The sequence below is a fragment of the Sphingomonas sp. GW821-FHT12D09 genome, assembly GCF_058807215.1.
Map to the genome: position 1 here is coordinate 225,810 of NZ_JBXAQL010000003.1, position 53,651 is coordinate 279,460.

At 67.2% G+C, this 53,651-nt stretch carries 61 protein-coding genes and 1 pseudogene (2 of these 62 cut by a window edge); 38 read left to right on the forward strand and 24 right to left on the reverse strand.

Features of this window, described 5'->3' with window-relative positions:
* On the forward strand, positions 1–36 hold the 3' end of the coding sequence (gene prfB, locus AC1RPL_RS14645; protein ID WP_493070104.1) for a peptide chain release factor 2. The gene continues 1,092 nt to the left of window position 1, outside the view; only the last 36 of its 1,128 coding nucleotides appear in the window; its start codon lies beyond the left edge, outside the window; the stop codon is at positions 34–36.
* Positions 33–800, forward strand: a complete 768-nt coding sequence (locus tag AC1RPL_RS14650) for a class I SAM-dependent methyltransferase (protein ID WP_493070106.1) — start codon at positions 33–35, stop codon at positions 798–800. The genes prfB and AC1RPL_RS14650 overlap by 4 nt, the downstream gene beginning before the upstream one ends.
* On the opposite strand, the gene AC1RPL_RS14655 is transcribed toward AC1RPL_RS14650, so the two are convergent.
* Entirely contained in the window at positions 786–1,184 is a 399-nt protein-coding gene (locus AC1RPL_RS14655) for a JAB domain-containing protein (RefSeq protein ID WP_493070108.1), read from the reverse strand. The two genes, AC1RPL_RS14650 and AC1RPL_RS14655, sit on opposite strands and share 15 nt — an antisense overlap.
* A 129-nt stretch (positions 1,185–1,313) precedes the next feature.
* On the opposite strand from AC1RPL_RS14655, the gene AC1RPL_RS14660 reads away from it, so the two are divergent.
* From AC1RPL_RS14660 to AC1RPL_RS14680, 5 genes are all read left to right on the forward strand, one after another.
* The gene (locus AC1RPL_RS14660; protein WP_493070110.1) at positions 1,314–2,108 is read left to right on the forward strand and encodes a thymidylate synthase; all 795 of its coding nucleotides are present in this window, start codon (positions 1,314–1,316) and stop codon (positions 2,106–2,108) included.
* Positions 2,105–2,986, forward strand: a complete 882-nt coding sequence (locus AC1RPL_RS14665; protein WP_493070111.1) for an alpha/beta fold hydrolase — start codon at positions 2,105–2,107, stop codon at positions 2,984–2,986. Before AC1RPL_RS14660 ends, AC1RPL_RS14665 begins: the two co-directional genes overlap by 4 nt.
* A gap of 188 nt (positions 2,987–3,174) precedes the next feature.
* Complete coding sequence (locus tag AC1RPL_RS14670) at positions 3,175–3,657, forward strand: dihydrofolate reductase (protein WP_493070113.1); 483 nt, start codon at positions 3,175–3,177, stop codon at positions 3,655–3,657.
* A complete protein-coding gene (locus tag AC1RPL_RS14675) occupies positions 3,657–4,829 on the forward strand; it encodes a dipeptidase (protein WP_493070115.1) in 1,173 nt (390 codons plus the stop codon). The genes AC1RPL_RS14670 and AC1RPL_RS14675 overlap by 1 nt, the downstream gene beginning before the upstream one ends.
* A 65-nt stretch (positions 4,830–4,894) precedes the next feature.
* Positions 4,895–5,815 carry a bifunctional riboflavin kinase/FAD synthetase gene (locus tag AC1RPL_RS14680; protein ID WP_493070116.1) on the forward strand — a complete coding sequence of 307 codons (921 nt, stop codon included), beginning with the start codon at positions 4,895–4,897 and terminating at the stop codon, positions 5,813–5,815.
* Here the strand turns inward: AC1RPL_RS14680 and AC1RPL_RS14685 are convergent.
* Positions 5,812–6,033 carry a hypothetical protein gene (locus tag AC1RPL_RS14685; protein ID WP_493070118.1) on the reverse strand — a complete coding sequence of 74 codons (222 nt, stop codon included), beginning with the start codon at positions 6,031–6,033 and terminating at the stop codon, positions 5,812–5,814. The two genes, AC1RPL_RS14680 and AC1RPL_RS14685, sit on opposite strands and share 4 nt — an antisense overlap.
* 108 nt (positions 6,034–6,141) lie before the next feature.
* On the opposite strand from AC1RPL_RS14685, the gene ileS reads away from it, so the two are divergent.
* The 3 genes from ileS to AC1RPL_RS14700 are packed head-to-tail and all read left to right on the forward strand — an operon-like array spanning position 6,142 to position 9,978.
* Entirely contained in the window at positions 6,142–9,006 is a 2,865-nt protein-coding gene (gene ileS / locus AC1RPL_RS14690; protein WP_493070120.1) for an isoleucine--tRNA ligase, read from the forward strand.
* Entirely contained in the window at positions 9,003–9,572 is a 570-nt protein-coding gene (gene lspA, locus AC1RPL_RS14695; protein ID WP_493070122.1) for a signal peptidase II, read from the forward strand. Before ileS ends, lspA begins: the two co-directional genes overlap by 4 nt.
* On the forward strand, positions 9,565–9,978 hold the full coding sequence (locus tag AC1RPL_RS14700) for a DUF3035 domain-containing protein (RefSeq protein ID WP_493070123.1): 414 nt from the start codon (positions 9,565–9,567) through the stop codon (positions 9,976–9,978). Before lspA ends, AC1RPL_RS14700 begins: the two co-directional genes overlap by 8 nt.
* Positions 9,979–10,099: 121 nt before the next feature.
* Here the strand turns inward: AC1RPL_RS14700 and AC1RPL_RS14705 are convergent, their stop codons facing one another.
* From AC1RPL_RS14705 to AC1RPL_RS14720, 4 genes are all read right to left on the reverse strand, one after another.
* Entirely contained in the window at positions 10,100–10,891 is a 792-nt protein-coding gene (locus AC1RPL_RS14705; RefSeq protein ID WP_493070124.1) for a TorF family putative porin, read from the reverse strand.
* A 253-nt stretch (positions 10,892–11,144) separates the two neighbouring features.
* Positions 11,145–11,609, reverse strand: a complete 465-nt coding sequence (locus AC1RPL_RS14710; RefSeq protein ID WP_493070126.1) for a RidA family protein — start codon at positions 11,607–11,609, stop codon at positions 11,145–11,147.
* Between the two features lie 9 nt (positions 11,610–11,618).
* Entirely contained in the window at positions 11,619–12,254 is a 636-nt protein-coding gene (locus tag AC1RPL_RS14715) for an HAD family hydrolase (RefSeq protein WP_493070127.1), read from the reverse strand.
* Complete coding sequence (locus AC1RPL_RS14720) at positions 12,251–12,517, reverse strand: DUF3572 domain-containing protein (protein WP_493070129.1); 267 nt, start codon at positions 12,515–12,517, stop codon at positions 12,251–12,253. Before AC1RPL_RS14720 ends, AC1RPL_RS14715 begins: the two co-directional genes overlap by 4 nt.
* Before the next feature lie 36 nt (positions 12,518–12,553).
* Here AC1RPL_RS14720 and AC1RPL_RS14725 point away from each other — a divergent pair.
* Positions 12,554–12,913: pseudogene (locus AC1RPL_RS14725) on the forward strand (response regulator); the annotation flags it as partial.
* 104 nt (positions 12,914–13,017) lie between these two features.
* Here the strand turns inward: AC1RPL_RS14725 and rpmG are convergent.
* The gene (rpmG, locus tag AC1RPL_RS14730; RefSeq protein WP_025560997.1) at positions 13,018–13,185 is read right to left on the reverse strand and encodes a 50S ribosomal protein L33; all 168 of its coding nucleotides are present in this window, start codon (positions 13,183–13,185) and stop codon (positions 13,018–13,020) included.
* 322 nt (positions 13,186–13,507) lie between these two features.
* Here rpmG and AC1RPL_RS14735 point away from each other — a divergent pair, with 322 nt between their 5' ends.
* Both AC1RPL_RS14735 and AC1RPL_RS14740 read left to right on the forward strand, forming a co-directional pair.
* A complete protein-coding gene (locus AC1RPL_RS14735; RefSeq protein ID WP_493070131.1) occupies positions 13,508–14,071 on the forward strand; it encodes a TMEM165/GDT1 family protein in 564 nt (187 codons plus the stop codon).
* A 94-nt stretch (positions 14,072–14,165) separates the two neighbouring features.
* Positions 14,166–14,663: a Dps family protein gene (locus tag AC1RPL_RS14740; RefSeq protein ID WP_493070133.1), complete on the forward strand. Its 498-nt coding sequence runs from the start codon at positions 14,166–14,168 to the stop codon at positions 14,661–14,663.
* 55 nt (positions 14,664–14,718) lie between these two features.
* On the opposite strand, the gene AC1RPL_RS14745 is transcribed toward AC1RPL_RS14740, so the two are convergent.
* Positions 14,719–15,042: a hypothetical protein gene (locus tag AC1RPL_RS14745; protein ID WP_493070135.1), complete on the reverse strand. Its 324-nt coding sequence runs from the start codon at positions 15,040–15,042 to the stop codon at positions 14,719–14,721.
* A 110-nt stretch (positions 15,043–15,152) separates the two neighbouring features.
* Between AC1RPL_RS14745 and AC1RPL_RS14750 the strand changes: the two genes are divergently transcribed.
* Positions 15,153–15,662 (forward strand): DUF6265 family protein, encoded by a 510-nt coding sequence (locus AC1RPL_RS14750; RefSeq protein ID WP_493070137.1) that lies wholly within the window; start codon positions 15,153–15,155, stop codon positions 15,660–15,662.
* Here the strand turns inward: AC1RPL_RS14750 and AC1RPL_RS14755 are convergent.
* Positions 15,641–16,477, reverse strand: coding sequence for a metallophosphoesterase (locus AC1RPL_RS14755; protein WP_493070139.1), 837 nt, complete (start codon positions 16,475–16,477; stop codon positions 15,641–15,643). The genes AC1RPL_RS14750 and AC1RPL_RS14755 overlap by 22 nt on opposite strands.
* A gap of 51 nt (positions 16,478–16,528) precedes the next feature.
* Here AC1RPL_RS14755 and AC1RPL_RS14760 point away from each other — a divergent pair, with 51 nt between their 5' ends.
* Genes AC1RPL_RS14760 through AC1RPL_RS14770 form a run of 3 tightly spaced genes read left to right on the forward strand, consistent with a single transcriptional unit; the run spans position 16,529 to position 19,391 of the window.
* Positions 16,529–18,106, forward strand: a complete 1,578-nt coding sequence (locus tag AC1RPL_RS14760; RefSeq protein ID WP_493070935.1) for a cisplatin damage response ATP-dependent DNA ligase — start codon at positions 16,529–16,531, stop codon at positions 18,104–18,106.
* Between the two features lie 14 nt (positions 18,107–18,120).
* On the forward strand, positions 18,121–18,561 hold the full coding sequence (locus AC1RPL_RS14765; protein WP_493070141.1) for a hypothetical protein: 441 nt from the start codon (positions 18,121–18,123) through the stop codon (positions 18,559–18,561).
* The gene (locus AC1RPL_RS14770) at positions 18,558–19,391 is read left to right on the forward strand and encodes an EamA family transporter (protein WP_493070142.1); all 834 of its coding nucleotides are present in this window, start codon (positions 18,558–18,560) and stop codon (positions 19,389–19,391) included. Before AC1RPL_RS14765 ends, AC1RPL_RS14770 begins: the two co-directional genes overlap by 4 nt.
* 185 nt (positions 19,392–19,576) lie before the next feature.
* Here the strand turns inward: AC1RPL_RS14770 and AC1RPL_RS14775 are convergent, their stop codons facing one another.
* A complete protein-coding gene (locus AC1RPL_RS14775; RefSeq protein WP_493070144.1) occupies positions 19,577–20,908 on the reverse strand; it encodes a S41 family peptidase in 1,332 nt (443 codons plus the stop codon).
* A gap of 108 nt (positions 20,909–21,016) precedes the next feature.
* Between AC1RPL_RS14775 and AC1RPL_RS14780 the strand changes: the two genes are divergently transcribed.
* Positions 21,017–21,490 carry an Lrp/AsnC family transcriptional regulator gene (locus tag AC1RPL_RS14780; protein WP_493070146.1) on the forward strand — a complete coding sequence of 158 codons (474 nt, stop codon included), beginning with the start codon at positions 21,017–21,019 and terminating at the stop codon, positions 21,488–21,490.
* A gap of 211 nt (positions 21,491–21,701) precedes the next feature.
* On the opposite strand, the gene AC1RPL_RS14785 is transcribed toward AC1RPL_RS14780, so the two are convergent.
* On the reverse strand, positions 21,702–22,556 hold the full coding sequence (locus AC1RPL_RS14785) for a cold-shock protein (protein ID WP_493070148.1): 855 nt from the start codon (positions 22,554–22,556) through the stop codon (positions 21,702–21,704).
* Between the two features lie 211 nt (positions 22,557–22,767).
* Between AC1RPL_RS14785 and AC1RPL_RS14790 the strand changes: the two genes are divergently transcribed.
* The 8 genes from AC1RPL_RS14790 (at position 22,768) to AC1RPL_RS14825 (ending at position 29,306) form a co-directional block, all read left to right on the forward strand.
* The gene (locus tag AC1RPL_RS14790) at positions 22,768–23,589 is read left to right on the forward strand and encodes a TerC family protein (RefSeq protein ID WP_493070150.1); all 822 of its coding nucleotides are present in this window, start codon (positions 22,768–22,770) and stop codon (positions 23,587–23,589) included.
* Positions 23,590–23,620: 31 nt separating this feature from the next.
* A complete protein-coding gene (locus tag AC1RPL_RS14795; protein WP_493070152.1) occupies positions 23,621–24,241 on the forward strand; it encodes a ribonuclease D in 621 nt (206 codons plus the stop codon).
* Positions 24,241–24,885 carry an LPS export ABC transporter periplasmic protein LptC gene (gene lptC, locus AC1RPL_RS14800; RefSeq protein WP_493070153.1) on the forward strand — a complete coding sequence of 215 codons (645 nt, stop codon included), beginning with the start codon at positions 24,241–24,243 and terminating at the stop codon, positions 24,883–24,885. The genes AC1RPL_RS14795 and lptC overlap by 1 nt, the downstream gene beginning before the upstream one ends.
* A gap of 3 nt (positions 24,886–24,888) precedes the next feature.
* Positions 24,889–25,494 (forward strand): LptA/OstA family protein, encoded by a 606-nt coding sequence (locus tag AC1RPL_RS14805; RefSeq protein WP_493070154.1) that lies wholly within the window; start codon positions 24,889–24,891, stop codon positions 25,492–25,494.
* A gap of 124 nt (positions 25,495–25,618) precedes the next feature.
* Complete coding sequence (gene lptB / locus AC1RPL_RS14810; protein WP_493070155.1) at positions 25,619–26,395, forward strand: LPS export ABC transporter ATP-binding protein; 777 nt, start codon at positions 25,619–25,621, stop codon at positions 26,393–26,395.
* A gap of 116 nt (positions 26,396–26,511) precedes the next feature.
* The gene (gene rpoN, locus AC1RPL_RS14815; RefSeq protein WP_493070157.1) at positions 26,512–28,047 is read left to right on the forward strand and encodes an RNA polymerase factor sigma-54; all 1,536 of its coding nucleotides are present in this window, start codon (positions 26,512–26,514) and stop codon (positions 28,045–28,047) included.
* Positions 28,044–28,883 carry an endonuclease/exonuclease/phosphatase family protein gene (locus tag AC1RPL_RS14820; protein ID WP_493070159.1) on the forward strand — a complete coding sequence of 280 codons (840 nt, stop codon included), beginning with the start codon at positions 28,044–28,046 and terminating at the stop codon, positions 28,881–28,883. The genes rpoN and AC1RPL_RS14820 overlap by 4 nt, the downstream gene beginning before the upstream one ends.
* A 69-nt stretch (positions 28,884–28,952) precedes the next feature.
* Entirely contained in the window at positions 28,953–29,306 is a 354-nt protein-coding gene (locus AC1RPL_RS14825) for a hypothetical protein (RefSeq protein ID WP_493070160.1), read from the forward strand.
* Between the two features lie 211 nt (positions 29,307–29,517).
* Here the strand turns inward: AC1RPL_RS14825 and AC1RPL_RS14830 are convergent, their stop codons facing one another.
* Together AC1RPL_RS14830 and AC1RPL_RS14835 are read right to left on the reverse strand one after the other, a co-directional pair.
* On the reverse strand, positions 29,518–29,973 hold the full coding sequence (locus AC1RPL_RS14830; RefSeq protein ID WP_493070162.1) for a hypothetical protein: 456 nt from the start codon (positions 29,971–29,973) through the stop codon (positions 29,518–29,520).
* Between the two features lie 60 nt (positions 29,974–30,033).
* Positions 30,034–31,032: a ligase-associated DNA damage response exonuclease gene (locus AC1RPL_RS14835; RefSeq protein ID WP_493070164.1), complete on the reverse strand. Its 999-nt coding sequence runs from the start codon at positions 31,030–31,032 to the stop codon at positions 30,034–30,036.
* A 9-nt stretch (positions 31,033–31,041) separates the two neighbouring features.
* Here AC1RPL_RS14835 and AC1RPL_RS14840 point away from each other — a divergent pair, with 9 nt between their 5' ends.
* From AC1RPL_RS14840 to AC1RPL_RS14850, 3 genes are read left to right on the forward strand one after another with little or no spacing between them, the layout of a single operon-like run.
* Entirely contained in the window at positions 31,042–33,468 is a 2,427-nt protein-coding gene (locus tag AC1RPL_RS14840; protein ID WP_493070165.1) for a ligase-associated DNA damage response DEXH box helicase, read from the forward strand.
* Between the two features lie 52 nt (positions 33,469–33,520).
* Positions 33,521–34,543 (forward strand): aspartyl protease family protein, encoded by a 1,023-nt coding sequence (locus AC1RPL_RS14845; RefSeq protein WP_493070167.1) that lies wholly within the window; start codon positions 33,521–33,523, stop codon positions 34,541–34,543.
* Between the two features lie 46 nt (positions 34,544–34,589).
* The gene (locus AC1RPL_RS14850) at positions 34,590–36,023 is read left to right on the forward strand and encodes a mannitol dehydrogenase family protein (protein WP_493070168.1); all 1,434 of its coding nucleotides are present in this window, start codon (positions 34,590–34,592) and stop codon (positions 36,021–36,023) included.
* Between the two features lie 208 nt (positions 36,024–36,231).
* Here the strand turns inward: AC1RPL_RS14850 and AC1RPL_RS14855 are convergent, their stop codons facing one another.
* The 4 genes from AC1RPL_RS14855 to AC1RPL_RS14870 all read right to left on the reverse strand — a co-directional run bounded on the left by AC1RPL_RS14855 (position 36,232) and on the right by AC1RPL_RS14870 (position 40,651).
* Positions 36,232–37,332 carry an ATP phosphoribosyltransferase regulatory subunit gene (locus AC1RPL_RS14855; protein ID WP_493070170.1) on the reverse strand — a complete coding sequence of 367 codons (1,101 nt, stop codon included), beginning with the start codon at positions 37,330–37,332 and terminating at the stop codon, positions 36,232–36,234.
* On the reverse strand, positions 37,329–37,718 hold the full coding sequence (locus AC1RPL_RS14860; RefSeq protein WP_493070171.1) for an endonuclease domain-containing protein: 390 nt from the start codon (positions 37,716–37,718) through the stop codon (positions 37,329–37,331). Before AC1RPL_RS14860 ends, AC1RPL_RS14855 begins: the two co-directional genes overlap by 4 nt.
* 95 nt (positions 37,719–37,813) lie before the next feature.
* Positions 37,814–39,391: a phosphoglycerate dehydrogenase gene (gene serA / locus AC1RPL_RS14865; protein ID WP_493070172.1), complete on the reverse strand. Its 1,578-nt coding sequence runs from the start codon at positions 39,389–39,391 to the stop codon at positions 37,814–37,816.
* 99 nt (positions 39,392–39,490) lie between these two features.
* Positions 39,491–40,651 (reverse strand): phosphoserine transaminase, encoded by a 1,161-nt coding sequence (locus tag AC1RPL_RS14870; RefSeq protein ID WP_493070174.1) that lies wholly within the window; start codon positions 40,649–40,651, stop codon positions 39,491–39,493.
* 159 nt (positions 40,652–40,810) lie between these two features.
* Here AC1RPL_RS14870 and AC1RPL_RS14875 point away from each other — a divergent pair, with 159 nt between their 5' ends.
* Both AC1RPL_RS14875 and AC1RPL_RS14880 read left to right on the forward strand, forming a co-directional pair.
* Entirely contained in the window at positions 40,811–41,482 is a 672-nt protein-coding gene (locus AC1RPL_RS14875; RefSeq protein ID WP_493070175.1) for an extensin family protein, read from the forward strand.
* A 36-nt stretch (positions 41,483–41,518) separates the two neighbouring features.
* On the forward strand, positions 41,519–42,445 hold the full coding sequence (locus AC1RPL_RS14880; RefSeq protein WP_493070177.1) for an LOG family protein: 927 nt from the start codon (positions 41,519–41,521) through the stop codon (positions 42,443–42,445).
* On the opposite strand, the gene AC1RPL_RS14885 is transcribed toward AC1RPL_RS14880, so the two are convergent.
* The 4 genes from AC1RPL_RS14885 to AC1RPL_RS14900 form a co-directional block, all read right to left on the reverse strand.
* A complete protein-coding gene (locus tag AC1RPL_RS14885; protein WP_493070179.1) occupies positions 42,432–42,821 on the reverse strand; it encodes a nuclear transport factor 2 family protein in 390 nt (129 codons plus the stop codon). The genes AC1RPL_RS14880 and AC1RPL_RS14885 overlap by 14 nt on opposite strands.
* Positions 42,822–42,833: 12 nt before the next feature.
* Positions 42,834–43,943 carry an HD-GYP domain-containing protein gene (locus AC1RPL_RS14890; RefSeq protein WP_493070181.1) on the reverse strand — a complete coding sequence of 370 codons (1,110 nt, stop codon included), beginning with the start codon at positions 43,941–43,943 and terminating at the stop codon, positions 42,834–42,836.
* 67 nt (positions 43,944–44,010) lie between these two features.
* A complete protein-coding gene (locus AC1RPL_RS14895) occupies positions 44,011–44,952 on the reverse strand; it encodes a hypothetical protein (RefSeq protein WP_493070182.1) in 942 nt (313 codons plus the stop codon).
* A gap of 86 nt (positions 44,953–45,038) precedes the next feature.
* Positions 45,039–45,710 (reverse strand): c-type cytochrome, encoded by a 672-nt coding sequence (locus AC1RPL_RS14900; protein ID WP_493070183.1) that lies wholly within the window; start codon positions 45,708–45,710, stop codon positions 45,039–45,041.
* Between the two features lie 102 nt (positions 45,711–45,812).
* Between AC1RPL_RS14900 and AC1RPL_RS14905 the strand changes: the two genes are divergently transcribed.
* The 3 genes from AC1RPL_RS14905 (at position 45,813) to AC1RPL_RS14915 (ending at position 47,585) form a co-directional block, all read left to right on the forward strand.
* A complete protein-coding gene (locus tag AC1RPL_RS14905) occupies positions 45,813–46,703 on the forward strand; it encodes a prephenate dehydratase (protein ID WP_493070185.1) in 891 nt (296 codons plus the stop codon).
* 82 nt (positions 46,704–46,785) lie between these two features.
* Positions 46,786–47,064 (forward strand): helix-turn-helix transcriptional regulator, encoded by a 279-nt coding sequence (locus AC1RPL_RS14910; RefSeq protein WP_493070186.1) that lies wholly within the window; start codon positions 46,786–46,788, stop codon positions 47,062–47,064.
* Positions 47,065–47,078: 14 nt separating this feature from the next.
* Positions 47,079–47,585, forward strand: coding sequence for a hypothetical protein (locus AC1RPL_RS14915; protein ID WP_493070188.1), 507 nt, complete (start codon positions 47,079–47,081; stop codon positions 47,583–47,585).
* Positions 47,586–47,617: 32 nt separating this feature from the next.
* Here AC1RPL_RS14915 and nudC read toward each other — a convergent pair whose 3' ends face one another.
* The 3 genes from nudC to AC1RPL_RS14930 are packed head-to-tail and all read right to left on the reverse strand — an operon-like array spanning position 47,618 to position 50,810.
* On the reverse strand, positions 47,618–48,487 hold the full coding sequence (nudC, locus tag AC1RPL_RS14920; protein ID WP_493070190.1) for an NAD(+) diphosphatase: 870 nt from the start codon (positions 48,485–48,487) through the stop codon (positions 47,618–47,620).
* Positions 48,484–49,767 (reverse strand): serine hydrolase domain-containing protein, encoded by a 1,284-nt coding sequence (locus tag AC1RPL_RS14925; protein ID WP_493070192.1) that lies wholly within the window; start codon positions 49,765–49,767, stop codon positions 48,484–48,486. Before AC1RPL_RS14925 ends, nudC begins: the two co-directional genes overlap by 4 nt.
* Positions 49,755–50,810 (reverse strand): A/G-specific adenine glycosylase, encoded by a 1,056-nt coding sequence (locus tag AC1RPL_RS14930; RefSeq protein ID WP_493070194.1) that lies wholly within the window; start codon positions 50,808–50,810, stop codon positions 49,755–49,757. Before AC1RPL_RS14930 ends, AC1RPL_RS14925 begins: the two co-directional genes overlap by 13 nt.
* Before the next feature lie 27 nt (positions 50,811–50,837).
* Between AC1RPL_RS14930 and AC1RPL_RS14935 the strand changes: the two genes are divergently transcribed.
* The 4 genes in view from AC1RPL_RS14935 to AC1RPL_RS14950 are tightly spaced (at most 27 nt apart) and all read left to right on the forward strand, a layout consistent with a single transcriptional unit that may run on beyond the window.
* A complete protein-coding gene (locus AC1RPL_RS14935) occupies positions 50,838–51,371 on the forward strand; it encodes a DUF721 domain-containing protein (RefSeq protein ID WP_493070196.1) in 534 nt (177 codons plus the stop codon).
* Positions 51,371–52,069 carry a thioredoxin domain-containing protein gene (locus AC1RPL_RS14940; RefSeq protein ID WP_493070198.1) on the forward strand — a complete coding sequence of 233 codons (699 nt, stop codon included), beginning with the start codon at positions 51,371–51,373 and terminating at the stop codon, positions 52,067–52,069. The genes AC1RPL_RS14935 and AC1RPL_RS14940 overlap by 1 nt, the downstream gene beginning before the upstream one ends.
* A gap of 27 nt (positions 52,070–52,096) precedes the next feature.
* On the forward strand, positions 52,097–52,855 hold the full coding sequence (locus AC1RPL_RS14945; RefSeq protein ID WP_493070199.1) for a DsbA family protein: 759 nt from the start codon (positions 52,097–52,099) through the stop codon (positions 52,853–52,855).
* A gap of 23 nt (positions 52,856–52,878) precedes the next feature.
* Positions 52,879–53,651: the 5' portion of a chromosome segregation SMC family protein gene (locus tag AC1RPL_RS14950; protein WP_493070201.1), read on the forward strand. 2,635 nt of this gene lie beyond the right edge of the window; only the first 773 of its 3,408 coding nucleotides appear in the window; its start codon is at positions 52,879–52,881; its stop codon lies off the right edge, out of view.

Below are 53,651 nucleotides of genomic sequence, written 5' to 3' on the forward strand. Positions count from 1 at the left end.
ACCGGCGAAGCGGTCGAAGTGGAGGATGTCGATTGAGATCGGGCCACGCCCTGCTCCTGACGATCGCGCTGGCCGCCTGCAGCGGCGCGCCGGTGATCCAGAACAAGCAGCAGAGCGCACCTGCCACCAATAGCGGCTTCCCCGCTGCCGACCGTCCGGTCGCCTCGATCCGGTCGCCGCGCTGGTCCACCGAAGAGGCCCGCGACCGGCTCAACGAAGCCGCGCAGGTGATGGACCTGGCCGGCATCAGGCCCGACATGACCGTCGCCGATATCGGCGCGGGCGAAGGCTATTACACGATCCGGCTGGGGGCCCGCGTGGGCAAGAAGGGCCGCGTCGTCGCCGAGGATATCGTGCCCGACACGATCCAGAAGCTCGCCGGCCGCGTGATCCGCGAGCGGCTCGACAATGTCAGCGTGCGCCTGGGCCTGCCCGCCGATCCCCGCCTGCCCGAGAACAGCTTCGATCGCGTGCTGATGGTCCATATGTACCATGAGATCGAAAGCCCGTACGAGTTCCTCTGGCGGCTCTGGCCGGCACTTGCGCCGGGCGGCCAGGTCGTCGTGGTCGATGCCAACCGGCCGACCGAGCTGCACGGCACCCCGCCCGAACTGCTCAAATGCGAGTTCGCCGCTGTCGGCTACACCCTCGTTTCGTTCAAGCCGATGCCCTCGGCCGGCGGCTATATCGCGATCTTCGAGGCGGGCGGCGAACGGCCCGAGCCCAGCGTGATCCGCGCCTGCAAGAGCGGCAAGACCGCGGCGCCGGCGGCGATGCCGAGTGACTCAAAGGAACCCTAGGCTGCGAAAGCTGGTGATGCCGCGCGCGGCGACCACCAGGTGATCGAGCAGCTGGACGCCCAGCGGATCGAGCGCGCGGGCGAGCCGCCGCGTCGCCTCGCGGTCGGCCTGGCTGGGCGTGGGATCGCCGCTCGGATGATTGTGCGCCATCACCAGCCCGAACGCGTGGAAGGCCAGCGCATCGGCGGCGATCTCGCGGATCGGCAGATCGAGCCGGTCGCGGTGCGCCGAGCGCGCATGGCGCATGCCCAGCACCTGCTGCTCCGCGCCAAGATAGACAAACGCGAGCACCTCCACCTGCTCGTGCGCCATCGGCGCGAACAGTGCCCCCGCCGCCGTGGCGTCGTGGAGCCGCCAGGGGCTTGGAGGCACGCCGAACAACACCCATGGCGCCTGCCACCCCCGGTTACCACACCGAAGCGCGACCGCGTCCGGAGTGGAGGGGCATTTGTCCACAATGGACATAGCATCCACAGCTTGGCGGCGCGGAGGCGCAGGGCTAGGCTGGGCGCCATGCAGCAATATCTCGATCTGATGGCCCGGGCGCTCCATGACGGCGCCGAGCAGATGGACCGCACCGGCACCGGCACGCGCAGCGTGTTCGGGGCGCAGATGCGCTTCGACCTCGGCCAGGGCTTCCCGCTCCTCACCACCAAGAAGCTGCACCTGCGCTCGATCTTCATCGAGCTGCTCTGGTTCCTGCGCGGCGACACCAATGTGAAGTGGCTGCAGGAGCGCAAGGTCAGCATCTGGGACGAATGGGCCGATGAGGCGGGCGAGCTCGGCCCGGTCTATGGCAAGCAGTGGCGCGACTGGGAGGCGACAGACGGCCGCCATGTCGACCAGATCGCCGAGCTGATCGAGACGCTGAAGACCAACCCGGCCTCGCGCCGCATGATCGTCTCCGCCTGGAACCCCGGCGAGCTCCACGCCATGGCGCTGGCGCCATGCCACTGCCTGTTCCAGTGCCATGTCGCCAACGGCAAGCTCAGCCTCCAGCTCTACCAGCGCTCGGCCGACATCTTCCTGGGCGTGCCGTTCAACATCGCGAGCTATGCGCTGCTCACCCATCTGCTTGCCCAGCAGACCGGGCTGGAAGTGGGCGACTTCATCTGGACCGGCGGGGATTGCCACCTCTATTCGAACCATCTCGACCAGGCCCGCGAGCAGCTGAGCCGCACGCCCGGCCCGCTCCCGCGCCTCGAAATCCTGCGGAAACCGGCATCGATCAACGATTACGAATATGAGGATTTCGTGATCCACGACTATGTCGCGCAGCCGCACATCAAGGCGCCGGTGGCGATATGATCCGCCTCGCCGCGCTCGCCCTGCTGGCGCTGGCGCCGGCGGCCGATCCGGTGACTGGCTATCAGGTCGTGCCGTCCAAGGCCGATCCGAACGTCAAGGCGTTCGACGATCCCAACTACATCTTCACCGCATCGAACCTGCCGGAGGACGCGCCGCTGATGGTGTTCCTGCCCGGCACCGCGGGCAAGGCCGAGTATAACGCCAATCTGCTGCGCTTCGTTACCGGGCTCGGCTACCGCACGATCGCGCTGACCTATAATAACGAGCCGGCGGTAGTGCAGGTCTGCACGACCGACCCCGATCCCGACTGCGCCAGCGATTTTCGCGAGATGCGCGTGTTCGGCACCGGCAAGTCCAAGACGGTGTCCAATCCGCAGGCGGAAGCGATCGTGCCGCGCATCGTCGCACTGCTCCGCCTGCTCGACCGCGGCCAGCCCAAGGAAGGCTGGGGCGGCTATCTCGACGGCGACAGCCTCAAATGGGAATCGGTGGTGTTCGCCGGCCAGTCGCAGGGCGCGGGGATGGCTGCGTGGATCGCCAAGCGTCACAAGGTCCGCCGGGTCGTGCTCTTCTCCAGCCCCTGGGAAACCAGCGGCCCCCAGCGCAAGCCCGCCCCCTGGATCGCCGGGCCCAGCGCCACCCCGATCGCGCGCTGGCAAGCCGCCTATAACAGCCGCGAAAAGACCGTGCCGCTGATCCAGGCCGCCTATGCCGCGCTCGGCCTGCCCGATGCGCAGGTCCATGTCCTGAAGCTCGACCTGCCCCCAGGCTTCGGTGCGAACAGCCCCAATCCCTATCACGGGGCCGGTATCCGCGATCCGCGCTATGCCGATGTCTGGAAGACGATGTTCGGCAAGGGCGCGGACACGCCCGAATAGCCCGTCTGGCGCCCTTCTTTCCCCGGCTAAGGCCGGGGCCCAGTCGTTGAAAGTCACGCGCCTTGGCGCGCCTTCGCCGCGCACGCTCAGTCTGGGCCCGGGCCTTCGCCGGGGAAAGGAAGTTGCCTCTCAATGACAAAGGTCCGATCACGCTTCCCACATGAGATTTCATCTGCTTGTGTCGGCGGATGACCGAAATACAGCGGATTTCCTTCCACCTCGCCCGCGCCGACAACGGCGTGATCGGCCAGGACGGCAAGCTGCCCTGGCACCTGCCCGCCGACCTCAAGCGCTTCAAGACGCAGACGATGGGCAAGCCGATGATCATGGGGCGCAAGACCTTCGAGAGCTTCCCCGTGCCCCTGCCCGGCCGCCGCCACATCGTGCTGACTCGCGATACCAGCTGGAGTGCGGAGGGCGCCGAAGTCGCACATTCGCCGGCGAAAGCGCTCGCCATGGCGGGCCCCGCCGACGTCGCGGTGATCGGCGGCGCGGAAGTGTTCGCGCTGTTCATCCCCGACCGGATCGAGCTCACCGAAGTCCATGCCTCCCCCGAAGGGGACGCGCACGTCCCCGCTTTCGGGGTTGAATGGCGCGAAGTTGCACGCGAGGACTATGCGCAAGAAGCGGGGCGCCCTGCCTACAGCTTCGTGACGCTGGAGCGGGTGTGATGAAAAGGAAGATCCTCTGGGGGCTGCTCGCAGTCCTCGTGCTGGCGGCCGTGGGCTTTTTCGGCTTCGCGCCCGGGATCGTCGAAGGCAGCATGAACAAGGTAGTGCCGGTCAAGCTCGCCAAGCCGAGCGAGGCGGCGAAGCAGCTCCACGCCAGCCTGCAGATCGCCGACATGCATGCCGACACGCTGATGTGGCGCCGCAGCCTGCTCGACCGCTCGAACACGGGACAGGTCGATCTGCCGCGGCTGCTCGAGGGCAATTACGCGCTCCAGGTCTTCTCCTCGGTGACCAAGACGCCGAAGCACCAGAATTACGATTCGAACCCCGGCGATACCGACAACATCACGCTGCTGACTGTCGCCCAGCTCCAGCCGCCCAAGACCTGGACCTCGCTGCTCGAGCGCTCGCTGTTCCACGCCCGCAAGCTCGATCGCGCCGCTTCGGGTTCGAACGGCAAGCTGCGCGTGATCCGCACACCGGCCGATCTGGACCGGCTGCTCGACGATCGCGCTGCGGGCAAGAAGGTGGTCGGCGGCATGCTCTCGATCGAGGGGCTGCAGGACCTGGAGGGCCAGATCGGCAATCTCGACAAGCTCTACGGCGCCGGCTTCCGCATGGCCGGCATGGCGCATTTCTTTGACAATGACGTCGCCGGATCGATGCACGGCGTCCGCAAGGGCGGGCTCACCCCGCTCGGCCGCCAGGTGCTGGGGCGCATGGAGCAGCTCGGCATGATCGTCGACATCGCCCATTCGAGCCACGAAACGGTCGCCGAGATCCTGGCGACGACGAAGCGCCCGGTCGTCTCCAGCCATGGCGGCGTCCAGGCGACCTGCAAGGTCAACCGCAACCTGACCGATGACGAGATCAGGGGCGTCGCGCGCACCGGCGGCGTGGTCGGCATCGGCTATTGGGACGCGGCGATCTGCGGCACCCAGCCGGCGGACGTGGTCCGCGCGATCCTGCATGTGCGCGGGCTGGTCGGCGTCGACCATGTCGGGCTTGGCTCGGATTTCGACGGTGCGGTGACCACCGGCTGGGATTCGTCGCAGCTGATCGCGATCACCCAGGGGCTGATGGATGCGGGGCTCTCGGTGGAAGATATCCGCAAGGTGATGGGCGGCAATGTCCTGCGCGTGATCCACGCGGGGATCGTGCCGGGGCACTAGAATTCCTCCCCCAGCTCGCTGGGGGAGGATTTGATTGCGGCAAGGCTTCGCCTATAGCCCCCGCCATGGAGCGTCTCGACGGCGGCTCGGCAGTCCCTCCCCGCTATCGGGGCGCACTGGTCGCGCTCGGCAATTTCGACGGATTTCACCTGGGGCACCAGGCGGTGGTCGGCCGTGCGGTAGAACGTGCGCGCGCCGAGGGCAGGCCCGCGCTGGTCGGCACCTTCGATCCGCACCCGCAACGCTATTTTCGCCCGGACAGCCCGTGGTTCCGCCTGACCAGCATGGACCAGCGCCAGCGCCTGCTCGCCGAAGCCGGCGTCGATGCGATGCTGGTATTCCCGTTCAATGCCGAGCTGGCGGCGCTCAGCGCGCGCGCATTCGGCGAGCGGCTGGTCGAACGCATCGGCGCGGGCGGCGTGGTCACCGGCGGCGACTTCACCTTCGGCAAGGGCCGTGAGGGCGATGTGAACACGCTGGCCGCATTGGGCGCCGAACTCGGCTTCTCCGCCGAGACGGTGGCGCCGGTCGAACTCGATGGCGAGATCGTCTCGTCGAGCCGCATCCGCGCGCATCTGCGCGAAGGCCGGCCGGCCGAGGCCGCCCGCCTGCTCACTCGCCCCTTCGCGATCGAGGGCGTGGTCCAGCCCGGCGCCCAGCTCGGCCGCACGCTCGGTTATCCCACCGCCAATCTCAGCCTCGCCAATTACCTCCGCCCCGCCTACGGGATCTATGCGGTGCGCGGACGGCTGGCCGATGGCCGCGTGCTCGGCGGCGTCGCCAGCCTCGGCATCCGCCCGACCTTCGAGCCGCCGGTCGAGCTGCTCGAGCCGCATTTCTTCGACTTCTCGGGCGATCTCTACGGCCAGACCATCGAAGTGCAGCTGGTCGAGTATCTCCGCCCCGAGGCGAAGTTCGAGTCGCTGGAAGCGCTCACCGCGCAGATCGCCGCCGATGCGGCCAAGGCGCGAGAGATCCTCGGTTAGCGCGAATCGAGGGCTGCCTGCTGCTGCAGCCGGATCAGCCGGAAGCGTACCCGGTGCCATTTGCTGACATCGTCCCAGCGCGAGTCTTCGGTGGCACGGGCAACCTGCGCATCGATCCGCGCCAGCGCCTCGCGCTCGGGAAGCAGCAGGTATTGCCCGGCGAGATCGGCAATCTCGTCACCGTCTCGGGGGCCGAAATGCTGGACGGGAATGTTCATATGGGACCGACTCCCGAGCCGCGACGGGGTTCCCCATATTGGTGGTTAAGCACCCCTTCGAACATCTGCTTTGCATGGGGCGCAGCTTCCTCTAATTCCCGCCCACTCATGACCGACGCAAAAGATACCCAGAGCGCCGATTGGCGCGACACCGTCTTCCTCCCGAAGACCGATTTCCCCATGAAGGCCGGCCTGGCCCAGAAGGAGCCGGTCATCCTCGCGCATTGGGAGAAGATCGGCCTCTACCGGAAGCTGCGCGAGCAGCGCGCCGGCCGCACGCGCTTCATCCTGCACGATGGCCCGCCCTATGCGAATGGCGACATTCACATGGGCCATGCGATGAACAAGGTCCTCAAGGACATCATCGTCCGCTCGCAGAGCCTGATGGGCAAGGACGCGCCGTACATCCCCGGCTGGGACTGCCACGGCCTCCCGATCGAGTGGAAGGTCGAGGAAGCATACCGCGCCAAGAAGCTCAACAAGGACGAAGTCGACCCCGTCGCCTTCCGCGCCGAATGCCGCGCCTATGCCGAGAAATGGGTGGGCGTGCAGCGCGGCCAGTTCGAGCGGCTGGGCGTGATGGGCGACTGGGCACACCCATACCTCACGATGAACTTCGAGAGCGAGGCGATCATCGCCGGTGAGCTTTTGAAGTTCGCCGAGAGCGGCCAGCTCTATCGCGGCGCCAAGCCGGTGATGTGGTCGCCGGTCGAGAAGACTGCGCTGGCCGAGGCCGAAGTCGAATATGAGGACATCGTCTCGACGCAGATCGATGTCGCGTTCGAGATCGTCGAGGCGCCGAACGCGCCCGAGCTGGTCGGCGCGCATGCGGTGATCTGGACGACCACGCCGTGGACGATCCCGGTGAACCAGGCGCTCGCCTATGGGCCGGAGATCGATTACGTTGCCATTACCGACCTTCATATCCTGATGTTGGATGCCGAAGGCACAATGGACGCTTCGTTGGCCGGCAGAACCTTTCTGCTCGCAGAGCCCCTGCTTCAGACGTTCATCCAGCGTGTTGCCGGTTCCGCGCGATACAAGGAAGTCTGGCAAGGCAAGGGTTCGCAGTTGGAAGGCGCCGTCGCGCAGCACCCGATGCACAAAATCGGTGGCTTCTTCGCCAAGCCGCGCCCCCTGCTCGCCGGCGACTTCGTCACCACCGACGCAGGCACCGGCCTCGTGCATATGGCGCCGGATCATGGTGAGGACGATTTCCTGCTTTGCAAGGCACACGGAATCGACCCTGTCTTCGCAGTGGAGGGCGATGGCCGTTATCGCGCGGATTGGGCATGGCCGGAGGACAAGTCGCTCTCGGTCATCAACAAGAAGCTGCTCGCGCCCGATGGCCCGATCTGTAACGACCTGCGTGCAGTCGGCGCGCTGCTCTCGGCTCGCAACGATGAGAGCACCCGCCACAGCTATCCGCATAGCTGGCGGTCGAAGGCCCCGCTGATCTTTCGCGCGACCCCGCAGTGGTTCATCCCGATGGACCGCCCGAGCGGCGCCACCCACGACACGAGCTGGGACGACGAATCACGCGTCGCCACCGCGTCGAACGGCGCGACGCTGCGCGGCATCGCGCTCGATGCGATCGAGAATACCCGCTGGGTGCCCGAGCGTTCGATCAACCGCATCCGCGCGATGGTCGAGGGGCGCCCGGACTGGGTGATCAGCCGCCAGCGCGCCTGGGGCGTGCCGATCGCGCTTTATGTCCACCGCCAGACCGGCGAATATCTCCGCGATCCGGAGGTCAACGCCCGCGTCCTCGCGGCCTTCGAGACCGGCGGCGCCGATGCCTGGTTCCAGGCCGATCACCAGGCGCTGCTCGGCGAGAAGTACGACCTCGCGCACTATGAGGTGATCACCGACATCCTCGACGTCTGGTTCGATTCGGGCTCGACGCACAGCTTCGTGATCGAGGCGCGCTACGGCGCCGGCACCCGCGCCGACCTGTATGTCGAGGGTTCGGACCAGCATCGCGGCTGGTTCCAGTCGTCGCTGCTGGAGTCCTCGGGCACGCGTGGCCGGGCGCCCTATGACGCAGTGCTGACCCACGGCTTCGCGCTCGACGGCAAGGGCAAGAAGATGTCCAAGTCGGAAGGCAATGTCATCGATCCCCTGAAGGAGATCGACCAGGGCGGCGCCGACATTCTGCGGCTGTGGGTCGCGCAGACCGACTATTTCGACGATGTCCGCATCGGCAAGGAAGTGCTGGCCGGCACCGGCGATGCCTATCGGAAAGTCCGCAACACCTTCCGCTATCTACTCGGCGCACTCGAAGGGTTCGATGAGGGCGAGCGGATCGCCGTGGCCGAGATGCCCGAGCTCGAGCGCTATATCCTGGCCGAGCTCGCCGAGCTCGACGCGGAGCTGCGCAGCGCCGCGGACGCGTTCGAGTTCAACCGCTACAGCCGCGCGCTGACGGATTTCATGAACGAGGACCTCTCGGCCTTCTTCTTCGATATTCGCAAGGACTGTCTCTATTGCGAGGCGGAGACGTCGCCGAAGCGCCGTGCCTATCGCACCGTGCTCGACACGCTGTTCCATGCTTTGGTCCGCTATGCCGCCCCCATCCTCGCCTTCACCGCCGAGGAAGTGTGGCAGGCGCGCTTCCCGAGCGAGGAAGGCTCGGTCCACCTGCTCGAATGGCCGGTGCTGCCAGAGGGCGCGTCGATCCAGAGCAACTGGACCGCGATCCGCGCGCTGCGCCAGCAGGTGACCGAGGCGATCGAGCCCTATCGCCGCCAGAAGCAGGTCCGCTCGAGCCTGGAGGCCGAGGTCACCGTGCCCGATCTGCCGGCTTCGGCGGAGGATCTCACCGAGCTGTTCATCGTCTCGAAGGTCACAAAGGGCGAAACGGTCACGGTAACGCCCACCCAGCGCCATAAATGCGGCCGCTGTTGGCGCCATCTCCCGGAAGTTGCGCAGGACGGCGCCTTGTGCGACCGCTGTGCCGGGGTGGTGGAATGAACGTGACTCGTGGAATCGGCTTTGCCGTCGCGGCCTTGGTGTTCGTCATCGATCAGGTGACGAAGCTGCTGGTCGTGCGCGCGCTCGGCGTCGATCTCTCGTTCGTCCAGACGCTGATCCAGCAGAAGCTCGGCCTGGACGGGCTCAACCACGTCCAGGAAATCCTGCCGATCTTCGACCTGCGCTTCGTCGCCAATATCGGCGTGTCGCTCGGGCTGTTCGCGGCGAACAGCGATTCGACCCGCTGGATGCTCGTGCTGCTCACAGGTGCCATTGCCGCCGGCGTGATCTGGTGGATGTTCCGCGAGAAGAAGCTGCCCGATGTCTGCGCGCTCGGCATGGTGCTGGGCGGCGCGCTGGGCAACATCCTCGATCGGGCGCGCCTGGGCTTCGTGGTCGATTTCGCCGACCTGCATTTCGGGACATGGCGCCCGTTTCTGGTCTTCAACGTCGCCGATGCGGCGATTACCATCGGCGTGCTGATCCTGTTGATCCGCGCGCTCCTTGTGCGCGATAAGGCTGCAGGCGACAGCCCGGCCGCTGTGGAGAATGAAGTCAATGCGTAAGACCGTTACCCTCGTGGGCGCAGTGGCGCTCGCGGCCTCGCTCTCCGCCTGCGGCAAAAGCGGCTATGACCGTGCGCGTCCGGACGAGTTCGCCGTCGCGCGCCAGGCGCCGCTGGTGATCCCGCCCGACTTCTCGCTGGTGCCGCCGCAGCCGGGCGCCCCGCGTCCGCAGGAAGGCAATCCCGCGAACCAGGCGCTCGACGCGATGTTCGGCGGCTCGGCCGCGCGGAGCCCCGGCGAGCAGGCCGTGCTCGACAGCTCGGGCAGCACCGCCGCTGACCAGAGCGCGCGTTCGACTGCGGGCAGCCCGACGACCAATGTGGTCGACAAGGGTTCGACCACGCGCGACATCGTCGCGGCGCCCGAAGGCGACGGCAAGGACGCCAAGGCCAGCACGCCGAAATAAGCGGCGCCTCCCCTTCTCCAAACCTGCACTCCCACAATAAGAAACGCCGGCCTGCATCCCCCTGCAGGCCGGCGTTTCCGTATGGCGGGGAGCGCGCGGGGCGCTCCCCTTCCCCCCAACTTTAGAAGGCGACGCTCACCGAGCCGAGGATGCCGCCCTTGGCGACGTTCTTGCCGCTCGGCGTGTAGAAATAGGTGTCGGTGTCGACATAGCTCACGCCGAAGGTGAGCGACTTGTAGGCAACCGTCGCGCCCAGCGACCAGTCGGTATATTCGCTGGTCGGGCCCGACAGCCAGCTCGGGCCCCAGGTGTGGCCGATATGGCCGGTCAGGCCGACCGGCGTACCCGGGATCGTCGCCGAGAGATCGCCGGCCAGGTAGAAATTGTCTTCCTTGGGAAGCAGGCCGGTCAGGCCCTGGTCGATCGCCAGCGCCTTCTGCTTTGGCGCATAATTGCCGGTGACCTTGGCGGTGACGGGGCCGACCGCATAGGCGACCGAGAGATAGGGCTCGACGAAGTCCGAGGCGCTGGTGTCGCCGGCGAAGCCCGGACGGGTGCCCGGATAGACATAATAGACCGCGCCGACATCGACGGTGACGCCGTCGAAGCTGTGCTTGTAGCCGGCGATCAGGTCGAGCTCCTGATGGGCGGTGCCGTGAACGGTGACATAGTCATCGATCGAGGAGCCCCAGGTGCCGATATAGAAACCCGAAGCGTGGCTGACGGTGATGCCGCCCTGCACGGCGAAATTGCCGTCGGTCTGCGAGATGCCGCGGAACTTGTAGTCGCTGACGACGCCAACGCTGCCGCTGACGGTGATCGCGGGCGGCGGATCGGTCTGATCCTGGGCCATCGCGGGGGTGGCTGCTGCCGCAACCGCAAGCGCGGCCAGGCTGATGATCGTGTAGCGCATGGAATACCCTTCCCGTTTATCCAAAAGGGTTCCCGCCTGCTGCATCCGGTACTGCGTCGATTGCCCTGAAGGCCTGCGCTGCTTGCGGTTGCACAACTTCCTTGCCGCACCGCGCTGCACCGCACAACATTAATTGCTGTTCCGTCACGGGATCGTGACGAACTGTTGCTGGCGCGCCACAGCAAGGGTTGCCAAACGAAACCGGCCCGCTCCCCGGATGGGGAACGGGCCGGCCTGAAACCTTGAATGCAGATCAGCGGATCTGGACGATCGCATCGATCTCGACCGCGGCACCGAGCGGCAGGACGGGCACGCCCACCGCGCTGCGGGCATGGCGGCCGGCATCGCCGAACAGCGCTTGCATCAGTTCCGATGCACCATTGGCGACCTTGGGCTGATCGGTGAAGTCGCCGGCCGAGTTCACGAACACGCCCAGCTTGACGATTCGCTCGACCCGCGACAGGTCGTCGCCGAGATACTTCTTGATCTGCGCGACCAGCATCAGCGCGCAGCGCTGCGCGGCCTCGGCGCCGAACGCCAGGTCGCGGTCCTCGCCGAGCCGGCCGGTCATCAGCGCGCCGTCCTTGAAGGGCAGCTGGCCCGAAATATGGAGCAGGCCGTTGGCCTCCACTACGGGCACATAGGCAGCGACGGGGGCGGCAGCTTCGGGAAGGGCGAGGCCAAGCTCTTCGAGCTTGCGGTCGACATGCGTGGTCATGGCCTTTGCTCAACCACCCGCGGCGGTGGCGGTCAACCCCGCTTCGAAGCGCGCCGAGATCCAGCGCCGCGCGTCGCGCCAATCGTCGAATCGCGCATGGGCGTAAGGCGCCTTGGTGACATGCGGGGCGAGGCTGGGCTCCGCAACCATGTGCAGGCGGAAGACGTCGGGCGCATGCTTGGCAACCGATTCGTGGTGGACCGCCAGATCGTCGACGAACACGGTGACGCTGGGCTGGAACTCCTCGACCAGCCGCGCGACCGGCGAGCCCTTGCCGCCCTGGTTGCACTCGACCCGGTGCGCGATCCCGTGCGTCGCCAGTTGGGCGATGCGGTGATCGCGGCAATGATCCTGGAGATTGGTGAGCACGACGATGTTCGCCTGCTCCGCGAGCACCGCCAGCGCCTCGCGGGCATGCGGCACCAGGGTCTGGCGATCCATCTCGGCGGGAAAGAAGCCATCGAGCAGCCCCCACATCTCCTCGCGCTCGATCACCGACGAATCGGCGCGGCGGCGCATCGAATTGGAGAAGTCCGCCCCGTCGGGCGTGAAGTCGATGTCATGGGCCTCGCCCAGCCATACGCCAAAATGGCGGACCATGTGGAGCAGGACTTCGTCGCAATCGGTGATCAGCAGGGGTTTCATGTGCGTTCCAGCGTCGCACGGGCGGCGACCAGTTGTTCGGGGGCAATGTCGAGTGCCTCGGCACAGGCGACAAGGTCGGGCTCGTAGGATTCGAGAAAGGAAAGCGTGGCTGCGAGCACCACCGCCTCGCCGGCACGCTGGCGCAGGTCGGTCGGGTCGAGCCCGGTCAGGTCGAGCAGCCGCCGGGCGCGCGATTCGTCGCCCAATGTCCAGACAAGTGCCTGGAGTGCCAGCGCTTCCGCATTTGTTTCCGCGCTCGCCATACCCTACATCACTCGAATTGGACCCGGGGGTATCGCGTGGCAAAAAGGGTGCTCGTTGTCGAGGACAACGAACTCAATCTGAAGCTGTTCTGCGACCTGCTGCGCGCGCATCAGTTCGAAGCCGAGCCGGTGCGCGACGGGCGCGAGGCCGTGGCGCGCGCCCGCGAGTTCGATCCCCAGCTGGTGGTGATGGACATCCAGATGCCGCACATCACCGGCCTCGAGATCATCCAGCACATGAAACTGGATCCGAAGCTGCGCGCCATTCCGATCATGGCGGTGACCGCCTATGCCGGCAGCGGTGACGAGGAGCGGATCCGCGCCGCAGGCGCAGACGCCTATGTCTCCAAGCCGATCAGCCTGGTGCGCTTCATGGAGGAAGTGCGTGCGCTGATGCCCGCCGAATCGCCCGCGCCGTCACCGGAAGCGGGCACAGAAGAAGCCCCGCAGGCCTGATCGGCCCCGGGGCTTGCTGCAGATCGGCAATCCGCGAAAGCGGATTACTTGATCTTGGCTTCCTTGAACTCGACATGCTTGCGCACGACCGGGTCGTACTTGCGGAACGAGAACTTCTCGGTCTGGGTGCGCGGATTCTTCTTCGTGACGTAGAAGAAACCCGTGTCCGCCGTGCTGACGAGCTTGATCTTGACAGTGGTCGGCTTGGCCATGACCCGAAACCCTTGAATCGTTCAAAATGAAAAGAGCGGCACGCGAGGCGCGCCGCTTCCAGACGCGGGCAACTGCGCGAGTCTCGCCCGAAAGTCAAGGCAGAGCAGGATTCAATTCCTCCCCGAACGCGCTCGGGGAAGGGAACCGCGCCCGAAGGGCGTGATGGAGGGGCCGGCGCAACGCGCCGGTGCCCGGCGCGCGCCTCCCCCCCCCGCTGCGCGAACGGCCCCCTCCCCCAGACAAGCTGGGGAAGGATGAAGCGCATACTTCACGCGGGTTTAACCCAAATTCCCCAAGATACCCCGCGAAAGGGGAAGCGCCATGGAAGCTCTGGTCCCGGCCTTCCTTCTGGCCGTCCTAACCCAGCTTTGCGACAAGCCGGCCACGCTCAGCGCGATCCTCGCCGATCGCTATGGGCGGCCGCTCACCGTGGCGTTTGCCGCGGGACTCGCCCATGCCGCGACCAATTTCGCCGCCGGGCTGGGCGGCATGCTGGTGGCACCGATGATGACGCCCAATGCCCGCGCGCTGCTGCTCGCGCTCGCCCTGATCTTCGGCGCGCTGGGCGCGATCGGGTCGAACAGAGTCAAGGACCGGCTCGATGGCTGGAAGCTCGGTGCCTTGTTCACGTCGTTCCTCGGCGTGCTGATACTCTCGTTCGGCGAGAGCACCCCCTTCTTCACGCTCGCGCTCTCGACCAGCGGCCAGCCCTGGTTCGCCGCAGCCGGCGCGACGATCGGCGCCTTCGGAGTCGCGTTCGTCGCCGCGGTGCTCGGCGAGCGGATTTGGGCGGCGACGCCCTGGCGCTGGCTGCGCGTCTTCAGCGGCATCGCCTTCATGGGCGCTGGCATCTGGATCGGGCTCGGCGCGCTGCGCTTGACGTGATCGATCAGTCAGATCGGGAAATTGCAAGTGCGCCGAAGGGAGCCGGCGCTATACCCGTTCGTTGACTGTGCGAACCGATTCCCGGGAGACGAAAATGCCAGATACCAATGCGGCGCTCCGCACGCCCACCGACCTCAACCGCAACGACACCAAGAGCGTCGCGGATGCGTTGAACAGCGCGCTGGCGGATTGCTTCGCGCTCTATTTCAAGACCAAGAACTTCCACTGGCACGTCTCCGGCCCGCACTTCCGCGACTATCATTTGCTGCTCGATGACCAGGCGGCGCAGATCTACGGCATCACCGATGCCATTGCGGAACGGGTACGCAAGACCGGCAACATCACGCTGCGCTCGATCGGCGACATCGCCCGCCGCCAGACGCTCAAGGACAATGACGCCGACTACGTCTCGCCCGGCGACATGCTCGCCGAGCTGCGCGAGGACAATCTCAAGCTGGTCGAGAGCTTCCGCGCGGTGAAGCAGGCGGCCGAGGATGCCGGCGACAATGCGACCAGCGGGATCGTCGACGAATGGACCGACCAGGCCGAGGAGCGCGCCTGGTTCCTGTTCGAGGCTTCGCGCAAGGGCTGATTGCCTCACAGAATCAAAAGGGGCCGGACTCTCGCGAGTCCGGCCCCTTTTCGTGTCACTTGACCTTGGCGAGGTCCGTATCGAGCTTGGCGAGGATCTCGTCGGTGATCTTGCCCTCCGAATAGGGCGCGACTGCGCGGAAGCTCATCGCCTTGAACTGCTCGTAGGACGGGTGCTTGTCGACATCGCCCAGGCCATCGGCGACCAGCACTGCCTTGGTGGCTTCGTTGGCGAACAGCGCCTCGATCGGCGTGTCGGCGCTGAACTTGGCCGCAACTGCCGGCGTCGCGGCGGGCGCGGGCGCCGGAGCGGGCGTCGTCTGGGCAAAGGCGGCGACGGGGGCGCAGGCAAGCGCGGCGGCGGTCAGAATAAGCTTCATTACGTGGAGTCCCCTCCGGTGGTGGAGCAGCCAGCCTAACCCGCTTTTCATGTCCGCGCCATTGCGGCTTGGCGGGCATGCGCTAGCCTCGGCGCCGAAGGAGACTCGCGATGATCCGATCGATGTTCGCCCTGCTCTTATGCTCCGCATCTCTCCCCGCCTTCGCCCAGGAAACCCGCAGCCTCGCTCCCGGCCAGCCTTCGCCGCCCGCGAAGGTCGAGGACCTGTCCTGGCTCGCCGGCACCTGGCGCGGCGACGGGCTCGGCGGAGCGGCCACCGAAGTCTATTCCGCGCCCCAGGCCGGCCGGATGGCGGCGCATTTCCAGCAGGAAGACGGCAAGGGCGGCATCAAGTTCTACGAATTGATGCAGATCGTCCCGCGCGGCGATTCGCTGGTCTATCGCCTGCGCCACTTCAACGCCGATCTCTCCGGTTGGGAGGATGGGAGCGGCAAGGTCGTCGAGTTCCCGCTCGTCGCGGTCGAGAAGGACGCCATCCATTTCGACGGCATGACCTTTCGCCGCACCGGGCCCGACGAAATGACCTGCTGGGTGAGGATCGAGATGGACGACGGCAAGGTGAAGGAAATGCCCTTCCGCTATCGCCGCGCGGCACTCTGAGCCGGCACCAGCGTCAGCAACCACAGGTCCGGCGGCGCGCCGAGCCGGAACGGCACCCCGCTGGTGCCCAGCCCGCCGGTGACCACTACGGTCCGCCCACCCTCGCGGACCAGCCCGCAGCGATAGCGCTTGCCGTAGCGGCTGACCGTCGGCGCGACATTCTCCCCGAAGAGCACCGCTTGCCCGCAATGCGTGTGCCCGGCGAGCAGCAGGGGCGCATCCGCGGGCAGCGCCGGCGCGACATCGGGCGAATGGGTGAGCAGCACGATCGGCCTGCCCAGCGCCCGCGCCGCGCGCAGCGTCGCGTCGACATTTGCATGGCCTGAGAAATCATCGCTGATCCCGCCCAGCGCGATCGGCCCGCGAAGCACCGCGCTGTTTTCGACCAGGGTGATCCTTGCCCGGGCAAGCTGCCCGCGCACCGCCTGGGTGCCGGTCCAGTAATCGTGATTGCCGAGCACCGCCGCCACGCCGAGCGGCGCGCGCAATTGCCTGAGCGGCCCGATCATCGCCTCGCCCAGCTTCGCCGCACCCTGGGGGTCATGCCCAAAGATGAAGTCGCCGGCGATCACCACCAGGTCGGGCTTCAGCGCATTCACCTGGCCCACGATTCGGCTCAGCCGCTTCGGACCCATCGCCGCGGTGCCGATATGGATGTCGCTGAGCAGCACGATCTTCACCGGCTGCTCCAGCCCCGGCGTCGCCACATCGGCCCGGCGCACGATCGGATCGCTGGTCGCCTCGCGAAAGCACCAGCCGAGGAATAGGGCGAGGATCAGGGCAAGGCCGCCCAGCGTGGCAAGGATCGTGCGCATCACCGAACATCGTAACGGGAGCGCATCGGCTGCGCCATGCGTTGCGCCATCATGCGCGCCTTTGCCGATCTCCTCGACAACCTGATCTACACCCGCTCGCGCAACGCCAAGCTGCGGCTGATCGGCGACTATCTCCGCGTCACGCCCGATCCCGATCGCGGCTGGGCGATGGCGGCGCTCACCGGCACGCTCGACCTGCCCGCGGTGAAGCCCGCTTTGCTCCGCGCGATGATCGAGGCGCGGGTCGATCCCGTCCTCTACGCGATGAGCCGCGATTTCGTCGGCGACTCGGCCGAGACGATCGCGCTGCTCTGGCCCGAGCCCGCGGTACCGCCGCGCGAGACCGCCCCGCTCACCCTCTCCGAAGTCGTCGCCACCCTCGGCAGCATCTCCAAGTCGGACGCACCCGCCGCACTGGCAGGAATGCTGGACCGGCTGGAGGCCGACGAACGCTACGCCCTGCTCAAGCTCGCCACCGGCGCGCTGCGCGTCGGCATATCCGCCCGCCTCGCCAAGACCGCGCTCGCCCAGGCCTTCGGGCTCGATGTCGATGCGGTGGAGGAAGTGTGGCACGGCCTGACTCCACCCTATGCGCCCTTGTTCGACTGGGCCGAGGGCCACGGCGAGCAGCCGACCGCGCGCAACGTCCCCGTCTTCCGCCCCTTCATGCTCGCCCATCCGCTGGAGGCCGAGAGCGTCGATCTCGCCGACTATGCCGCCGAGTGGAAATGGGACGGCATCCGCGTCCAGCTCGTCCATGTCGCGGGCGAGACCCGGCTCTACAGCCGCGCCGGCGACGACATCACCCACAGCTTCCCCGAAGTCGCCCGCGCCTTCACCACCCCCGGCGTGCTCGACGGCGAATTGCTGGTGAAGGGCGAGTTCCAGGGTGGGAAAGCGGCGAGCTTCAACGCGCTCCAGCAGCGCCTCGGCCGCAAGGTGGTTAGCGCGAAGACCCTTGCCGAATATCCCGCCTTCGTCCGACTCTACGATATCCTCTTCGACGACGAGGAAGACCTGCGCGCCCTCCCCTGGACCGAGCGCCGCGCCCGGCTGGAGACATTCGCCACCCAGCTCGACCCCGCCCATTTCGACGTCTCCGCCGTCATCGACGCCAAGGACTTCGCCGCGCTCGAGGAAATCCGCGCCGGCGCCCGCGATGCATCGATCGAAGGCGTGATGCTCAAGCGCCGCGAGTCGCCCTATGTCGCCGGCCGCCGCGCCGGGCTGTGGTACAAATGGAAGCGCGATCCGCTGGGTGCCGACTGCGTGCTGATGTATGCCCAGCGCGGCTCGGGCAAGCGCAGCAGCTTCTATTCCGACTATACCTTCGGCGCCTGGACGCCGGAAGGCGAGCTGCTTCCGGTCGGCAAGGCCTATTTCGGCTTCACTGACGAGGAGCTGAAGTGGCTCGACCGCTATGTGCGCAACCACACGGTCAACCGCTTCGGCCCGGTGCGCGAGACCGACAAGACGCTCGTCCTCGAAGTCGCCTTCGACTCGATCCACGAATCGAAACGCCATAAATCGGGCCTGGCGATGCGCTTCCCCCGGATCAGCCGAATCCGCAACGACAAGCCCGCCCACGAAGCCGATACGATCGAGACATTGCGCAAGCTCGTAACCTGAGCCAGTCTTGCCGCATGGGGACGGACGAACGCATTCCGGCATTGCCGCTCGTCATCTGCGTGCTCGCAGGGCCAGTGATCGCGTCGCTGCTGCCCGGCATCTTCGCCGCCGGATCGAATGCGGGCGACAGCTTCTTGCGCATCTGGGGCACGCTGGCGCTGTTCGGTGCCTGCTATGCCGCGGTGGTCGGCGTGCCGCTCGCGCTGCTGCTCCTGCGCGACCCGGCGCTGTCCTGGCGCCGCTGGCTCGGTACCGGACTGCTCGCGGGACTGCTCACCGCCGCAATCCTGCTCGGCTGGGCCGCACTGACCAGCACGCGCAACCTGATCAACGGGCAATGGGCCGAGATGCAGATCCTGACCCTCTGGATCGTCGTCCCGCTGGTGCTGTTCTCCGCGATCGTCTCGCGCATCGCGCTCGCCTCCTGGTTGGGCCGCCGCCAGACCGGCTTGTGAACGCCGCCCTGCTCGCTCCGGCGATGATGATCGCCTCGGGCTCGATCCATGCTGTGGTCAATGCGATCCTCAAGGGCGGCAAGGACAAGATGGCCGGCCGCGCGATCATCGACGGGTCGAGCGCGCTGATCCTGTTCCCCGCGATTCTGCTGGTGCCGCTGCCCGGCGCTGCCTGGCCCTGGATCGCCGGTACCGCACTGGTGCACTGCCTCTATCTCTATGCGCTGGTCCGCACTTTCGAGACGAGCGACTATTCGGCTGCCTATCCGATCCTGCGCGGCACTGCGCCGTTGGTCACCGCCGCGATCTCGATTGGCGTCCTTGCCGAACCCGCTTCCGCGCGCGAGTTGATCGGCATCGCGCTGGTCGGGGCCGCGATGTTCATTATGGTGATGGGCAAGCATATCGGCCGCGCCGGACTCTGCTGGGCGCTGCTCACCGGGCTCACCATCGCCGGCTATACCGTCATCGACGCCCAGGGCGTGCGCGCCGCGCCGACGCCGACCAGCTATATCGTGTGGATGTTCGTGCTGATGGGGATGAGCACGACGGCGATGTTCGCGCTGCTCTCGAAGGGTGCGATCTTCGCCGCGGCGACGAAACAGTGGCGCCCGGGCGTGGCGGCGGGCGCCTTGTCGATCCTAACCTATGGCCTGGCGCTGTCGGCGCTGGCGATCGGCCCCACCGCGCCTTTGGCGGCGCTGCGCGAGACCGGCATGGTCACCGCGCTGGTGATCGCCACCTTTTTCCTGGGCGAGAAGGTGACGCCCGGCCGCGTGGCGGGCGTCACCGGAATCCTCGCCGGCGCGGTGCTGATCCTGAGTGCTTAGGACGCAGCCGAATCTGCTCCCTTCCCTGCAAGGGAGGGGCTGGGGGTGGGTTGCGACCCCGGCGGGGCCGGGGGCGCCCAGCCAGCCGGCTCGACCAAAAGAAAAGGCCGGGCATCGAGCCCGACCTTTTCCAACCCACCCCTGACCCCTCCCTTGCAGGGAGGGGAACTTGAAAGTTGATATGCCTACCCCCTAGGATTCGGGCTGCTCGTCCCATCCGCGCGCTCGATCGTCACGCCGGTCACCGTGCCTTCCCCGGTGAATCGCATGTGCGAGCGCGGATCGCTCTCCATCGCGAACAGGTCGCCGCCCAGCGGCACCAGCACCGACTTCGGCCCGCCGTCGCGCTGCCAGGTCAGTGCGCCATTCTCCAGCCCCACCGTGCGCGGCGCATAGCGGCCGGCATAGGCAGCGAGCGGACGCGCCGGCGTTACCGGCGTCACCCGCGCGGCATAGAGTGCCGCAGTCCATTCGAGCTCGGTCCGTTGCGGCCCCTGGACCTTTTCGGCGAGCTTGAGCGCGGCATCCTGCAGCGCGCGGTCCAGCGCCTTGTCGGCCGGCACCGCGATCTTCGGCGCCACGCCCTTCGCTTCCCAATTGCCGCCGCCCGGCAGCTCGGGATAGCCGATCGACACGCTCATCACATAGCCGCCCGGCACCGGATAATGCTCGTTGCGATAGGCGGCGCCCGCCGTGGTCTCGCCCACCAGCGTGCCGAAGCCCAGCCGCGCGACATGGCTGGTGAACTCCTCGGCCGCCGATGCCGCGCGGCCGCTGGTCAGCACATAGAGCGGCGTCGCGATCTGCCCGCCCGGCACTGCCTCGCTCACCGACCTCGTCGGCGCGTCGCTGCGCAGGTGGAAGGTCACCAGCAGCGTGTTCGGCGCAGTGAAATAGCTGGTGATTCGCCGCACCGCATCGGGGCTCCCGCCGCCATTGGTGCGCAGGTCCAGGATCGCCGCATCGCCGTCGCGCAGGAACGCCATGGCCGCATCGATCGCCTTGCCGCTCTCGGCACCCGACCAGCCGAACCCGTCATAACGGATGTAGCGGATGTTGCCGGGCAGCAGCTTCATCTCGGTGATGCCGTGGTTGTGCGCGCGCATCATCGCCTTGAGGAAAGGCGAATTCTCCTCATCGTCGGCCTGGGGCCCATGCTGTGCGAGCTCGGCCGAGGCGGGCGGATCGAAGATCAGCTGGAGATGCTTGTCGCCCGCGACCGCATAGAGATCCTCGTTGACGCGGCGAATCAGCTCACCCTGGTCGGCTACCTCGTAGCGGCCGGACTTGAGCCCCTTGGCCAGCGCGGCATCGAGCGGCGCGCGCTTGCTCGCAACGACATAGTTCTCGGCGATCGCCTTGCGAATCGCAGCGACGATCTCCGCCTTGCTCGCCGCGGGAATGGCCATCGGGCCCGGACGGGGCCCCTGGCGCGGGCCGGGAGCCGGGCCCTGCTGGGCGAGCGCAGGCGCGGCAAGGCCGGCGGTGATCAGGGCGGCGGCGAATATGATCTTCATGGGTCCCTCCCGGACTGTATTAGTCAACTAACACTGCATGGCGCAGGGCCCGGGCGCACGGTGCGCAATTTCAGCCGCTTCCTTGCCAAAATCTGGCATAGCATCGGCATGACCAACGACGATATCGACCTGCGCATCCTTGGCCTGCTCCAGCAGGATGCGCTGATGACCGCCGACATGCTGGCCGAGCGGCTGCCGCTTTCGCCCAGCGCGATCGCCAGGCGCGTCCGGCGGATGCGGGCCGACGGCACCGTGGCGGCCGATATCGCGGTGGTGTCCGAAGAAGTCGGGCCGTTCCTCTCGGCGCTGGTCCATGTCCAGTTCGACCGGCATTCGCTCGACGCGGTCCAGGGCTTCCAGCGCCGGCTGATCGCCAGCCCGCACGTCCAGATGGTGCTCGAGATCACCGGCAGCTTCGATATCGTGCTGCTCGTCTCGGCGCGCGACATGGAGTCGTTCAATGCGCTGGTCGATTCGCTGCTCGGCGGCGACCCGGTGGTGCGGCGCTACGAGACCAGCTTCGTCAAGCGACGGCGCAAGTTCACGCCCGCGCTGCCGCTGCATGAGTTGCTGGGGGACTGAGCAACTCTTCCATCGCCCCGGCCTTGAGCCGGGGTCCCGCTTCTTTCTGCCAAAAGATGAATTAGCGGGACCCCGGCTCAAGGCCGGGATGACGCCCAAGGAAAGCGGGTCGCCCGGATTTCCGCCCAAAACAAAAGGGCCGTCCGCCCAAAACAAAAGGGCCGGAGGTTTCCCCCCGGCCCTTCCTGTCTTGTTAGCCTGAAGGCTCGCCTCAGCTACCCGGAGTCAGGTTCACCGCGGCATACTTGCCGCGACGATCGACTTCGAGTTCGAACTCGAGACGGTCGCCTTCGTTGAGCGTCGGCATGCCTGCACGCTCCACGGCCGAGATGTGCACGAATGCATCGGGCTGGCCATCGTCGCGCTGAATGAAGCCGAAGCCCTTCATCGCGTTGAAGAACTTGACCGTGCCGGTCGCCTTCTCGCCGGTCAGCTGGCGCTGAGGGCCACCGCCGCCGGCGCCGCCACGATCGCCACCGAAGCCGCCGCGATCACCGCCGCGGTCGCCGCGATCCTCGCGGGGCGCACGCTCTTCGACCGGCATCGGCTCGCCGTCGATCTTCAGCTCGGTAGCCGAGATACGGCCGCCGCGATCGACGAGCGTGAAGCCCAGCGGCTGCCCTTCGGCCAGGCCGGTAAGGCCTGCCTGCTCGACTGCCGAGATGTGCACGAAGACGTCTTCGCCGCCATCGTCGCGAACGACGAAGCCGAAGCCCTTCTGGCCGTTGAAGAACTTTACGACGCCAGTACCTTCGCCAATGACCTGCGGGGGCATGCGGTTGCCGCCGCCGAAGCCGCCGCCACCACCGCCGCCGAAGCCACCACCGCCGCCGCCGCCGCGGAAACCACCGCCGCCGCCGCCGCCGAAGCCGCCACCACCGCCGCCGCGGTAACCACCGCCGCCACCGCCGCCGCCGAATCGGTCACCGCCGCCGAAGCCGCCACGATCCTCGAAACCGCCACCGCCGAAGCTGCTGCCGCCGCCAAATTCATCGCCGCCAAAGCCGTCACGCTTGTCGCGGCCACGTCCGCCGCGATCCCCACGGCGCCCTTTATCGAAACTCATGCCCTGTTCGTCTTCCCGGTTCGCCCAAAATCACAATCAAAAGCCAAGCGCCGGACGAAAACGCAGGTCTTCCAACGCAAAAACTTGCGCCATAGAATCGGGCATAGCCCAAAATCGTACAACGGGCGAACAAAATTCGACTTGAACAAGGCGAACACCCGTTAACTGCTGCGCTTGCGCCACAATCCAGGGCATTGCACAGCTGGTCGCCATGGATGCGATCTCGGAATTGCTCGCCAGTCCGGCCGCCTGGGCCGCACTCGTCACGCTCATCGTGATGGAGGTGGTGCTCGGCATCGACAACCTCATCTTCATTTCGATTCTCTCGAACAAATTGCCCGAGGAGATGCGCCAGCGCGCCCGCCGAGTCGGCATCTCGCTGGCGCTGGTCATGCGACTCGCCCTGCTGACGGGGATCAGCTGGATCATCAGCCTGAAGAACACCGTATTCTCGCTCGGCATCCAGGGCCCGCTCGATTCGCACGGCGAACGCGCCTTCGAGACCGATTTCTCGTGGAAGGACCTGATCCTGCTCGCCGGCGGCCTGTTCCTGATGTGGAAGGCGACGACCGAGATCCACCATTCGGTCGACGACGGCGAAGGGCCGGGCGAATCGGACCAGTTGCTCGACAAGACCCGGAAGACCGTCTCGCTCAGCTTCACCGCGGCGATCGTCCAGATCCTGCTGCTCGACATCGTCTTCTCGGTCGATTCGATCCTTACCGCCGTCGGCATGACCGAGCATGTGCAGATCATGTACGTCGCGGTGGTCGTCGCGGTCGGCGTGATGCTGCTCGCCGCCGATCCGCTTGCCAATTTCATCAACCGCAACCCCAGCGTGGTCATGCTCGCCCTGGGCTTCCTGCTGATGATCGGCATGGTGCTGATCGGCGAGGCGTTCGGCGCGCATATCCCCAAGGGCTATATCTACACCGCGATGGGCTTTTCCGCCGCGGTCGAGGGGCTCAACATATGGTCGCGGAACGCCCGGGCGCGCAAGGCGGCGGGCAAGCAGGAGCCTTCGGACCATTGAGCCCGGCGGCGAAGGAGTCTAGGCGGCGGCTATGACTGTGCATTTTCACGAAGAAGACATCCCCGAAGGCCTGTTCGCGCCGGGCGCCTCGATCGCCGTCGATACCGAGACGATGGGCCTCATCACCCCGCGCGACCGGCTGTGCGTCGTCCAGCTGTCCGATGGCTCGGGCGACGAGCATCTCGTCCGCTTCGGCCCGCGCTCGACCTATGACGCACCGAACCTGCGCATGCTGCTCGCCGATCCGGAGCGGCTGAAGCTCTATCATTTCGCCCGGTTCGACCTCGCGGCGATCCGCTTCTATCTCGGCGTCACTGCCGGCCCGGTCTATTGCACCAAGATCGCCTCGCGCCTGGTGCGCACCTACACCGATCGCCACGGCCTCAAGGACCTGTGCCGCGAGCTGGTCGGCGTCGAGATCTCGAAGCAGCAGCAGAGCTCGGATTGGGGCGGCCCCGAACTTTCCGAGCCCCAGCGTGAATACGCAGCGTCCGACGTGCGTTACCTTCACGCAATGAAGATAGAACTCGACAAGCGCCTCGAGCGCGAAGGCCGCACCGACCTCGCCCAGGCGTGCTTCGACTTCCTGCCGGCGCGCGCCGAGCTCGATCTCGCCGGCTGGCCCGAAACCGACATCTTCGCGCATATTTGATGTCAGAGGTCGCCGCACGCCTTCGATCACAGAAACGCGGCTGGGCGCATCCCGGCAGCGCGCATGATCGTGTCGTGCGGATCTCGCTGTTCCTGTTGCCGATCGGCATCGGCGTGCTCGCGGCGTTCCTCGTCCTCGCGCCGCTGCTCACCAAGGGCGATGTCAGCTTCGTGCTCGACAAGAACAAGGTCGCCATGGCGACCGAGCGGCTTCGCCTCGAATCGGCGGTCTATCGCGGCGAGGATTCGAAGGGCCAGGCCTTCCGCCTGAATGCCGGCTCGGCGATCCAGAAGAGTTCGGCCGAGCCGATCGTCCAGCTCAACCAGCTCTCCGCCGAGATCAATCTGCCCGAAGGCCCCGCGACGCTGAAGGCCGACAAGGGCCATTACGACATGGACAAGCAGCAGGTCTCGACCGACGGCCCGGTCAAGTTCCAGACCTCGGACGGCTATGTCCTCGACACCCAGAACGCCACCGTCGACCTGAAGACCCGCAAGATGGAAAGCGGCGGCGCAGTCACCGGCAAGACGCCGACCGGCGTGTTCAGCGCCAACAAGCTGACCGCCGACTTGGAAAACCGCACCATCTCCCTAGATGGCAATGCACGCTTGCGGATTACCCCCAAGCGCGCGAATAGGCGCTAGATCATGATCCGTGCGACTGCCCTGCTTCCGATCGGCTTCACGCTGGCGCTTCTTGCCGCCGCGCCCGCGGCCGCGCAGCAGCGCCACGACAGCACCGCGCCCATTGATTTCGATGCCCAGCATATCGAGCTGCAGGACAAGGCGAACCGCGTCACCCTTTCCGGCGGCGTGCGGATCAAGCAGGCCGAGATGACCCTGGCCGCGGCCCGCGTCACCCTGGCCTATACCGGGCAGATCTCCGAGGGTTCGCCCGAAGTCTCGCGGCTCGACGCCGCCGGCGGCGTCACCGTCACCCGGCCCGACCAGAGCGCGACCGGCCAGTACGCCGTCTACGACGTCACCAAGCGAATCATCACGATGATCGGCGGCGTCACGCTGCGCCAGGCCGGCAACACCGTTTCGGGCGGGCGCCTGGTGATCAACCTCGACACTGGCCGCGCGACGATCGACGGTTCGGGCGTCGGCGGCGCGACGGGTGCGGGCGGTACGCCCGGCACCCAGAACCGTGGCGGTCGCGTCACCGGCCGCTTCTCGGTGCCCAAGCGCGCCAATGCCCCGGTATCGGGCACCGCGACGCCGGCCCCGGCCAATCCCGCGCCCAAGCAGTAATCGCCCTTTTTCAACGGCACACCGCTCAGGGCTTCCCTTCCCGGCAGAGTTCATGCAGGAATCCTGCCAATCGCCCGCGGGGATAACCTGCCGGTAACGCGAACCGTCCATGCAGGGACCGAGTATGGCTGACGTCAACACCCTCGAAACGCCCGTAGCGGATCCCGCGCCCCTCCCCGACAAGGGGCTGGCGGTCGTCTCGATCGCCAAATCCTATGACAAGCGCACGGTGCTCACCGACGTGTCGGTCTCGGTCGGCCGCGGCGAAGTGATCGGCCTGCTGGGCCCGAACGGCGCCGGCAAGACGACCTGCTTCTATTCGGTGATGGGGCTGGTGAAGCCCGACAGCGGCCGCATCATGCTGGACGGCGAGGATATCACCCGCCTGCCCATGTATCGCCGCGCGATCCTGGGCCTGGGCTACCTTCCCCAGGAAACTTCGATCTTCCGCGGCCTCACGGTCGAGAAGAACATCCTGGCGGTGCTCGAGCTTTCCGAGCCGGACAAGGATGCGCGCCAGCGCCGCCTCGACGAGCTGCTCGACGAGTTCGGCCTCACCCGCCTGCGCGCCGCGCCCGCCATGGCGCTGTCGGGCGGCGAGCGCCGCCGCGCCGAAATCGCGCGCGCGCTGGCCGCCGATCCGACGATCATCCTGCTCGACGAGCCGTTCGCCGGCATCGATCCGCTCTCGATCTCCGACATCCGCGACCTGATCATCCAGTTGAAGAAGCGCGGCATCGGCGTGCTGATCACCGATCACAATGTCCGCGAGACGCTCGACATCGTCGATCGCGGCTACATCATCTATGACGGCCGCGTGCTCTTCGCCGGATCGCCGGGCGACCTCGTCAGGGACGAGAATGTCCGCCGCCTCTATCTCGGTGAGAGCTTCGAGCTCTGAGTGATGCGCGCGCCTGACCCTTATCCGTCATCCCGGCGAAAGCCGGGACCCAGGGTCCAAAGCGAATCGCCTATGGCTTTGGATTCCGGCGTTCGCCGGGATGACGAGGTGCGCTGATGTCGCTCGCGCCTCGCCTCGATCTGCGCCAGTCGCAATCGCTGGTGATGACACCCCAGCTCCAGCAGGCGATCAAGCTGCTGGCGCTGTCCAATCTCGAGATCGAGACCTTCATCGCCGAGGAGCTGGAGAAGAACCCGCTGCTCGAGAATAGCGGCGCCGGCAGCGACGAGGAGCGCGGCGCTTCCGAACCCGCCGAAGCGCCCGAGCCCGATGGCGATTATGTCGAGCGCGACGGCCCGGCCGATGCCAGCGAGCTGCTCGCAAGCGGAGGCGAAGCGTCGGGCGAAGCCGCGCTCGACGTGGATTTCGCCGCGGAGACCTTCCACCATGACAGCGGCAGCGACACGCTGGGCGGCGCGGGGATGGACGGCAGCCTTGGCCTCAACGGCACCGCCGGCGGCGGCATGCCCGAGGATGGGCCCGATTTCGACAATCTAGGCAGCGCCGCGCTCAGCCTCGGTGATCACCTGATGGCGCAGGCCGGCGCCAGCATCGCCAATGGCGACCTGTTCATCGCCGCCCATCTGATCGACCAGATCGACGAAGCCGGCTATCTTACCGCCACGCTGCTCGATGTCGCCAACCGGCTGAACGTGCCCCTTGCCCGGGTGGAAGATGTGCTGGCGACGATCCACACCTTCGATCCCACCGGCGTCGGCGCGCGCAGTCTGGCGGAGTGCCTGGCGCTCCAGGCCAAGGAAGCCGATCGCTACGATCCGTGCATGGCGCGGCTGATCGACAATCTCGATCTGGTCGCACGCGGCGACCTGCCCCGCCTCAAGCGCATCTGCGACGTCGATGACGAGGATCTGGCGGACATGATCCGCGAGCTCCGCAACTACGACCCCAAGCCGGGCTGCCGCTATGGCGGTGAGCCGACCCTGTCCGTCACCCCCGACATCTTCGTCGCGCGGCGCGGCGCCGGCTGGGCGGTGGAGATCAACGCCGCCACCCTGCCCCGCCTGCTCGTCAACCGCGCCTATTACACCGAAGTCTCGGCGGGCCCGCAGGACAAGGCGAGCAAGGCCTGGCTGTCGGACATGCTGGCCAGCGCCAACTGGCTGGTAAAGGCGCTCGACCAGCGCCAGCGCACGATCATCAAGGTCGCGTCCGAGATCGTGAAGCAGCAGGAAGCCTTTTTCCTGAAGGGCGTCGCGCACCTCAAGCCGATGACGCTGCGTCAGGTCGCCGAGGCGATCGAGATGCACGAATCGACGGTGAGCCGCGTCACCTCGAACAAATATCTCAGCTGCGCGCGCGGGCTCTATGAGCTGAAATACTTCTTCACCTCGGCGATCCAGTCGTCCGAAGGCGGCGACGCGGTCTCGGCCGAAGCCGTGAAGAGCGCGATCCGCACGCTGATCCAGGCCGAGGATCCCAAGAAGATCCTGTCCGACGACACGCTCGTCGAGCTGCTCAATGCCAAGGGCTTCGACATCGCGCGGCGCACGGTGGCGAAGTATCGCGAGGCGCTGGGGATCGGCAGTTCGGTACAGCGCCGGCGGCAAAAGGCGCTGGAGGGCGTGGGGTGATCCGATTCGCGGCGCTGCTGCTGGCACTGCTCGCGCCGCTCGCCGCCCATGCGCAGCACAGGCTCGCCGTGATGAGCTTCAACGTGCGCCTGCCCGCGCCCGGCGACGGGCCCAATATCTGGGACAGGCGCCGCGACCTGTTCGTCGAGACGATCGCCGCCGCCGACCCCGATGTGATCGGCACCCAGGAGCTATGGCAGGTCCAGGGTGATTATCTCGTCGAGCACCTGCCGCACTATAGCTGGTTCGGGATCGACCGGCGCGGTGGCCATGGCGACGAGCATATGGGCGTCTTCTATCGCCGCGATCGCCTCAAGCTGATCGAGCATGGCGATTTCTGGCTCTCGGAAACGCCCGAGATCGCCGCCAGCATCAGCTGGGGCAATCTCTATCCGCGCATGGTCACCTGGGGCCTGTTCGAGACGCGGGGCGGCAAGCGCTTCTACCTGTTCAACACCCATTTCCCCTATCGCGACCAGGATGCGGCGGCGCGCGAGAAGTGCGCCGAGCTGCTCCGCAAGCGTATCGCGGCGCTGCCCGCCGGCGTGCCGGTGGTGCTCACCGGCGATTTCAACACGGGGCCCGAAGCCTCCCCGCACGCGATACTGACCCGCGATCTCGCCGATGCGCGAGTCGCGGTCGGGAAGCCGGAGGGGCCCGAGGGCAGCTTCCACGATTTCACCGGTGTACCCGACAAGCGTATCGACTGGATCCTGGTTCGCGGCTTCAGGGCACGCGGCTTTCGCACGATCGATGCGCATCGCGGCGCGCGCTATCCGTCCGATCATTTCCCGGTGATGGCGACGCTCTCCTGGCCGAATGTGGAACGTCCTTAGTATTTTGGTAGCCGGGTCCGGGCTATTCTCGAGTCGATGCCCGCCGAGTTTTCCATCGACGTTGACCCCGTGCAGAACCTTGTCCGCATCCGGATGGGGGGCTTTTTCGCACCCGACGATATCGCGGCGTTCCTGGCCGCCCGCGCCGAAGCCCATGGCAGGCTGACTTGCGGCGCCAATCAGCATCTGACGCTCAACGATCTGCGCGACATCAAGATTCAGGCGCAGGAAAGCGTCGAGCTGTTCCGCGACCTCCTCGCCGATCCCGGCTATCGCTCGCGCCGCCTGGCCTTTGTGATCGGCCGCACCCTGGCGCGCACCCAGCTCGGCCGCGCACTCGACCGGCGCTATGCCCGCACCTTCGAGGATCCCTGGGCCGCCGAGGCCTGGCTGCTCACCGGCTCGGAGCAGGCCGCCGCCTGAGCGGCCCCTTGCAATGTAGGATTTCGTCTGTTTGCTGACGCGGCCGGATTGCCATCCCGGCCGCTCTTTGACCCCGTAGGAAAGATAGGATCAGCCGCGCGCAAGGATGTTGCGGAATGCGCGAACTTCACACGAATTTCGTGCCCGCAGTGCGCGATCTTTGTGAAGTTTGGGCCAAACTTCGCCGAGTCGTCGGTACGACGCCGTTGGATCAGTTGGGCTTGTTCGCCCCCGCGACCATCTTGTCGAAATCCGCCTTGGTCAGCGCCAGCAGCAGCCCCTTGTTGTTCTTGCCGAACGCCTCGAGCGGCACTTCGACCTTGCCGGCCTCGGTAGCGACCACCGCAGCCGACATGCTCACCGACTCGACCTTGCCGAGCACCACGCCCTTCGAATCGCGCACGTCGCTGCCTGCGGTCACGTCGCCGGGCTTGGCCGGAACCGCCCGCGCCGGCTTGCCCTTGGCCGCCTCGGCCCGCGATTCGCGCACTGCCTTGTCGATGTTCGACGCGGTATCGTCCGGGCCCTTGAGCTCCGGCGCACTGACCGAGCCGACCAGCACGGGATTGCCCGGCCCGGTCTGCGCATGCGCTACGCCGGCACCGGCACCGGCACCGGCACCGGCCACCAGTGCTGCGGCGAGCGCCGCCAGCTTCATTGCGTTCATGATTGCCTCTCCCGCTTGATCTTTGCCGGAGATGGTATCGCTACCAGTGGCGAAGGGCAATCAATCGTCCTCGTCCTCGAACCCGGCGAGATCGAGCGCCCGCGCCTTGACTTGGTGGAGACGGCACCAATGGACCAGCGCGTCCTCCCGGCCATGCGTCACCCACACTTCGCGCGGCGCCAGCTCGGTGATGGTGCGGGTCAGCTCGTCCCAATCGGCATGGTCGGAAAGGATCAGCGGCAGCTCGACATTGCGCTGCCGGGCCCGCTGGCGCACCCGCATCCAGCCCGAAGCCATCGCCGTGATCGGATCGGGCAGCCGCCGCGACCAGCGATCGTTGAGCGCGCCCGGCGGGCACAGGATGATCCGTCCCTGCAGCTCGGCCTTGGCGACGCCGGTGGCGGGTCGCAGCTCGCCCAGGTCGACGCCCTGCTCGACATAGAGGTCGCACAGGCGCTGGAGCGCGCCGTGGATGTAGATGGGATCGTCGAAGCCCATCACCCGCAGCTCGCCGATCACCCGCTGCGCCTTGCCCAGCGCATAGGCGCCGACCAGCACGCAGCGATCGGGATTGGCGCGGAGCGCGGCGAGCAGCTTGTCGAGCTCGTCATGCGTCTCGGGGTGGCGGAAGACGGGCAGCCCGAACGTGGCCTCGGTGACGAACACGTCGCAGGGCACCGGCTCGAACGGCGCGCAGGTCGGGTCCGCGCGCCGCTTGTAGTCGCCCGAGACGACGATCCGCTCGCCGCGATGCTCGAGCACGATCTGGGCGGAGCCGAGGACATGGCCGGCGGGGACGAAGCGGATGTCGATGCCGTGCATCGTGATCCGCTCGCCATAGTCGACAGGGTTGCCATTCTGGGGGCCATAGCGCGCCTCCATGATCGCCAGCGTCTGCGGCGTAGCCCACACCGCCTCGTGCCCGCCACGGGCATGGTCGGCATGGCCATGCGTCACCAGCGCGCGGCGGACGGGTTGCGACGGGTCGATCCAGATATCGGCCGCGGGCAGATAGATGCCGGTGGGTCTAGGATCGATCCAGTCGCCGAGCTTCGCCATCATGCCTATATGAGCGGGATGCCCGCCGGTTCCCAGCTCCCCCCGATATTGTCGAACTGGTTCGCAGGCCGCGGCTGGGCGCCGCGTCGCCACCAGCTCGAGATGCTCGAGGCCGGACGCCGGGGTGAGCATGCGCTGCTGGTCGCGCCGACGGGCGCGGGCAAGACGCTGGCTGGCTTCCTGCCCACGCTGGCCGAGTTGATCGAGGAACCGGTGGATGGTCTCCACACGCTCTACATCTCGCCGCTCAAGGCGCTGGCAGTGGACGTGCAGCGCAACCTGCTGACGCCGATCGAGGAGATGGATGTCCCGATCCGCGTCGAGACCCGCACCGGCGACACGCCCTGGGACAAGAAGGTCCGCCAGCGCGCCCGCCCGCCGCAGATCCTGCTGACCACGCCTGAGTCGCTCAGCCTGCTGCTCTCCTATGAAGACAGCCTGACGATGTTCGCGGGGCTGCGGACGGTGGTGATCGACGAGGTCCATGCCTTCGCCACCGGCAAGCGCGGGGACCTGCTGGCCTTGGCCATAGCCCGCCTCCAGCGCCTGGCGCCCAACCTGCGCCGCGTCGCGCTGTCGGCCACGGTGGCCGATCCGGACGGCTACCGCGCCTGGCTCGCCCCGCATGGCGACATCGACGCGGTCACGCTGGTGCAGGGCGAAAAAGGCGCCGAGCCCAACATCGCCATCCTGCTGCCGGAGGACAAAGTCCCCTGGGCCGGCCATTCGGGGGTCTATGCGATCCCGCAGGTGATGGCCGAGATCGAGACACACAAGACGACGATCGTCTTCTGCAACACCCGCGGGCTCGCCGAACTCGTCTTCCAGCAGCTGTGGAAGGTCAACGAGCTCAAGCTGCCGATCGGCGTGCATCATGGCAGCCTCAGCCTTGAGGCGCGGCGCAAGGCCGAGCAAGCGATGGCCGACGGCCATCTCCGTGCGCTGGTCGCCACGGCCAGCCTCGATCTCGGCGTCGACTGGGGCGATGTCGATTGCGTGATCCAGATGGGCGCGCCCAAGGGCTCTTCGCGGCTCTTGCAGCGCATCGGCCGTGCCAATCACCGGCTCGATGAGCCGTCGGAAGCCGTGCTCGTTCCGGGCAACCGCTTCGAATATCTCGAGGCCCGCGCCGCGCTGGACGCCGTCGAGCAAGGCGAGCTCGATCCCGACGTCTTCCGCCCCGGCGCGCTCGACGTGCTCGCCCAGCACGTCATGGCCTGCGCCTGCGCCGCCCCCTTCCAGCGCGATGCATTGCTGCAGGAAATCCGCGCAGCATTGCCCTATTCGGCGCTCGCAGATGACGTGTTCGATCGGGTGCTGAGCTTCATCGCCGATGGCGGCTATGCCCTGCGCGCCTACGACAAGTTCAAGCGGCTGACCCACGGCAAGGACGGCTTCTGGCGGGTCACCACACCGGCCTTTATTGCGCAGCATCGATTGAACGCCGGCATCATCGTCGAGGCGCCGATGATGGAGGTCCGCTTCAAGAACGGCCGCCGCCTGGGCAAGATCGAGGAAGCGTTCGGCACCACCCTCTCGCCCGGCGACGCCTTCGTCTTCGCCGGCATGGCGCTGGAAGTGGAGCGGGTCGAGCTGACCGACCTGGTCGTCCGCGCCACCACCAAGCATGCCCGTTACGTCTCGTACATGGGCGCGCGTCTGGCGATCACCGCGACGCTGGCCGACCGCGTCCGCCACTTCCTCCACGACCGCAGCCAATGGCCGCGCTTCCCCGCCGATGTGCAGGAATGGCTGGGCGCCCAGGCGCGCCGCTCGGCGATCCCCGCCCCCGGCCAGTTGCTCGTCGAGACCTTCCCCCACGAAGGCAAGCACCACATGGTCGCCTACAGCTTCGAAGGCTGGAACGCGCATCAGTCGCTCGGCATGCTGATCACGAGGCGGATGGAGGCGATGGGGCTCAAGCCGCTCGGCTTCGTCGCCAACGACTATGCCCTCGCCGTCTACGGCCTTGAGAAGATCGAGAACCCCGCGGCGCTATTCTCGCCCGACATCCTCGAGCACGAGTTCGTCGAATGGGTACAGGGATCGGCACTGCTCAAGCGGGCCTTTCGCGAAGTGGCGATCATCGGCGGGCTGGTCGAGCGCCAGCATCCGGGAAAGAAGAAGACCGGGCGCCAGGTCACCTTCTCGACCGACCTGATCTACGATGTGCTGCGCAAATACGAGCCCGATCACCTCCTCCTGCGCGCCGCATGGGCCGATGCGCGCGCACGCATGACCGATGTCGGGCGGCTCGGCCATCTGCTCGACACCGCTGCCGACACCATGCTCCATATCGACCTGCCCCGCGTCTCCCCGATGGCCGTGCCGGTGCTCATCATGATCGGCCGCGAGAATGTCGCGCAGGGCATGACCGAAGACGCGCTGCTCATGGAAGCCGAGGACATCGCCGCAGAGGCAATGCGGCTCGATTAGAAACATTCCGGACAGATTGCTGCGCAGCATGGGAAGGTGTACCTTCACAAGCATGAACAGGCTCGCAGTGCTCCTCCTGCTCCCGCTGGCCGCAACCGCCGGAGCCCATGACCTCCAGGATCCGCATGAGGGGCCGCCCCCGCAGGATCCCGAGCTGACCATGCCGACGCCCGCCGATATCGAGGCGACGCTGCTCGCGCTGGGCGAGATCGACAAGCGCCTGACCGTGCCGGTCGCGGTAGGCACCAGCGGCCCGTACAACTTCATCATCGACACCGGCGCCGAGCGCACCGTGATCGCCCGCGAACTCGCCGGATCGCTGCGGCTGGGCGCAGGCTCGCCGGTGATGATCACATCGATGACCGGGCGCGACCGGGTGAACACCGTTGTAGTGCCCGGCCTCTCGATCAAGTCGATCGGCGAGCAGCACACGATCATCGCCCCGGCGCTGGAGGCGCGTAACCTGGGTGCGCTCGGCCTGCTCGGCATCGATACGCTGGCAAACCACCAGGTCACGATCGACTTCGAAAAGGGCACCATGGCGGTGCGCCCCAGCGTGAAGCGCAATGCCTTCGCCAAGCGTGATCGCGACGAGATCGTCGTCACTGCCAAGAGCGTGTTCGGCCAGCTTATCGTGACAGATGCCTATTATGGCTCGACGCGGATCCAGGTGGTGCTCGATACCGGCAGCCAAGTGACGATGGGCAACAGCGCGCTGCGCAAGCGCGTCGGCCGCAATGCCTTGAAGGGGCAAAAGGTGCTGCTGACCAGCGTGACCGGCGACCAGACGGTGGCGGACTATACGCGCGTGCCCGATATCCTGGTCGGCAAGGTGCGCTTCGGCGAGATGCCGGTGGCCTTTGCCGACGTGACGCCGTTCGAGCGCTTCGGGCTGACCAAGCGGCCCGCGCTGCTGCTCGGCATGGATGCGCTGCGCAGTTTCCGCCGCGTCGATATCGACTTCCCCAATCGCCAGGTCCGCTTCCTGATGCCCAAGGACAATCGGCCCAAGGAGCGCGCCACCGGCACGCTGATCCCGGGGACGACGAGCGCTTCGCCGATCACCAGCTACTGACGCTGGCCGATTGACTTTGGCGGCCGAGGCGGGTTGACCGCGGCGCATGACCCGTCTCTCGCGCGCCGCCCTCGCCTCGCTTCCCGTTGCCGTGGAACGGCCTGGGCACGACCCCGCGTCGATCGGCACCGGCGTGGTCCATTTCGGCCCAGGCGCTTTCCACCGCGCGCACCAGGCAGCGTATTTCGACCGGGTGCTGGATAGCGATCCGCGCTGGGGCATCGCCGCGGTCTCGCTGCGCAGCGGCGGCACGGTCGACGCGCTCAAGGCGCAGGACGGGCTCTACACGCTGGCAGTGATCGACCGCGAGCCGAGCACGCGGATCATCGCCGCGCATTCGGACGCGATCGGCCCGGGCGAAGGCGCAAGGCTGCGGGCGTTGCTTGCAGACCCCGCAGTGAAGATCGCCACCAGCACGGTGACCGAGAAGGGCTATTGCCTGGGCGCCGATGGCAGCCTCGACTTCAGTCATCCCGACATCGTCCATGACCGCGCGCGCCCGGACGAACCGGCGAGCGTGATCGGCTGGATCGTCACCGGCCTCGCCGATCGCCGCGCGGCCGGCACGCCGCCCTTCGCGATGCTGTGCTGCGACAACATGACCGGCAATGGCGGAAAGCTGCGCGCCGCCTGCGTCGCGCTGGGCCGCACCTGGGACGCGGATCTCGCAGAGTGGATCGCGGCCAACGTCGCCTTCCCCGATTCGATGGTCGATTCGATCACGCCCGCGAGCGATCCGGCCTTCCTCGCCAAGGTCGCCGACGCGCTTGGTGTCGAGGACCAGGCCGCAGTGCAGCGCGAGCGCTTCGCCCAGTGGGTGCTGCAGCGCTTCGACCTGGCCGATGGGCCCGACCTCGCCGCGGCGGGTGTGACGCTGACCAACGACGTGCAGGGCTATGAGCAGGCCAAGCTGCGCATCCTCAACGGCGCGCATTCGAGCCTCGCCTATATCGGCCTGGCGCTCGGGCACGAAACGGTGTTCGAAGCGGTGAGCGATCCGGCGCTGGGGGCGTTCGTCGGACGGCTGATGCACGAGGACATTGCCGGCTCGCTCAAGCCGGTCGAAGGGCTCGACGTGCAAGGCTATGCCGACGCGGTGTTCGATCGCTTCCGCAATCCGGCGATCCGCCATCTGCTCAGCCAGATCGCCTGGGACGGTTCGCAGAAGTTGCCGTATCGCTTGCTCGACACGGTCCGCGACCGGCTGGCGGCGGGGTACGACGTGGCGCGGCTGGCAGTGCCGGTGGCGGCGTGGATCGCCTTCCTGCGCCGCAAGGCCGAGGCGGGCGAGACGATCACCGATCCTTTGGCCGAGGTGCTGGCGGGCGCCGCTTCGAGCAGCGACCCCGCGGCCGCGGTGCTGGCACTGCGGCAGGTGTTCCCCGAGCGGCTGGCCGAGGATGCGCGGTTCCGCGACGCCGTGGTCGCGGCGGTGCCGGCGTTCCTGGAGGGGCGGGCGGCGGAACTGCTCGCGCGCTGATCCAACATCCGCGCCCGGGCGACTCGGCGAAGTTCGGCCCAAACTTCACAAAGCTCGCGCAATGCGGGCACGGACTTCGTGTGAGGTTCGTGGCATTCCGCAACATCCTTGCGCGCGGCCGATCCTATCTTTCCAACAGAGTCAAAGAGCGGCCGGGCCGGAGGCCTGACCGCGCCAGCCCAACACGCGAAATCCTACATTGCAAGGATCAGAGCGCCTGCGGTGCGCCGTCGCGCAGCACATGGGTGCAGAGCTGTCCCTCGGGCGTATCGTCCGCTTCGAGCGCGGCGACGGTGACCCAGCCTTCCTCGCGCAGCTTCGCGGCCATGCCCGCGGGCGTGCCCAGCGGCAGGAACAGCCGGCGGCGCTCGCCGGCGCCGATGCCGGCGTCGAGGATCGGATCGGCATAGAGCGAGAAGCCGACCGCGGCTTCCTCGCGGCCATTGCCGTGCAGGATCGTGTAAGTGCCCCCGCGGCCAATCTCGCCGCGCACGCCGCGGGCGAACAGCGAAAAGCCGAGCCAGCTCTGATATTCGAAGCCGTGCCGCTCGGTGGGATCGAGCGTGAGCGCGGCCTGGCCCTGGATGCTGACAGCGATCGCGGCGAGGCCGTCGAGCCTTGTGGCGAGCGCCTTGCCGGCGTCGATCGCGCGGAGGCGCGCGATCGCGGCATCGAACGGGCCGGCTGCCTCGATCAGCGGAAGATAGCGCGCGTCGATCGCGGCGACGCCGGCGGCATCCTTGGCGTCGAGGCGATCGCGCAGCGTTTCGAGCTGGGCGGAGGTGAGGCTGTCGCCAGCCAGGCAATCGACCAGGTCGGGCAAGGTGAAATCGAGCGCGATGCCTTCGACACCACCCGCCTGCAGCGCCTCGATCGCGACGCGCACCACTTCGGTGGCAGCCGCGACGGTATCGAGGCCGATCAGCTCGGCACCGATCTGGCGGGTGGCGCGCAACGGATCGAGCTCGGACGCCGAGAGCTTGATCACCGGACCGGCATAGGAGAGGCGCACCGGGCGCGGATGGTGGCCCATGCGGGTGGCGGCGATGCGGCCGACCTGGGCGGTGAGATCGGGGCGGATCGCCAGCGTGCGCTGCGATACCGGATCGACGAAACGCACCGCATCGCGCAAGCCCCCGGCGGCCTTGAGGCGCGCGCTCAGCTCGTCGGCGAATTCGGCGAGCGGCGGATCGACCTGCTCATAACCATAGGCGCGGGCGACGCCGAGCACCCGGGACTCGAGGCGCGTGGCAGCATCGGCCGCGGGAGGGAGGCGATCGTGGAAGCCTTCGGGAAGGAGGCCGCTCAAAAGCCGTCTCCCCCACGGGGAGAGGGTTGGGAGAGGGGCAGTGCGGCAAGCGCTACGCCGATGGCATGCGCCAGCCCGTCCAGATTGCTCCCCACTTCGTAGTTCGTGAACCGGATCACCTGATATCCCTGCCCTTCAAGCCGCGCCGTGCGCCGCACATCCTGAGCGTCGCGCAACGCGTGCGTGTCGCCGTCGATCTCGATGATCAATCCGCGGGATCGCGCGACGAAGTCGGCGATATACGGCGCAATCACCACCTGGCGAGCAAATTTCACGCCTTCGAACTGCTTGGCGCGGAGGATGCGCCACATTGCCGCCTCGGCGGGCGTGGGATTGGCGCGCATTGCCTTCGCACGTGCGAGCAACGCCTTGTCGGTTTGCGGCACTGCCCCTCTCCCAACCCTCTCCCCGATGGGGAGAGGGCTATACCCTAGTCGCGACCTCGCGGCACACAACTACGCGCGGAGAGGGGCATAAGCCTTCAGAAGCTCAGCGCCATCGCGGTCTTCACGCCCGGGAGCGCACGGACCTTGGCGAGGAGTTCCTCGCTGACCTTGTCGTCGACCGAGAGCAGCAGGATCGCTTCGCCACCCGCTTCGCGGCGGCCGAGGTGGAAGGTGCCGATGTTGACGCCCGCCTCGCCCAGCGTGGTGCCGAGGCGGCCGATAAAGCCCGGCGCGTCCTCGTTGACGATGTAGAGCATGTGGCCGGCGAGATCGGCCTCGACCTTGATGCCGAACAGCTCGACCAGGCGCGGGGCCTGGTTGCCGAACAACGTGCCCGCCACCGAGCGGTCGCCCGCCTGGGTGCCGACGGTGACGCGGACCATCGTGTGGTAATCGCCTTCGCGGTCGTGCCGGACTTCGCGGACGTCGAGCCCGCGCTCCTTGGCGAGGAACGGCGCGTTGACCATGTTCACCGTGTCCGAATGGACGCGCATCAGCCCGGCAAGCACCGCGCCGACGATCGGCTTCTGGTTGAGCTCGGCGGCAGCGCCTTCGCTCTCGATCGCGATGCTCTTGAGATTGTCATGCGCGAGCTGGCCGACAAGGCTGCCGAGCTTTTCGGCCAGCGCCATGTAGGGCTTGAGGCGCGGCGCCTCTTCGGCCGACAGGCTCGGCATGTTGAGCGCGTTGGTGACGCCGCCCGAGACGAGGAAATCGGCCATTTGCTCGGCGACCTGGATCGCGACGTTCACCTGCGCCTCGGTGGTCGACGCGCCGAGATGCGGGGTCGAGACGAAGTTGGGCGTGCCGAACAGCGGATGCTCCTTGGCGGGCTCGACCTGGAACACGTCGAGCGCGGCACCGGCGATATGGCCGCTCTCGAGGCCCTGCTTGAGCGCCGCCTCGTCGATCAGGCCGCCGCGCGCGCAATTGATGATGCGCACGCCGCGCTTGGTCTTGGCGAGGTTCTCGGCCGAGAGGATGTTGCGGGTCTGGTCGGTCAGCGGCGTGTGCAGCGTGATGAAGTCGGCACGCAGCAGCAGGTCGTCGAGCGTCGCCTTCTCCACGCCCATCTCGATCGCACGCTCGGGCGTGAGGAAGGGATCATAGGCGACCACCTTCATGCGCAAGCCCAGCGCGCGATCGGCGACGATCGAGCCGATATTGCCGGCGCCGATCAGGCCGAGCGTCTTGCCGGTGAGCTCGACGCCCATGAAGCGGTTCTTCTCCCACTTGCCGGCCTGGGTGGAGGCGTCCGCCTCCGGCAGCTGGCGGGCGAGCGCGAACATCAGCGCGATGGCGTGCTCGGCCGTGGTGATCGAGTTGCCGAAGGGCGTGTTCATGACGACGATGCCGGCCGCCGAGGCAGCGGGGATGTCGACATTATCGACGCCGATGCCGGCGCGGCCGATGACCTTGAGGTTGGTCGCGGCTTCGAGGATTTCCTTGGTCGCCTTGGTCGAGCTGCGGATCGCCAGGCCGTCATACTGGCCGATGATCGCCTTCAGCTCTTCGGGAGTCTTGCCGGTGATCTCGTCGACCTCGACGCCGCGCGCACGGAAGATCTCGGCGGCCTTGGGGTCCATTTTGTCACTGATGAGGACTTTTGGCATTTTGGTTCTCCACCCCCGTCATCCCCGCGCAGGCGGGGATCCAGGGTTACTGAGTGATTCGCTTGTGACTCTGGATCCCCGCCTTCGCGGGGATGACGATCAGGAGTTGCGTGCTTCGGCGTAGGCCCAGTCGAGCCAGGGGCCGAGCGCCTCGATATCGGCGGTGTCGACGGTGGCGCCGCACCAGATGCGCAGGCCCGGCGGAGCGTCGCGATAGCCGGCGACGTCATAGGCCGCGCCTTCCTTCTCGAGCAGGCCAGCGAACTTCTTGATGAAGGCTTCGTCGGCACCCTCGACGGTGAGGCACACGCTGGTCTTCGAGCGGATGCCGTGCAGCTCGGCGAGATGGCCGAGCCACGGACGCGCGGCAACGATCTTGTCGAGCGCGGCGGCATTAGCGTTCGAGCGGGCGATCAGCCCGTCCAGGCCGCCCAGGCCCTTGGCCCATTCGAGCGCGAAGATCGCGTCCTCGACGGCGAGCATCGACGGGGTGTTGATCGTCTCGCCCTTGAACACGCCCTCGGCGAGCGCGCCCTTGGAGACGAGGCGGAACACCTTGGGCAGCGGCCAGGAGGGCGTGTATTCGGTGAGACGCTCGACCGCGCGCGGGCCGAGGATCAGCACGCCGTGCGCGCCCTCGCCGCCCAGCACCTTCTGCCAGGAGAAGGTGGCGACGTCGATCTTGTCCCAGGGCAGGTCGTAGGCGAACACCGCCGAAGTGGCGTCGGCGAAGGTCAGGCCTTCGCGGTCGGCCGGGATCCACTCGCCGTCCGGCACGCGCACGCCCGAAGTGGTGCCGTTCCAGGTGAAGAGCACGTCGGTCGACCAGTCGAGCACGTCGAGATCGGGGAGCTGGCCGTAATCGGCGCGGACCACGTTCGGCTCGAGGCGGAGCTGCTTGACCGCATCGGTGACCCAACCTTCACCGAAGCTTTCCCAGGCGAGCGTGGTGACGCCGCGGGCGCCGAGCATCGTCCACATCGCCATTTCGAAGGCGCCGGTGTCCGAGCCCGGCACGATGCCGATGCGGTGGGTGTCGGGCAGACGCAGCGCCTCGCGCATCAGGTCGATGCAATATTGGAGGCGGGTCTTGCCGATCTTCGAGCGGTGCGAGCGGCCGAGCGACTCGGTGGCGAGCTTTTCGGGCGACCAGCCCGGGGGCTTGGCGCAGGGACCGGAAGAGAAATAGGGGCGAGCCGGTTTGGTGGCGGGCTTGGCGGCAGACGCAATGGTGGCGTCGGCGGTAGTCGAGTCAGTCATGTAGTCTCTCCTTACAGAGAGCGCGCGCGGCGTTGGGACCGCGTGGCCCGCCGACGGCCCTAGCGGCGGCTTGGCGAAAGTCAATTGCGCGAAATACGGTGTTCGCGCAGTTTTCTGGCGTTAACCATGTGAAGGCAAGGCGATGCTATGGAGCTTGGCATGCGCGTTTTCGGCCTGTTCCTGCCTCTGTTCCTTGCCGGCTGCATGTTCGGCGGCGACGATCGCCCTGCTCCGGCTCCGATTCGCCCGCGCGCTTCGGGCCCGATCACGCTCAATGGCCCGACGCCGCGCGCGACGCAGCAATGCTTCGCCGACCTGTCGCGCGAGCAGGTGCGCTATTCGCCGCTTCCCGACCGCGATTTCGGCGGAGGCTGCGTCGTCACCGGAGCGGTGCAGCTGATCGACATCGGGGTGCCGGTGACCGGATTGAAGTCGATGAAGTGCGGCCTGGCGCGCAGCTTCATCGCCTGGGTGCGCTTTGCCGTCGCCCCGGCGGCGCGACAGATATTGGGGAGCGACCTGGTCAAGGTCGAGACCTATGGCACCTATTCGTGCCGCGGGATCATCGGCGGCGGCGCAGCGACCGTGAACCGCATGTCCGAGCATGGGCTGGCCAATGCCGTCGACGTCTCGGGCTTCATCCTGGCGGACGGGCGGCGCGTTACGATCGAGCGCGACTGGCGAACGGACGACCAACAGGTTCGCGCCTTCCTCGAGACGATCCACGGATCCGCCTGCAAGCGCTTCGCCACGGTGCTGAGCCCGGACTATAACGCCGCGCACTACAATCATCTGCACCTCGACATGGGACGGGGTCCGTTCTGCCGCTGATTGCAGCGGGGGAATATTGGGCTTAAGCCGGACTAAATGAGCGATACGAGAGTTCCGAGCCGCGTCTTCCGCCCTGCCCAGCAGGAAGTCGAAAACGCCAACACGCACAGCGGCACGCCGCAGACCGAGCACCCCGCCTATCGGCTCGCCTTCCAGGACATGGACTTCCTGCTGCGCGACGACCTGCGGCCGGTGCGCTTCCAGCTGGAGCTGCTCAAGACGCAGCTGCTGCTCGACGAGGCACACATCAAGTCGACCTTCGTCATCTATGGCTCGGCGCGCATTCCCGAGCCGAGCAAGGCGGGCGCCCTGCTCGAACTGGCGGAGACGCCGCAGCAGAAGATCATCGCCCAGCGGCTGGTCGAGAAGTCGAAATATTACGACGTCGCCCGCGAACTGGCGCAGCTCGCCTCGAACTTCCCGCTCGACGAGGCGGGGAACCGCCACTTCGTCGTCACCTCGGGCGGCGGCCCGTCGATCATGGAAGCGGCGAACCGCGGTGCGCGCGATGTGGGTGCCGACACGATCGGCCTCAACATCCTGCTGCCCCATGAGCAGGCGCCGAACCCGTACGTCACCCCGGGCCTGTCGATGCAGTTCCACTATTTCGCCCTGCGCAAGATGCACTTCCTGCTGCATGCGCGCGCAGTGGCGGTGTTCCCGGGCGGCTTCGGCACGTTCGACGAGAGCTTCGAGCTGCTCACCCTGATCCAGACCGGCAAGATCGAGCCGATTCCGGTGATCTTCTACGGGCGCGACTTCTGGACCCGCGTCGTCAATTTCGAGGCGCTGGTCGAGGAAGGCGTGGTCTCGCCCAAGGACCTCGACCTGTTCCACATCTGCGAGACCGCGGAAGAGGGCTGGCAGATCGTCCAGGATTTCTGGCGCGACAAGGATCACACGGTGATCGCGCGCCCGCGCCCGGGCATCGACAAGCCCGAGACGGTGCTCAAGCCAGAGTAAGGTAGAGCTCGGCCTCGATCACCCAGTCGGGGCCGTGCTGGCGCCATTTGGCGGTGTAGGCGCCCGACGCCTGCACCGCGCCGGTCGCGGCCGACACACCCTGCCAGGCGCCATGCTCGAAGGCGATCGGCTCGATCGGCGAGGCGAGGATCGTCTCCGGCGTGCGGATGTAGATGCTGCGGTCCGCTGCAGCGAACTCGCGCTTCCAGGCGAGCAATTGCGCCTTGCGGCCGGTGATCAGTGCCGAATCGGTGCCCGCGACGAGCACCACGCCGTTCGCGAGGATCGGGCCGATCGCGGCGAGATCGGCTTCGGCCAGCGCGCGATTGAAGGCTGCGCGGCGCAGGCGGATGGCGAGTTCGGGATTGGGAAGCATGCCCGACCCTAGCTAGGCGGTCCCGAACTCGTCCAGCAGCTGCTCGCGCTGCGGCTCGAAATCGGCGAGCCCCCATTTCCCCGCCATCTCGAGCCCGACGATCGGATCCGAGCGGGTGCTGACGCGCATCGGCGCCAGTTCGCGCCTGCTGTTGGCGCACAGGAAGACCGCGACATCGGGCGTGGTCGGCATATCGGCCGGCTCATCGACGACGACCGCGAGACGCTGGCTCCCGAGCAAGACCAACGAGCCGACCGGAAATACACCGAGCAGGCTGCGAAAGGCGCGCAGCACGCGCGGATCGAAATGGCCGGTGGTGCCCATCATCCAGTCGAGCGCCGCGCCCGGCGACCAGCTGCGCTTATAGGCGCGGTTCGAGGTGACCGCGTCGAACACGTCGCACACCGCCGCCATGCGGGCGTGGATGCTCAGCGTCTCCTGCGAGATGCCCGACGGATAGCCCTTGCCGTCGATCCGCTCGTGATGATGCAGGCACACATCCAGCGCGATCTCGGATTCGATTCCCGAATCGCGCAGCAGCTCATAGCCGCGCAGCGTGTGCGCCTGGACCTTGGCATATTCGTCGAGATCGAGCGGACCGGGCTTGTTGAGCAGCTCCGCATCGATCCTGGCCTTGCCGATATCGTGGAGCAGGCCGGCCAGGCCGATCTCCTGCGTCAGCTCGGGGCTCAGGCGCAATTCGTTGCCCAGCGCGAGCATCAACCCGCAGACCGCGACCGAATGAAGATAGGTATATTCGTCGTGAAGCTTGAACCGGGTGACGCTGGGTAGCGCGGTGGGGCTGCGCGCGACCGAGGCGGCTATCGCAGAGACGACGGGCGCGAGATTGGCAGCCTGGAGCTTTCGTCCGAAACGGATATCCGAGAAAGTCTCGGTGACGGTATCCTTGGCCATGCCAACGATCTGGCGGGCGCGATCGCGCTCCTGGGCGAGGCTGCCGGGCCTGGCGTTGATAAAGAGCTTGGTGGCGGAGAGCCGGCGGACCGGCGCGGTGGGGCGCGGCGCTTCGGCCGGCGGTTCGGCAGTGCCGAAATCGCGCCATTCGCCGGCGTTCAGCCCGCCTTGCTCGGTGCTTCGCTCCGATGGATGCGAAGGCTCCATGCAACCCCCTGGCCTGTGCGGCCTTATGTATCGGGAGATCGTAGGTCCATTTCGGATGTAAGATCAATCAGCCGGCCTGCCAGAATGGGTCAAGCACCGGCTTGGCCGTGCTCAAATTGACGAAGGCCTGCAGCATCTGCTCGAAATGCAGCGCGATGCGCCGGTTATCCTCGATATGGCGTTCGCTGCTCAACACATGGGCGGGCACCATCACGCCGGCGCCGTGCCGCACGACGATACCGCGCGCGATCAACGCTTGGACCCGGCGGCGAATGGTCTCGAAGGGCAGATCGATGGCGCGGGACAGCGCGCGCAACGAGATGGGCTCGCGCACCGCGTCGGGTGGCGGCATGTCCTCGCCGGAATAGAGTTTCGAGAGCTGCGGATCCTCGGTCACGCGGCGGACATTGGCGGCGGTGATCGCCGCCGCGATCGTTCCGGCGGTGACGTCGCCATAAAGCGCTGTGAGCGTCTCGAGCGCGCGCAGGCTGAAGGCGAGGACCAGCCTTTCGACCACGCCGGGCGGCAAGGACGGTGCGGCGTCGAGCGCCCTGGCAGCCGGTCCATAGCCCGCCTCCGCGAGCCGGCGCAGCACGCGCATGAGATCGGCGGCATCCTCGGTAGCAAGGCGGGTGAGGATTTCGCCCTCGAAGAAGCGGGGCGCCACGCTGAAGCCGCTGGGGCCGCGCACCAGCATCTCGGCCGCGACCAACTCGGCCGCGCGCCGCCGCACGGTGGTATGCGGCAGGCGCATCGAATGGGCGATGGCATTGGCGTTGACCGGCCGCCCGAGCGTGGCGGCATCCTCCACGCCGATCCAGCGGCCCGTATCGGGATCGCGATAGGGATGATGCGCGATGCTGCCGCCCAGCACGACTTCGAACACGAAACCGGCGAGCCGCTCCTGCGGCACCAGTGCCAGCCCGCGCCGGCTGCGCGCCAGCAGCAGCTCCGACACCTGGCGCACGACGAGCCGCGTCGACAGCTTGCGGGACTGGGAGCTGGGCATGGGCGTCGCGGCTATCCTGACCCTGGAGAATCAAAAGCGCCGCGGAATCACCCGCGGCGCCCTGCAATTTCGTCGTCGCGCCGCTCTCAGACGCCCTTCTTCTCCGCCTGAACCTTCGCGGCCGGATCCTTGGAAGGCATGCCCTCCGCCGGAGTCGCCTGGTTCGAAAGATTGCCGCCGGGCGCCTTGTCGTCGGTCACATTGCCTTCGGCAGGCGCGGCGCCGGCGGCGGGTGCTGCCGGCAGCGGCAGGTTCGAGCCCTGGCTGTTGAGATAGGCGATCACGTTCGCGCGCTCCTGCGCATCGGGGATGCCCGCGAAGGTCATCTTGGTGCCGGTGGCGAACTTGCGCGGGTTGGTCAGCCACGCGTCCATCTTGTCGAAGTCCCACTTGCCGCCGACGGCCTTGAGCGCATCCGAGAAGGCGAAGCCGCCCTTGCCCTCGGCAATGCCCTCACCCATCGTCGCGTAGAGGTTCGGTCCGATACCGTTGGGGCCGCCCGAATTGATCGTGTGGCAGGCCATGCACTTCTTGAACGAGGCTTCGCCCTTGGCGAGATCTGCGCTGGCCAGGCGAGTCGCGATCGGTGCCACGGCTGCCGCACCGCCTTCGCTGGCTTCCTCGACGCCTTCGATCACATAGCCCATGTGCTCCGGGCGCTCGGCGTGAAAATACATGCCGCTGACAATCGAAAGCCCGAGCGCCGCGATACCGCCCGCAAGTGCCCAGCCCGCGATCGTATTGAACCGATTGTCCATGAAGTGCCCCTGCGGAATAGTTGCGTTCCTTTAAAGCGGGCAATGCAACGAAAGCAAGCGGGGCTTGCGGCATGAAGGTCCGGCGGCTAGCCCCCGCGCGCTATGGAGAATTTCGCAAGCCCGGCGAGGAAGCTCGTCGCGGAGATGACCGAGGCCGCCGCCAGCACGCCCGTGCGCGCCGTCGCCTTTCAGGGCGCGCCCGGCGCCAATTCGCACATTGCGGTGCGCGAAGCCTTTCCCGACGGCCTGCCGCTGCCCTGCTTCTCGTTCGAGGACGCGATCGACGCAGTGAAGGAAGGCCGTGCCGGCTGCGCGATGATCCCGATCGAGAATTCGCTGCACGGCCGCGTCGCCGACATCCATTTCCTGCTGCCCGAATCGGGGCTGTCGATCATCGGCGAGCATTTCCTGCCGATCCGCTACGGGCTGATGGGCCTGGGCCCGATCGAAGGCGTCAAGCAGGCGATGAGCCATCCCCAGGCGCTGGGCCAGTGCCGCCACTGGCTGAAGGCGCAGGGCATCCAGCCGCTCGCCTATCCCGATACGGCGGGTGCCGCCGCGGTGGTCGCCGAACAGGGCGATGCCAGCGTCGCGGCGCTGGCGCCCCCGGGCGCGGCCGCGCTCTATGGCCTGAAGATGTTGGGCGAGGACATCGCCGATGCCGAGCACAACATGACGCGCTTCGTTATCCTGGCGCGCGAGGCGGCGCCGACCGAGGCGGAAGGCCCGGCGATGACCACGCTCGTCTTCGAAGTGAAGAACGTCCCCGCCGCGCTCTACAAGGCGCTGGGCGGCTTCGCGACCAACGGTGTCAACATGACCAAGCTGGAGAGCTACCAGCGCGGCGGCAGCTTCGCGGCGACGGAGTTCTATGCGGACATCGTCGGCAGCCCCACCGAGGCGCCGGTCGGCCGGGCGCTCGAGGAATTGAAGTTCCACACCAAGTGGATGCGCGTGCTCGGCAGCTATCCGCAGGCGCGCGAACGGGCGTAGCGGACACCGAAGGCAGCCAGGTCCACGCCGAAACCTGTTTTCGGCGCGGGAGGCGCTTGCTTGACTCTCACGACGTATCGTTGTGTATAGACAATATATCGTCATCCGAGTCGCCAAATTGCCCCAGATCCACAACCGTATCGCCCTGTTTCGCGCCGAACGCGGGATGAGCCGGCGCGAACTCGCCGAGGCGGTGGGGGTGAACCCCCAGACGATCGGCTATCTCGAGCGCGGCGACTACAGCCCCAGCCTCGAGCTCGGCATGAAGATCGCCGCGGTGTTCGACGCGCCCGTCGAGCTGCTTTTCTCCTTCGCCCCCTTCGAATCGGTCGCCGCGGCACTGCGCCGCGCGGCCGAATGACCCCGGAGACTGCCATGTCCCGTTTCAACCAGCGCCTCTTCGCCAGGCTCGACGCCGCGGCCAGCCTGACCGGCGTGCCCGCGCTTGCCCGGGACGATATCCGCCGCCGCCACTTCCGCTGGCTGCCGATCCTCGCGCTGGCCTGCGCGACCGGTGGGTGGATCTGGGGACTGGCGCGCCCCGAGATGGTCTATTGGGCCTATGGCGCGATCTCGATCGGCTTCGTGATCGGGATCTTCCTGCCGCTGTTCGGGCCGATCAAGCCGTGGGGCGGGCCCAAGCTGGCCGACGAGTTCGACCGTCAGGTGCGCCAGCGCGCCTTCCTCTATGGCTTCGCCAGCGTGACCTTCACAGCCTATCTGGGCATCTGGGTGCTGGTCGGGCTGGCGGCGATCGACAAATGGGACACGCTGCAGTTGATCAACCAGCTGCGAAACTTCGCACACCTTCTGCTGGTGCTCTATCTCGCGGTGCCGACGCTGCAGGCGAGCTGGGCGCTGCGGCCGGTGGAAGAGGATTGAATGAGAACACCACTTCATTCCGTCATGATTGGTTAGCCGCCCTCTGCCCAGGCCGTCAGCAGCGTATGCGCGATGGCATAATGTGGCGGGCCTAGGAACGGTGCAGCGGGGTCGCGGGCGAGCGCCATCCGCACCTCGTCGCGGGTGAACCAGCGGGCGTCCTCCAGCTCATTGGCGTCGATCGCGATATCGTCGTTCAGCGCTTCGCCGATGCAGGCGACCATCAGCGATGCCGGGAAGGGCCAGGGCTGGCTGGCTACGTAACGGACCGCCCCGATCTGGATACCGGCCTCTTCGAACGTTTCGCGCCGCACCGCTTCCTCGATCGCCTCGCCGACCTCGAGGAAACCGGCGAGTGCCGAATAGCGGCCGGGCGGCCAGCTCGGCTGGCGGCCGAGCAGCGCCTTGTCGCCAACTTCCGCGAGCATGATGACCACCGGCTCGACGCGGGGGAAATGCTCGGCGCCGCAATTGGGGCAATGCCGCGACCAGCCGGCGTGGCCGATCACCGTGGCCGACCCGCAATTGGCGCAGAAACGGTGGCGGCCGTGCCAGAAGACCAGGCTGCGCGCGGCGGCATAATTGGCGGCATCGGGCGCGGCGAAGCGATCGAGCAGTGCGAACATCGCCGGCGATCGGCCCATCGGCACGGGCTCGTCATCGGGCAATGCGGACACGAAGCGTGGCACACCCTGGTCATGGCCGAGGAAGAGCAGCGGCCCCCGCGCCTCGGCCAAGTCGGTCCAGGTCAGCCGGCCGTCCTCGTCGAGCACCGGGTCCAGGCCGGTGAGCACCAGCAGCCGTGCGCGCGCATCCGCGAGCGCCGCCGCGAGCAGTTCGGGCTCGTGGCGGACGCGGTCGGCGCGGTCGAGCGTGTTGCCGGTGAAGCCGGGCAGCTTCATTTGGAGATATCGGCGTAGATCGCCTTGGAAGCCTCGCGCTTGAGCGGCGTGTCGCCGAACAGGTTGATCATCACCGTGCCGCGGACCTTGTGGACCGGATCGACCCAGCCGATCGTGCCGGCAGCGCCGCCCCAGCCATAGGTGCCCTTGCCCGGGCCGCCCGGCACATCGGCGAGATAGACCGAGCCGCCCGCGCCGAAGCCGAGCTGGACGCCGGTATCCTTGCCGGTCTCGTTGAGGATCGACGTGTCCGCGCCCGCCGGCAGCAGGTTCGACATCGCGATCGCCACCGTCTCGGGCTTGAGGATGCGCGCGCCGTCCAGCTCGCCGCCGTTGAGCAGCATGTGGAGGAACCGGTCATAGTCGCGTGCCGACATGACCAGGCCCGCGCCGCCATAGGGGAATTCGGGCTTCTTCAGATAGATCGAGCTGGCCGCCGGATCGGCAGGCGCCCGGGTCGCGCCGATATTGGCATAGACGGTGGCGAAATTGCCGGCCTTGTCCGCCGGCACCTTCCAGTAGCTCTCGTCCATCTTGAGCGGCGTGAAGATGCGCGTGTTGACGAACTGGTCGAAGGGCATGCCGGCGGCGACTTCGATCACGCGGCCGAGAATGTCGAGGCCGATCGAATAGCTCCACTTGGCGCCGGGTTCCGCGATCAGCGGCAGCGTCGCGGTGCGGTTGGCGAACTCCTCGAGGCTGTCGGGGCGCGCGGCCGCCATCTGGACTTCCATCTGGGCGTTCACCTGGGCCGGGTTGATGCCAAGCCGGTTATACTCGTCGAGCAAAGGCCCCTTGGTGATGATGTTGTAGCCCAGGCCCGCGGTGTGGGTGAGCAGGTTGCGCACCGTGATCGGCTTCGTCGCCGGGCGGGTGGTCAGGTCCTTGGAGGGATCGACCAGCACCTTCATGGTCTTGAATGCCGGGATGAAATCGCTGATCGGCTGGTCGAGGCCGAGCTTGCCTTCCTCGACCAGGATCATCGCGGCGATGCCGGTGATCGGCTTGGTCATCGAATAGACGCGCCACAGGCTATCGGCATCGGCCTGGTGGGCGCTCGCCTCATCGGCGACGCGGCCTTCGCTGACCACGGTAATCGTGCCATTGGGACGGCCGGTGAGGATGACGATGCCGGGCACCTTGCCCTCGGCGACATAGCGCCTGGCGAGCGCGGTCTCCGCGGACACATCGGGCGCAGCGGGCGGCTTGGGGGCGGTCTGCGCGAATGCGGGCGATGCCAACGCCACCAGGCCGAAGCCAAAACCGATCAGACCGCGCATAGCACTCTCCTGAATGTCCGTGCCGCCTTGGCGAACACAGTGGGCAATCCGGCCGATTCGAGATCGGCGATCGGCCACCACTCACCTGCAACGACGGCGCCTGCATGCGACGGGATCGTTGCAGCCGCAAGTCCGACATCCAGGTTGAAATGGGTGAAGCCGTGGCTGACCGTCTCGCCGAGCACTTGCCAGTGCGCCTCGGCCGGCGCGCCTTCGAGGCCGGGTGCCGAATCGACCCAGGGACCGGTGGGCAAGGCGCGCATGCCGCCGAGCAAGCCCTTGTCCGGGCGGCGGACGAGCAGCACCTGCCCCTCCCGCTCCAGCCAGAACATCGTGCCGTGGCGCTGGGGCTTGGGCGGCTTGGCGGCCTTGACCGGGAAGCGTTCGGGCGCGCCCGAGGCGAAGCCAGCGCAATGCTCGCGCAAGGGGCAGAGCAGGCAGCGCGGGCTCCGGGCGGTGCAGATGCCACTGCCCAGGTCCATCATCGCCTGGGCGAAGTCGCCGGAGCGCGTGTCCGGGGTGACCGAATCGGTGAGTGCGTAGATCCCGGCCCTGGCGCGGGGCAGCGGCTCCTCGACGGCGAACAGCCGCGAGACGACGCGCTCGACATTGGCATCGACCACCACGGCGCGCCGGCCAAAGGCGATCGCCGCGATCGCCGCCGCGGTGTAGCCGCCGACGCCGGGCAGTTCGCGCAGCGCCCGTTCGGTGTCGGGGAAGCCGCCGCGCCGTGCCACTTCGCGGGCACAGGCGAGCAGATTGCGGGCGCGGGCATAATAGCCGAGCCCCGCCCAGGCGGCCATGAGGTCGGCGTCCTCGCTTGCTGCAAGCGCCTCGACGCTCGGCCAGGCCCGGGTGAACTTGTCGAAATAGGGAATGACGCTGGCCACTTGCGTCTGCTGCAGCATCACCTCCGACAGCCAGACGCGATAAGGGTCCGGCGCATTGGCACCGGGCCGCGCGCGCCAGGGCAGATCGCGGGCATTGCGGTCATACCAGGGGAGCAGCGCAGCGGCGATTGCGCGAGGGGCGTTGTCGGGCACAGGGCCCTATGGCATGGGTTGGTGGAAATGACGAAGCCCCCCAGGACCACGACCCGCCAGCCGGCCCCGGTGCCGCCGCGCGCGCTCCGCGCCCGCTCGGTCTCCGAGCTGCTGCCCGATGTCGGCCGGGCGAGCTTCCGCAAGTTCGGCTTCGTCCAGCATTCGATCGTCAGCCGCTGGGTGGAGATCGTCGGCGAGCGCTATGCCCGCGTCTCGGCACCCGAATCGATCCGCTTTCCCCAGGGCAAGCGCGAGCAGGGGGTGCTCCACCTGATCGTATCGGGCGCGCATGCCCCGACGATGCAGCATATCGCGCCCGAGATCGTCGAGCGGGTGAACCGCTTCTTCGGCTATGCCGCGGTCGCCAAGCTCGCCATCCGCCACGGCCAGATAAAGGCGCCCGAAAAGGCAGCGCCTCCGCCCAGCCTGAAGCCGCTCAGCGAAGCGATGGGCGAGAGCCTGCGCGGCATCGCCGACCCCGAGCTCAAGGCCGTGCTCGAAGCGCTGGCCGCCGGCGTGGTGGCGAGCGACGAGAAGCCCAAGATCGGCCGGATCGACTGATGCGCACTCTGTTTGCAATTTCCGGCGCCGCGGTGCTGGCCCTGATCGGCGGCGCTTCGGCGCAGCAGGCCAAACCCGCCCAGAACTGGGAAGCGACGGTCGTGATGACCCCGCAGGGCGGCTATCGCCAGGGCAATCCCGATGCGCCGGTCAAGCTGGTCGAATATGGCTCGCGCGGCTGCCCGACCTGCGGGCGCTTCGCCGCCGAGGGCGTGCCGGCGCTGCGCCGCGACTATATCGCCAGCGGCAAGGTGAGCTACGAGTTCCGCGACTTCCTGATCCACGGCGCGCCGGACCTGGCGATGGCGCTGCTCAACCAGTGCGTGCCGACGCAGCGTTTCTTCCCCGTGCTCGACGCGCTCTTCGCCAACCAGCGCCAGTTCGAGGACAGGCTGGTCAAGCTGGTCGAGACCAAGCAGGCCGATGCCTGGCAGAAGCTGCCGGCGCCGCAGATGGCGACACGCTTTGCCGAGGGCATGGGCCTGATCGCCTTCATGCAGACGCAGGGCCTGCCAGAGGCGAAGGCGCGCCAGTGCCTCGCCGACCCCAAGCTGATCGCCCGCATCGCCAAGACCAATGCCGACGCGGTGGCGGTCTACAAGGTCAACAGCACCCCATCTTTCATCGTCAACACGCGCAAGGTAAGCGCCTTTAGCTGGGACAGGCTGCTGCCCGAGCTCTGGGCAAACGGCGCCTGAATTCGAATATCTGGAGAAGGCATCTTTATGCGTACCAAATTGGCCATGGTCCTGATCCCGCTCCTCACGCTCGCGGCGTGCGGCGGCGACGACAAGGGCAACAGCAGCGCGGCCGTTTCCTCGGCGACGCCGGTCGCCTCCGTCACTGCGCCCGCCGGCAAGGCATGGGTCGACACGATCGCCAAGACCAAGGACGGCGGTTACCTTCAGGGCAATCCCAATGCGCCGATCAAGCTGGTCGAGTATGGCTCGCGCAACTGCCCCTATTGCGGGATGTTCGGCCGCACCGCGCCCGAGCCGCTGCGCGCAAAGTACATCTCGACGGGCAAGGTCAGCTGGGAATTCCGCGACTTCCTGATCCACGGCGCCCCCGATCTGGCGGCAGCGCTGCTCAACCAGTGCGTGCCCGACGAGAATTTCTTCCCGGTGCTCGACCGGTTCTATGAGAACCAGGACCATTTCCTCGAGCGCACCGAGGCGCTGGTGAAGACCCAGCCGCAGCTGGCCCAGCAGCTCCAGCAGCTGCCGCCGCCCCAGGCCGCGGTCGGCTTTGCCGAGCAGCTCGGCATGATCGATTTCATGAAGCAGATCGGCGTGCCCGAAGCCAAGGCGCGCCAGTGCCTGGCCGACAAGGCGAAGATCGACGAGATCGCCAAGGTCAATGCCGATGGCGCCACCGTCTATGGCGTGAACTCGACGCCGAGCTTCTTCATCAACGGCAAGAAGGTCGAGGCCGGCACCTGGGAGCAGCTCGAACCGCTGCTCAAGGCGGCGGGCGCGCGCTGACGCCGCGGCGCTAGGGGGCCGCCGTGCAGATCAAGCGGCTGCGGCTGACGGGCTTCAAGAGCTTCGTCGACCCGGCTGATCTGCGCATCGAGCCGGGGCTGACGGGAATCGTCGGCCCCAATGGCTGCGGCAAGTCGAACCTGCTCGAAGCGCTGCGCTGGGTGATGGGCGAGACCAGCGCCAAGTCGATGCGCGGCGCCGGCATGGAAGACGTGATCTTCGCCGGCACCGCGACTCGGCCGTCGCGCGACTTCGCCGAAGTCTCGATCCAGGCCGACCAGGTCGGCGAGGATGACGAGATGGAAGTCGTCCGCCGCATCGAACGAGGCGCCGGCTCCGCCTATCGGATCAACGGCCGCGACGTCCGCGCCAAGGACGTCGCCCTGCTCTTCGCCGATTCGGCGACGGGCGCGCACTCGCCCGCTTTGGTCAGCCAGGGGCGGATCGGCGCGATCATCCAGGCCAAGCCCGGCGAGCGCCGCGCGATGCTGGAAGAGGCGGCCGGCATCGCCGGCCTGCACGTGCGCCGCAAGGATGCCGAACAGCGCCTGCGTGCGACCGAGGCCAATCTGGTGCGGCTCGACGAAGTCATCGGCGACCAGGAGAACCGCGCCGCGCAACTGAAGCGCCAGGCGCGCCAGGCCGAGCGCTACCGCGAGCTTTCCGACAAGATCCGCGTGGCCGAGGCGCGGATGATCTTCGCACGCTGGCGCGATGCCGCGGCGGCGGCGGATGCTGCCAAGAAGGAAGCGGTGGCGGCCGAGATACTGGTCGCCGCGCGAACCCAGGCGCATGA

Bases quoted from the DNA above. Each gene is read 5' to 3' on its own strand.
- serA (WP_493070172.1), bottom strand. From the start codon at position 39,391: ATGCCAAAAGTCCTCATCAGTGACAAAATGGACCCCAAGGCCGCCGAG.
- lspA (WP_493070122.1), top strand. From the start codon at position 9,003: ATGAACGTGACTCGTGGAATCGGCTTTGCCGTCGCGGCCTTGGTGTTC.
- AC1RPL_RS14775 (WP_493070144.1), bottom strand. From the start codon at position 20,908: ATGAAGATCATATTCGCCGCCGCCCTGATCACCGCCGGCCTTGCCGCG.
- AC1RPL_RS14890 (WP_493070181.1), bottom strand. From the start codon at position 43,943: ATGGAGCCTTCGCATCCATCGGAGCGAAGCACCGAGCAAGGCGGGCTG.
- AC1RPL_RS14785 (WP_493070148.1), bottom strand. From the start codon at position 22,556: ATGAGTTTCGATAAAGGGCGCCGTGGGGATCGCGGCGGACGTGGCCGC.
- AC1RPL_RS14870 (WP_493070174.1), bottom strand. From the start codon at position 40,651: ATGACTGACTCGACTACCGCCGACGCCACCATTGCGTCTGCCGCCAAG.
- AC1RPL_RS14720 (WP_493070129.1), bottom strand. From the start codon at position 12,517: ATGGCGAGCGCGGAAACAAATGCGGAAGCGCTGGCACTCCAGGCACTT.
- AC1RPL_RS14710 (WP_493070126.1), bottom strand. From the start codon at position 11,609: ATGACCACGCATGTCGACCGCAAGCTCGAAGAGCTTGGCCTCGCCCTT.
- AC1RPL_RS14750 (WP_493070137.1), top strand. From the start codon at position 15,153: ATGATCCGATCGATGTTCGCCCTGCTCTTATGCTCCGCATCTCTCCCC.
- ileS (WP_493070120.1), top strand. From the start codon at position 6,142: ATGACCGACGCAAAAGATACCCAGAGCGCCGATTGGCGCGACACCGTC.
- AC1RPL_RS14740 (WP_493070133.1), top strand. From the start codon at position 14,166: ATGCCAGATACCAATGCGGCGCTCCGCACGCCCACCGACCTCAACCGC.
- AC1RPL_RS14755 (WP_493070139.1), bottom strand. From the start codon at position 16,477: ATGCGCACGATCCTTGCCACGCTGGGCGGCCTTGCCCTGATCCTCGCC.
- AC1RPL_RS14765 (WP_493070141.1), top strand. From the start codon at position 18,121: ATGGGGACGGACGAACGCATTCCGGCATTGCCGCTCGTCATCTGCGTG.
- AC1RPL_RS14940 (WP_493070198.1), top strand. From the start codon at position 51,371: ATGCGCACTCTGTTTGCAATTTCCGGCGCCGCGGTGCTGGCCCTGATC.
- AC1RPL_RS14925 (WP_493070192.1), bottom strand. From the start codon at position 49,767: ATGCGCGGTCTGATCGGTTTTGGCTTCGGCCTGGTGGCGTTGGCATCG.
- AC1RPL_RS14735 (WP_493070131.1), top strand. From the start codon at position 13,508: ATGGAAGCTCTGGTCCCGGCCTTCCTTCTGGCCGTCCTAACCCAGCTT.
- AC1RPL_RS14665 (WP_493070111.1), top strand. From the start codon at position 2,105: ATGATCCGCCTCGCCGCGCTCGCCCTGCTGGCGCTGGCGCCGGCGGCC.
- AC1RPL_RS14705 (WP_493070124.1), bottom strand. From the start codon at position 10,891: ATGCGCTACACGATCATCAGCCTGGCCGCGCTTGCGGTTGCGGCAGCA.
- AC1RPL_RS14905 (WP_493070185.1), top strand. From the start codon at position 45,813: ATGGAGAATTTCGCAAGCCCGGCGAGGAAGCTCGTCGCGGAGATGACC.
- AC1RPL_RS14715 (WP_493070127.1), bottom strand. From the start codon at position 12,254: ATGAAACCCCTGCTGATCACCGATTGCGACGAAGTCCTGCTCCACATG.
- AC1RPL_RS14850 (WP_493070168.1), top strand. From the start codon at position 34,590: ATGACCCGTCTCTCGCGCGCCGCCCTCGCCTCGCTTCCCGTTGCCGTG.
- AC1RPL_RS14915 (WP_493070188.1), top strand. From the start codon at position 47,079: ATGTCCCGTTTCAACCAGCGCCTCTTCGCCAGGCTCGACGCCGCGGCC.
- AC1RPL_RS14660 (WP_493070110.1), top strand. From the start codon at position 1,314: ATGCAGCAATATCTCGATCTGATGGCCCGGGCGCTCCATGACGGCGCC.
- AC1RPL_RS14835 (WP_493070164.1), bottom strand. From the start codon at position 31,032: ATGGCGAAGCTCGGCGACTGGATCGATCCTAGACCCACCGGCATCTAT.
- lptC (WP_493070153.1), top strand. From the start codon at position 24,241: ATGTCAGAGGTCGCCGCACGCCTTCGATCACAGAAACGCGGCTGGGCG.
- AC1RPL_RS14885 (WP_493070179.1), bottom strand. From the start codon at position 42,821: ATGCTTCCCAATCCCGAACTCGCCATCCGCCTGCGCCGCGCAGCCTTC.
- AC1RPL_RS14685 (WP_493070118.1), bottom strand. From the start codon at position 6,033: ATGAACATTCCCGTCCAGCATTTCGGCCCCCGAGACGGTGACGAGATT.
- AC1RPL_RS14760 (WP_493070935.1), top strand. From the start codon at position 16,529: ATGCGCGCCTTTGCCGATCTCCTCGACAACCTGATCTACACCCGCTCG.
- rpoN (WP_493070157.1), top strand. From the start codon at position 26,512: ATGTCGCTCGCGCCTCGCCTCGATCTGCGCCAGTCGCAATCGCTGGTG.
- AC1RPL_RS14935 (WP_493070196.1), top strand. From the start codon at position 50,838: ATGACGAAGCCCCCCAGGACCACGACCCGCCAGCCGGCCCCGGTGCCG.
- AC1RPL_RS14840 (WP_493070165.1), top strand. From the start codon at position 31,042: ATGAGCGGGATGCCCGCCGGTTCCCAGCTCCCCCCGATATTGTCGAAC.
- AC1RPL_RS14945 (WP_493070199.1), top strand. From the start codon at position 52,097: ATGCGTACCAAATTGGCCATGGTCCTGATCCCGCTCCTCACGCTCGCG.
- AC1RPL_RS14875 (WP_493070175.1), top strand. From the start codon at position 40,811: ATGCGCGTTTTCGGCCTGTTCCTGCCTCTGTTCCTTGCCGGCTGCATG.
- AC1RPL_RS14680 (WP_493070116.1), top strand. From the start codon at position 4,895: ATGGAGCGTCTCGACGGCGGCTCGGCAGTCCCTCCCCGCTATCGGGGC.
- nudC (WP_493070190.1), bottom strand. From the start codon at position 48,487: ATGAAGCTGCCCGGCTTCACCGGCAACACGCTCGACCGCGCCGACCGC.
- AC1RPL_RS14675 (WP_493070115.1), top strand. From the start codon at position 3,657: ATGAAAAGGAAGATCCTCTGGGGGCTGCTCGCAGTCCTCGTGCTGGCG.
- rpmG (WP_025560997.1), bottom strand. From the start codon at position 13,185: ATGGCCAAGCCGACCACTGTCAAGATCAAGCTCGTCAGCACGGCGGAC.
- AC1RPL_RS14895 (WP_493070182.1), bottom strand. From the start codon at position 44,952: ATGCCCAGCTCCCAGTCCCGCAAGCTGTCGACGCGGCTCGTCGTGCGC.
- AC1RPL_RS14830 (WP_493070162.1), bottom strand. From the start codon at position 29,973: ATGAACGCAATGAAGCTGGCGGCGCTCGCCGCAGCACTGGTGGCCGGT.
- AC1RPL_RS14805 (WP_493070154.1), top strand. From the start codon at position 24,889: ATGATCCGTGCGACTGCCCTGCTTCCGATCGGCTTCACGCTGGCGCTT.
- AC1RPL_RS14795 (WP_493070152.1), top strand. From the start codon at position 23,621: ATGACTGTGCATTTTCACGAAGAAGACATCCCCGAAGGCCTGTTCGCG.
- AC1RPL_RS14780 (WP_493070146.1), top strand. From the start codon at position 21,017: ATGACCAACGACGATATCGACCTGCGCATCCTTGGCCTGCTCCAGCAG.
- AC1RPL_RS14790 (WP_493070150.1), top strand. From the start codon at position 22,768: ATGGATGCGATCTCGGAATTGCTCGCCAGTCCGGCCGCCTGGGCCGCA.
- AC1RPL_RS14745 (WP_493070135.1), bottom strand. From the start codon at position 15,042: ATGAAGCTTATTCTGACCGCCGCCGCGCTTGCCTGCGCCCCCGTCGCC.
- AC1RPL_RS14880 (WP_493070177.1), top strand. From the start codon at position 41,519: ATGAGCGATACGAGAGTTCCGAGCCGCGTCTTCCGCCCTGCCCAGCAG.
- AC1RPL_RS14900 (WP_493070183.1), bottom strand. From the start codon at position 45,710: ATGGACAATCGGTTCAATACGATCGCGGGCTGGGCACTTGCGGGCGGT.
- AC1RPL_RS14700 (WP_493070123.1), top strand. From the start codon at position 9,565: ATGCGTAAGACCGTTACCCTCGTGGGCGCAGTGGCGCTCGCGGCCTCG.
- AC1RPL_RS14670 (WP_493070113.1), top strand. From the start codon at position 3,175: ATGACCGAAATACAGCGGATTTCCTTCCACCTCGCCCGCGCCGACAAC.
- AC1RPL_RS14845 (WP_493070167.1), top strand. From the start codon at position 33,521: ATGAACAGGCTCGCAGTGCTCCTCCTGCTCCCGCTGGCCGCAACCGCC.
- lptB (WP_493070155.1), top strand. From the start codon at position 25,619: ATGGCTGACGTCAACACCCTCGAAACGCCCGTAGCGGATCCCGCGCCC.